Genomic DNA, 57,671 nt, shown 5'->3' on the forward strand with positions numbered 1-57,671 from the left:
GACCATATCCTAATCGTCGATGACGACCCCGAGATCCGAAGGCTGTTAGCGCGATATCTTTCAGATCAAGGGTTTCGTGTTACTGCGGCGGCAAGCCGCCGGGAATGCGACAGGTGGATCGACACCAGCAGACCCGACCTTATCGTACTTGACGTATTGCTTCCGGACGGTTCCGGCCTAGATATCTGCAAGAACTTGCGCGCGAGCCGGTCCCACATTCCCGTTATCCTGCTGACCGCATTGAAGGAGGAGGTTGATCGCATCATTGGCCTGGAATTCGGAGCAGACGACTATCTTAGTAAGCCATTCAATCCGCGAGAACTAACTGCAAGGATCAGGGCAGTCTTGCGTCGAGCGGCTCACGCCAAGAGCGCCGAGAGCGAAGCCAGAGTCTTTAGCTTCGCAGAATTCATCGCCGACACGGGCACGCGGCGGGTTCACAAGTTCTTCGGCGCCGAAATCGAGTTGACCGGAGCCGAGTTCGACCTTTTAGTGGTCTTCCTGGAGAAGCCGGGCCGCCTGCTGTCACGAGATCGCTTGCTTGACCTGACTCAAGGGCGCAAGAGCGAACCTATGGAACGGTCGATCGATGTGCTGGTAAGCAGGCTGCGGCGCAAGCTCGGCCAAACCGAAGCCGGCCCCTTGTTCCGGACGATCCGAAACGGCGGTTACCAACTCACCGTTCCGGTTAAGGCAGGCATTCCGGACGGCGGTGCCAGCGTTACCGCTCTTGCAAGCGGAAAAGCTCACTCCAGATAAGCCCGCAGTCGAAAGGGGCTTGTAGGCTACCATTTCCGGCGCCTGCGGCTGCATCTATCATCAGCCGAAGTCGCACGGTCAACTAATGGCCGTCACGCCGTCAGCACGCCACTGAACAGATCGAATCGAATTTACCTAACTTTACATGCACTTTACCGCGCTTAACGTTGGCTTCGCTATCCAGAACTCACCGTCCCTTGTTCTGGAGTCGACCGTGCTGATCACCGATCGGAAATTTCCCTCAAGGCCTCGCTGCCCGCTTGTGGCCATCATTCCCGTCTCCTGGTTGACTACGCTCAGTTCAGGTGACCGACATGCATGAGCGCCTCTGCGTGCAGAATAAAACGATCCGTGGATGCGTCACGAGCCGGACTGCACTATTGCTCTTCACGCTGGTGTTAAGTAGCTGTGTGGTCGGACCCGACTACGAAAGCCCCAAGCCGCTTTTGCCGGCAAGCTGGAACTCCAGAAAAGACAAGGCGTCATCCAGGCCACCCGAACTGCACCAGTGGTGGAAACGTCTGCAAGACCCGGTTTTGAACGATCTTGTCGCCCGGGCGGTTCAGGGAAACCTGGATGTTGCTACTGCAAAAGCGAAAATTCGAGAAGCTCGCGCTACAACGCAAGAACAGGTCGGGGGTCTGTTTCCCACCCTGTCTTCCTCAGGTTCAACGTCCCGCAGTCGAAGCACCGGATCTTCGGTCAATAACCAATATCAGGCGGGTTTCGATTCCAGTTGGGAGATTGATCTTTTCGGGGCCAACAGGCGTGCGATCGAGGCCGCAAAATATGGCGAGGAAGCGTCCGAAGCGGAACTTCGCGATACGCTCGTCACATTGGTCGGTGACGTAGCTGCCTACTACGTACAGGTTCGCGAGTATCAGGAATTGATCGAGTTGGCCGAGAGGTCCGCTAAATCCCAGCGACAGACCGCAAGCCTTACAAGAGAGCTGCAAAAGGCCGGAGAGGTCACCGAAGGCGACGTCGCGAAGGCAGAGGCACAAGCAGCTTATACCGAAGCCGATATTCCCTCCTACCAGACTTCTTACGCACAGTCCGTCCATCGCCTCAGCCTGCTCCTGGGCCAATCTCCGTCAGCTCTCGATGAGGTGCTCACGATGAGGAAAAAGATACCGTTGCCGCCCAAACCAACTTCATTGGGAATCCCTGCTGACCTTCTTGTCAACCGGCCTGATGTCCGCGTTGCAGAACGTCAGCTGGCTCAATCCACGGCTCGCATTGGTCAGGCTCAGGCCGACCGATATCCGTCTATTGGCCTGACTGGTTCAATCGATTCTTCAGCAGGCAGTCTAAGCGACTTAGGAAGGAACTCGACGGTCGGCTGGTCGCTTGGGCCAAACATAACCATACCGCTTTTCCAGGGCGGCCGACTAAAGGCTGCAGTCGATGTCGCCAAGGCCCAGCGTGACCAATATCTGATTGCGTATCAATCAACCATATTGTCCGCGATGGAAGACGTTCAGAACGCGATCATTGCAACCAATCAGTCTCGATTAAAGCAGTCGAAACTCGCGCTATCGGCGATGCGATTTCGAAGAGCCTTACAGGTCTCAAGAGAGCTTCACCAAGCTGGTGTCACTGATTTCTTCACCATCCTCGACACCGAGCGCTCTCTGTATTCCGTCGAAGAGGATCTGATCGAGACCCGCTCAGACGTCGCGACGTATTACATCGCTCTTCACAAGGCTCTCGGTGGGGGATGGGATGGAGAGATCGATGCGTCGAAACCGGCAACAATCGACGTCGGCGAAGAGCCGCATCTCATACGGGCAAAAAGGGGCGGGTAGCAAGCTCTCTTCAACGTCCTGTTCCGTCTTGCCTCCCGCCCTCCGCATTGCTCAACCGTCGGAGTCTCCGGGAACCAGTAAGGTGATCTTTCCAGAAGGTTCACCTTCTCATAACCAGTGATAGCCTGGCCAAGAATATCGTAATCGGCCGATAGTTACCGCAGAGATTTCGTCTTGACGCGCGCGATTGCATCTGGGTCTGACAGGAAGTCAAAGTCGTCGAGGATGTCGTTCCAAGCTTCGGGCGAGCGCCGAGCAGCGGAAAGCATCTGCGTCAGCTCGTCGATGTCGCCGTCAGTCAGGCCGGTGATTGATTCATCACCTCCTTGTATGACGCTGATGACACTTCCATAGGTCGGAATTGTTGACTTGCCTCTAGGAATTTCAAGTTTTCGCCGAGCGTTTCTGCGACATGGTTGAGGGTAAAGACGTAGGTGGTGGTGGCTGCCAAGGCGTCGCCAGTTCTCCCGGCGGCTTGCCTCTCGTCCACCGCCGCCAGTGCAAGAGATCCGCACCTGTATTCGTAGGCTGCGCGTCAAAGTATTGATTGCTGCACTACGCCGCTGAAGGCAGCTTTGCCCCAATTCGCCCAAGATGTCATTATGAATCCGGAAACATCCATGCAAATCCGCATATTGGCCTTTCACACCCTGTTAACCCTTTCTTCGGCCATCCTTTCGCCCGAGGCCCATTCGGAGGGTTCGTTCGCGCCGATCATCGGCAGACCGTTGACGGCAACGGCAAGCCGCTCATCCTGCGGGGCATGGGATTGGGCGGATGGATAATTTAGGAAGGCTATATGCTGGATGTACCGAATCTGGGGGTCCAACACGTCATCCACAGCCGCATTTCAGAGATCGTCGGCGCGCGAAAGACCGACATATTCTATCGGTTGTGGCGCGACAACGCCATCACGAAGTCCGATATTGACGCCTCTGGCCGATTGGGGCTTCAACAGTGTGCGCCTGCCGATGCACTGGAACCTGTTCATCAACGATGTAACGGATTTGAGTGGATCCGATGAAACCGTCTGGAATGAGGAAGGCTTCCAGCGCGTCGACGCGCTGATCGCGTGGAGGCCGCATTCGCATTCCGACTATAGGGCACTAGTAAGCGCGCCGAGCGCAAGCGCAATGTGCCGCCTGTCCCAGCCGGCAGATTCTGCCTTCCCCCAAGTCTCGTTACCGAAGGCTCAAGCGCAACTGGCACTCCATCTGATAAATGCTCTCATTTTGCGACGGGGAACACGGTGGATTGATGTCCGCCACTTTAAGATTCCTTTTGTCCGATTCAGTTGGCCTCGAATCTCTTCGAGTGACCTTACGCAAATAGCCCACTTGATCATGGCGTCATCGCGCCGCGAGCCTGTCATAGTGTGACGAGTTATTTCTGAACCGATCGCCATAGCATCGGTTCCGTGTCGCCAAAAACTAGCTGCTAGAGTGCAATGGCAGTTTGACCGTTTGTTTTAGCCCGGTTGGCATAATGTTTTGGACTTCAACTACACCCCCGAGCCTTTCGATGATCTCCTTGGCAATAGCCATCCCCAATCCGGCACCGGGGAATGTCTTCTTGCGCGCGGCATCGACCCGGAAAAAAGGCTCGAACACGTGGGAGAGCAACGGTTCGGGAATGCCAGGACCGCTGTCTTCTATCCAAATAACAGCGTGACAGCCTGCCCGCACGATGGAAACCCTGGCGCCGCCTCCATGAGTGGCGGCGTTCATGATGAGATTAGTGAGCGAGCGCCGCAGACTGATTGTGCCTCCCCTAACCAAAACATTCTCCTTTCGCAGTAACTGCACTGGCAGCGAAGTTTCCGACAAGCCTTCGACAATATCCTCAAGCATAATCCCAAGGTCCACGAGTTCAGTCACACCGTCGATCTCTTCGCGAACTAAGCTGATCGCGCTGTCTGCGATGTGATCAAGTTCTTCCAAATCGGCCAACCATTTTTCGCGGTCAGTGTCGTCAGGCAAAAACTCCGCTCGCAACCTCATGCGGGTCATAGGCGTTCGCAGGTCGTGACCTGCGGCAGCCACCAAGCGCATTCGGCTTTCCATCGCAAGCTTGAGGCTCTTGGAAAGGCGGTTTAACGCTTCAGCAGTGGTGCGAACCTCCACCGGGCCAGTCTCTGGAATTGCACGCATTTCTCCCTTAGCATCAATGGATGAGACCGCACCTTCAATGACAGCAAGAGGCTTTGTAATTTTGGCGGCGGCATAGAGAGAGATCGCTGTGCTGCCGAGAACGATAAGGCTGACCCAAGCGAGCAGGCCAGATAGGGCGCCTGGCGGCGGCGCAAGGCTCGGAAATGTCACAACAAGCCATCGTCCTTCTGCAAGCTTAACAGAGACGAGAGCGGTTTCACTAGACTGTCTTGTTACGATCGTCTCGCGGCTGATGTCCAGGTTCACCAACGCCGCCGACAAAAGCCTTGTCATCTCGCGTTCCGGGATCCCACTGCCGGCATTGTTTTGGATCGGCAAGATGATCGTGTTTGGCAGCCTATCAAGCTCACCTATGTCGATCATAAGTTTGATCTGTTGCGCGGCGAGATTGATGGCTGCCTCAGGCCCCGGCCGTCGCAAGATGACGCTTGCCGTTAGGGTGGCGAGAGCAACGACCGTGACGATCGCTAAGATCAGCAACGCCGCGATCCGCATGCGAAGAGAGTTCATTGATTGTACACGATCTCGACAGGAACGGTCAGCTGGTATCCCCCGTTACGAATGGCACGAAATAGGAGCTCAGGCGTCGCCTGCAACATCTTTCGCCTGAGACGACTTACGAGGACATCAACTGAGCGATTGGACGGCACGTAGGTTCTCCCTTGCATCCTCTTGACCAGATCATCTCTCGCAAGCAGCCGGCCCGGGTTGGAGAGGAAGATAGACAGGAGGTCGAACTCCGCCCCCGTTAGCTCAATCGGGCCACTGTCAAGGTGAAAGAGGCAGCGGCGTTTGGGCTCCACAACAAATTGCGCGAAGCGATATTCCTGGACCGACGGTAAGCCTGAGTTCCTAGCATTCGACCGCCGTAACACCGCCCGAATTCTTGCGCTGAGTTCGCGCGGCACGAACGGCTTAACCAGATAGTCGTCGGCTCCGATTTCAAGGCCGATGATCCGATCAATATCTTCCTTTAATGCGGTCAGCAGTATCAACGGCACGACGCAATCCGACAGCCTGAGCCGCTGACAGATGTCAAGGCCTGACCCATCAGGTAACATAACGTCGAGGATGATGAGATCAGGATTGATGCTTTCGAATTGATCCTCGAACGCTTGGCGGCAGCCAGCAACTGCTGTCTCGAAGCCCTGGCTGGCAAGATATCGACTTAGGAGGCTCCTTATTTCCGGATCATCGTCAACGACAAGTATGCGTTCGTTCATCGATCGCCCTCTTTTCCGTATTATAGCCATGCTAGGCGCAAAACTAAGCGAAGTTTTGTTTCTAATTGTTTCCCAAGCTGCATTCGCTCCCGCGTCAAGGCCTCGGTCACGTCTCCTAACCGGCTGAGGCAGAACAGCAATATAGCTGGAAACCCGCGCCTGCTCTGGGGCGACTGACCTGTCCTCACTTTACGCGTCTCAGGCGTTGGAGAGGAACCTTCGGGCAAGAGCTCCGCATAACTTCGGGGTCCACCGCGGAAATTGCTCGCAATTGGAAGGCAGCAGACTACGAGACAGCAACTCTCGATAACAAAAGTTACTGATGTTCTGATGTCCGGGCATGGCATCTCTAATCGTGGCGCACAGCAAGACATAAGCTCGGAAATGGATCCGGCTCCCAAACCTTGTCCTCGACAACACTGAAATCGGTTTGCTGCTCGCGAGTAGCCTGGGAGGGTAAAGGGTCTCGGGTCTGAACCGCTTCCTAAAGACGCCCATGCGACCCCACTTGGGTTATGGGAAGCACGTCGTGGTCCGGGCGTTCCGTGCCGGACAGTCTCGGCCTGGTGAGAGCTTGTCTGTGGCGCGAGCGAAAGCCATTTCCAGCTTATCTGCGCTGCTGCAGATCCTGCAATCGTGCATAGGCTGCAGAAAAGCCCCGGAGTGATACGCTGAAGGGAGCAGGTGATCCCGATCCATATATCTTGGGGATAATCTGAAATTTGTTTGCTTGTCTTACCGCTTCAAGATTGGCTGTCGTTAGCTTCAACAGCACGAGGCACCCTGTCGGGATGCAGGTGGCAAATTTCGCGTTCTGTACAGCAAGGTTATCGTCGAGCTTCAGGCGAATACCATCCGTGACCTGCAGCCCGAAGGGAAGCATGATGACGACTTTCGCTCCACCGATGTCGGGCGGAGATATTTCCATGGCGAAAACCATCCGGCCTGTTTTCGTGTCTTCCTGATATTGGCCCATTCGGCACTGCATGATCGAGCCAGGCTTCCTGCACTGAACAGCCCAGTCGCCGAAACTTTCCTTCATGTCTGCGCCGTCGGCGGGATGGTTTGCCTGCTGACGTTGCGACCAAGTTCTCTGCTCTTCAAGGTCACCTCCCTGCCCGCCTTGCGGTTGTTCCCCCGCGTAGTGCAATCCGCCCTCGCCAATCCAGTCCGCTGGCGTTGACGCCACGACCGTCCCGCAATTCGCTAGAAGTCCCACAGCCAGTAGCGCAGATGTTTTTTTCATGTAAAGGTTCCTATATTCTTTCCAGCCCTACCAGATAGGCAAACGATCGTTCGGCCTTTCATTACCCATGCCTAGCCAGCGATGCAGAGGTTGCAGGGCCTGAAGGGTCGATGGATCCTGAGGAGGATGTTCTTGCAAGAAGCCCTTCCCATTAGCGGCGGGGGAACGTGACTTGAGTCACGTGCCATGATCAAAATGGGTTCGACATGCTGAATCGGAACTGCTCTACCTTGTCGAAACTTTCCTTGACGACGGGCTCAGCGTAATCGATGCGGATGTTACCAAAGGGGGAATCCCAAACAATTCCGGCACCGACGGACGCGCGCCAGGACAAACCTGTTCCCTCGATGACCTCACCACGACCATCGACGCTGTTGCCGAAAAGAGTGCCAGCGTCGGTGAAAATTGCAACACGCAGACCGAAGTCTTCTGGAAGCCCTGGCATCGGTACCGATACTTCGGCAGAGGCTGTGAAGTAAGTGGTTCCGCCAAGCGCATCGCCGTCATCGACAGTCCGCGCACCAATACCATCGCTCTTGAAGCCACGAATCTGGCGACCGATGCTAAACTGGTCAAAGACGTTAAGATCTTCCCCATTGGTACTGAAGACATGGCCTCCCGCAACCGCCAGCGAGCCGACCAGGTCCGCGTCGGTCGACAACGTATGATAATAGCGGGCGCGCGCGGAGAGTTTATAGAAATTCGAATCGCCGCCCAAGCCGGCGAACTCGTGCGTTGCGGTCGCGTAGACTCCCTCCCGCGGCTTTGTCTGGCTGTCGAGAGTATTGTACGTCAGCGTCTGCGAGACAGATGACTGGGCATAAGCTCCATGCTCGATCAGCGCGATGAATGGCGCCGACATCTCATCGTCAGACGTATACGCGATGCCATCATCGCCGTACGCGCCATCCTCTCCATAACTGATTTGCTTGTAGGTATAACGGAACGTTGTCGCCAGGTCTTCGGAAATTGGCGCAGTAATACGGAACGTCACGCCTTGTTCATTGTAGGTGTAGTAGTCGTTTGAAGAGGTCTGGGTCTTGAAGAGATCAAAGCCAGCGGCAAGGCGATACCCGAGGAAATATGGCTCGGTGAACGATATGTTGTACGTCTGGGCATCGTCGCTTCCGACACCGGCAGCGAGACGAATATACTGGCCGCGACCAAGGAAATTCTTTTCCTCCACAGACGCTTCAAGAAGGACGCCATCGTCGCCCGAGTAGCCGGCGCCGATGCCAAACGATCCTGTCGATTGGTCTTCAACATCCACGATGATCACAACCCGGTCCGACGCACTTCCCTGCGCCGTAGAAATACTAACCGATGTAAAAAAGCCGAGAGCCTCAAGACGGCTCTTAGCGCGTGCTATCATTGATTGATTGAAAGCATCACCTTCGTTGAAGTCGAATTCGCGGCGGATAACGTAGTCCCGCGTGCGCGTATTGCCGCGGATCTCGATGCGTTCGACATAAGCACGCTCGCCCGGATCGACCGTATAGGATATACCGATCGTGTGGCCCGCGATATCGCGATTGCCGCGCGGTGTGACACGTGCGAACGGATAACCGGCGGACGAGACGCGCTTCGAGATTGCATCCATCGTCTCTTGAACGCGGCGCGCGTCGTAAACATCGCCCTTCTTTGTTTCGACCTCACCCTTGAGCTCGTCCCCAGTGATATTCGGAACCGTAGAGTCGACGCTAATCTCGCCATATTGGTAGTGCTGGCCTTCATCGATGGTAAAAGTGATCTCGTACTTGCTGTGTGATTCGTCGAGCACGGCATTCGAGGATATGATGCGGAAGTCCGCGTAGCCATGATTATAGTAGAATTTCTGCAATGCCTCTTCGTCTGTCCGCAATTTTTCTTCCGTATAGACATCTTTCCGAGTCAGAAACGAAAGCGGGCCGGATTCCTTGGTCAAGATCACCGCTTTCAGACGTTGTTCGCCATAGGCGTTATTGCCAACAAACTTGATATCCGCAATCTTGGTCCGTTCACCCTCATTGACGATGAAAGCAACGTTCAAGCGGCCTTGGGCGACCGGTATACTCTGGGTCGAGATCTCGACGTCGCTGCGGCCGATGGCGCGATAAGCTCCCTTGATGCGCTCAATGTCAGCTGTGATCATTGTCGGGTCAAACGGGCCGAGTGGCTGGCTCCTGACGACCCCTTGCAATTTGTCATCCGTGATTTTGCGATTACCGTTGAAGACAATCTGATTGATCAGCTGATTTTCTTTGACCGTGACGAGAAGCGCACCACCGGAAACGCTAATGCGAACATCGGAGAAGTAGCCCGTATCATATAGCTTCTTCACTGACTCATCGATGTCCTTGTCTGAAAACACGATGCCGGGGCGGATCGTAAGATTAGAACGAACGGCTTCATCACCAGCCCTTTGAGCGCCGAAAATCTGTATCCTGCTTATGGCGGCCGCTTCCACCTGAGTTGAAGTAGCGACTACCGTGAAACCGGCGCCTGCCGTGACATACGCTGCAGACAATACAAGTGTCGACAGTACGTTGAAAAACTTAGAACCTGCGATCATATTCGGTTTTGCCTTGTCTTGGCGCTTGTCTGCTGAGGGACGGTCAGTACTGGCCGCGTTTACTTTGCTTTCGCGAAATGGATGCGGGCTTAGTCACGAACAACAGCGATCAACTGCCCGGCATCGTAAGCGAGCATTGATCATGATGAAGCGAAAAATGGAGATCGGTGACAAACATCGCGCGGCAGCCGTCGCGACCTGCCGATCAACGTTGCCTTAAGGCCCGCGATCACCTGCGGAACGAGCCGGCTCCCATTTCCTGTCAGGGAGCATAGTGCTGCGTCCGATTTTTGCAGCTGCCCACGCCTTATGGCGCGGTCAAACTGTCTAACGTTTCGACCTGAACAAATGCGAAGCCAAACAACCGGTTGATGATCACTGTGCTACACCTCGATACCGCGCTCTTTGTGACGGGAAGGCTTAGGTAGCACGCGATCATTTCTGAGATTGATCTGAATGTTTCGAAGCGTCTCGCGGATGGGCTCATTTTGTGTTGAAGGCGAAATGCTATGGCCCGTGGATAGCGCTGTCCACTACAGCGCAGACATGGCAGGATCGGAGAGACCTTCGTTGGTATCTCCAGAGTACGCTCTTTGACGCGCTCCTTCCTATACTGGTAGACTTACTTGGAGGCCCTAATTGCTTCCAGGGCCTTGGCGTTAAGCGGAGGCTTTTCGCCTCCGGACCGGTCAAGTTGGACGATGCGATTTCCGATGACCGCATCCTCGTCGGAAAGGTTAGTTATGGCGTGTTCCCGCGATACGCGCCGTACCGTTTTTCAGCGTTGTAGAAAGAAAAAGATCTTGAGCATCTGACGACGGCCAAATATCGCCTTCGAGCTCCAACATCTTTCGTATCAGGGAGCGCTCCCGCCGGAAAACAAGACGATCCGCATCACGCTATTCGTATAACCGCCAGAGAAGAGCCTTCCGGGTCGAGACGCGGGCTCGTTCGAGCGCTGGACGGTCCGTAGACCCGAGCAACGGGATTGACGCAAAGGCGCTTCCGCGCAAGCATATTCAGGGCAACATGCCTGAAGGTGCTTAATGTTCGAACGGCGCTGCTCGATAGCGGTCGATCAGCAATCCTATCCGTTCCATAGCCGCCGTTGCGGCCGCATGATCCTGGGAGAAATTCAGCCTGATGCTGGAGGCGGTGTGGGGACTGAACTCGCTTCCCGGCGTCACAATCACCGTTGCCTGGTGGCGCAAGATCTTGACGAAGTCGATAGGCGATACCCGAAGCCGCGGCAGTTTGGCAAACATATAGCTTCCGGCTTGTGGTGTGCGTACTGCGACGTCTGCTCTCGCCCTGAAACGGGTAAGGAGATCATCGCGAATAGCCTGGTGAAGTTTGATACGCTCGCTCATCCAGCCATCAGGTTCAGAGAACCAAGTCTGGAGGACCGCCTGGTTATATCCGGCAGCGCGAAGGGAGACGATCGCCTGGAGCCGCTCCATTCGTTCGATGACCGATGAGGGGCCGAAGGCGACGCCGAGACGGTAACCACTCAACGACTCGGTTTTAGATGGCCCCATGATCGTGATGACGTTGTCGCGGCCGGTTCCGCCAACGGCGCGGAGGTGCTGGTATTCCGTGCCTTCGTACAAAAGGCGCGAGTAGAGTTGATCGACAATGACCATTGCGCCGTACCGGTCCGCAAGCGCCGCGATGGCATCGATTTCCTCCGTGGAATAGACCGCGCCGGTCGGATTGTTAGGATTGGAAAACACGAATACGCGGGCGCCATCGCGGAAGGCTGCCTCCAACTGGTTGAGATCGAGCCCCGCAGCCTTGTCAGTGCCAAGATAGTCGAGCTGAACCGGCAGCATTTCCGCTTCGAAAAATTCGACAAGCTTACGGTTTGCAAAATAGTCGGGCTGGACTATTGCAACCTTGTCGCCGGCGGCAACAGTCGCGGCGACAGACAGGAAAAGAGCGCCTTGCGTTCCGGGGGTAATGATCAGGTTGTCGGCAGCGTTGACCGGTGCGCCGGTAAAGCTCGTGAGCCTCACCGACAGAATTTCGCGGAGATCGGCAAGCCCACGATACACGGTGTAGGCTTGCTTGCCGCCGCTGTGCACACCGTCGCTGAACTCTTCGAAAGCACCAGGGGTCGGAAGGAATGCATCGACGTCGCCATGGGAGAAATCAACCGTTCGACCTTCGAGCTTTTCGCCAATCAACAACTCTTCGAAGGCGGGCGTCTTTTGCCGTACCTCCTGCCCGGGCGCATGCTCGGTCTTCAACTTTTCAAATTTTTCGAGTACCGTGGTCATGCAAACCTCTTCCTGAAACTAGGATGAATAACGCATTACATCGATAACATCGACGCAAAGACATGAGGATCAACGTTCCCGCCTGAAGCGATGACGGTAATCGTATCCGTGTCGATTCTGTTCTGGCGGGAAAGCGCTGCAGCGAGCGCGATCGCACCACCCGGTTCGACTACGATCTTCAGATGGTTGAAGGCTAGCCGTATGGCCCTGCGAACCTCGTCGTCGGAAACAACCAGACCGGGTCCGCACAATCTGTGCATAATTGGAAAGGTGACATTGCCGGGCTGCGGCGTCATGATCGCATCACAGATTGTGGGTGCATACCCAGGATTGGCAACGACCGACCCTTGCGCCAGCGAGCGGGTCGTGTCGTCGTAACATTCAGGCTCACAGGGGCGCGCGGTCCACCCAGTGCCTGAGGCTTCGAGCGCAAGCGCAGTTCCCGAGGTCAGCCCACCACCGCCGCACGGTACGAGAATTTGCGTGTCGGCGACACCGAGTGCCTTCAACTGCTCGACAAGTTCGAGCCCGATCGTGCCTTGCCCTGCGATCACGTTAGGCTCGTCGTAAGGGCGTATGAGTGTCAGGTCTCTGGCTCGGGCAATGTCCACGCCGATCGCGTCGCGATCTTCCGTCCGCCGGTCATAGAGAACGACTTCGGCGCCATAGGCACGCGTGTTATCGACCTTCATCTTCGGGGCATCGGCTGGCATGACGATCACAGCAGGTATGGCGTGCATGCGGGCGGCGAGTGCTACGCCTTGTGCGTGATTGCCGGACGAATATGCAATAACCCCGCGGTCGCGAATATCATTGGGAAGAGCGGAGATTGCCGACCAGGCCCCGCGAAACTTGAAAGATCCAGTTTTCTGCAGGCATTCGGCTTTGACAAGGATGCGCCGCCCGGCAACGTCGTCCATCAGCGGGGAATTCAGAAGCGGCGTTCGGAGCGCATTTTCGTTTATGCGGCGCGCTGCGGCCTCGATATCGATCGTTGTGCTCATGCCTAAACTGCCCTTCGATTGCCGTTGCCTCGCATTGGTCAGGCAATGCTTAATCCGCCACCGGCCAGAATACGGCGAATGGACCCCACTGCGGACCGTGGCGTGTAGGCACCGGTGACCCCGCCGAGCGAACGGGAAGACACTTGGATATCCCAGGAAAAGCCCCTGCCCCCGACTACCAGACGGTGCAGCATGTCTTCCTGCCCGGGAGCGGCTACGACGCGGCTGACAGTATTGTCGAAACCGATCCCAGCTAGCGCGATGGCGGCATGGACATTCACGTTGCGGGGAAAGCGGGCACAAACATCGCGCGTTGGACCTTCGAAGATCACACCCTCTGCATCCTTGTCGATCCCAAGGCTTTTGCCACTTTTGGTCGTAGTCACCGTCACACGATCGATCACGTCACGACCATCTGCAAGTCCATCTAGCGCAAGGATCGCGCCGTGGGGAACGTGTTGTCTATGCCCCGACCTTTGGCAAGCAGCTTGGATCGCCGCCTCGGTCGTCGGGTCGGCAAGCGCGGTGCAACTGAAGCCGCAGACATCGCTGGAGCGGAGCGCAGCTGGCGCCACACGAGCCAGGATATCCGGCATTGCCGCCTCGATGACAAGGTCCACAGATCGCTCCAGCGCTTCTTCCGTGTCGGTGAGAATGGCTGGGCCCAAATCGCGCAGGTCCACATGTCTGCTTGGATTGGAAATCAGTATATAGTCGATCTCCGCAAGGCGCGATGTCATCAGATCGTGGAGGATCGCCCTGCCGATCGTTCCCGCGCCAATAATTCCAACTTTGCGCGCTTTCGCCATCATGGTGCCCTCCTGCTGTTTCAAGCTGGCTGTCGCGAGACCTGCCTGCCGGGCCTTGCCTGTTTGTTTCCGTTTACTCGGCGCTCTTGATCTGTGCGGGGTAATGTTTTTCGAGATACGCACGGGAGAAAAGCCCATCGAGAAGATCGTCATGGACCGCGGCGGGCGTACGCTCGGCGGGATCGCCATATCCGCCGGCGCCAGCCGTTTGCATGACGACGGTCTGGTCGGGTGCCACAGGCACTTTGGGGATCTTGTTCGGCAGGCGCGTCATGCTTCCATCGTCGCCCGAGATCGCGAAGCTGCCCATCTCCCCGGGCTGACCACCAAACAAACCCCATGGGCGGTTATTAAAGCGCTCGCCAGTCCCCCCGAATGTGCAGGATTGACCAAGCGGCCTGACGATGCGACGCAGCCCACAGCCGCCGCGCTGACGACCTGCGCCACCGGAATTCTCCACCACCGAATACTCCTCGACAAACAGCGGAAATTCTCTTTCGAGCGCTTCGACGGGCGTATTGGCGGTATTGGTAGTGTGAACTTGGACAGCGTCCTTTCCGTCCTTTTCCGGGCGAGCGCCGAAGCCGCCTCCCATCGTTTCGAAAAAGTAAAACGGCTTGCCGGTGCGATGGTCGGTACCGTAAAAATAGATACCGGTATTGGCACCGTTTGAGGCGGCGACCACCCGGTCGGGCAGTGCCTGAGCCAGGGCTCCGATCATGATATCCACCACACGCTGTGCAGTCGTAGAGCGATTTGTCACGGAGGCCGGAAACTCCGCCCTGACGATTGACCCCTTTGGCGCTACGACGTCGACCGTTGCAAACAGGCCATGATTGCTGGGGATGTGCGGGTCCAGGACACACTTCAATACATAGATGACGGTTGCGACAGTATCCGCCCAGGGGGAGTTGATATTTCCTGCGGTCTGGGGGGCAGATCCCTCGAAATCGACGGTGAGGCGATCCGCGCTTTTGATGATCCGGACTGCAACGGGGATGTTCTCATTCCCCAGCCCGTCGTCATCGATAATGTCAGAAAAGGCATATTCGCCTTGCGGAATGCTCGCGATCGCCCTCTCCATCCGCTTTTTGGTCCGGGCGATGATCTCATCGAAGGCAGCGGCAACGTAAGGCCCACCATAACGGCGGCACATCTCCTGCATGCGCTTGACGCCGAGTGCTACCGCCGCAAACTGAGCATTATAGTCGCCCTTGCGCTCTTCCGACCGCCGCACGTTCAACAGCAGGAGGTCGAACAGCTCCTGGTTCACCATCCCTTCCGAGAAAAGGCGGATCATTGGAATCCGCAAGCCCTCCTGAAAGATCTCGGTCAACCCGGCGGCCGACCCACCAACACTCGCGCCGCCGATATCGGCGTGATGTGCGGTCGAACTGCTGAAACCGATCAGTTGCCCGTCGAAAAAGATGGGCGCGGATATGCAGATGTCGGGCAAATGGGTGCCGGATGCGGCGTAGGGATCGTTTGCGACGAAAACATCGCCCTCGTGGATGTCGGTGCCATATTTCTCGACGACCTTGGCCACCGTGCCGGACATCGCACCCACATGGAGCGGCAGGGATTTCTGGGCTTGCATGACGAGGCGGCCGCTACTGTCGAACAAGGCGGTAGAATGGTCGTGGCGCTCTTTGATATTCGTGGAAAACGCACTCTTCTGCAGGGCGACAAAGGTCTCGTCCGCCACCGAGCGCAACGCGTTCGAGAGGATTTCCAGCGTGATCGGGTCGTGAAGCACGGTCGCGGTCTCAGACATATTGGGAAACCTCGATGAGGATATTGCGGAAAGTGTCGACATGGGCAATATCGCCCGGGAAAATAACCGTGGTGGCATCCATCTGGTCGATAACTGCTGGCCCTTCGATCAGGTCTCCGGGCTCAAGCTCATCGCGTCGGAAGGCAGGCGTCTTCACTGTTTTGGCGACACCGAAACATACCTCGCGGAACTGCTTTGCCTGAGGGCGGCGTTCGGAGGCAATTACCTGCATCGGCGATCTTGCCACGCCCAGAGGGGCGTGTGCGGTGGCCCGGACGTTGACGATTTCGACGGAGCCTTGGCGATCTGCAAACCCATACGCTCGGTGATGTGCTGCGAAGAAACGCTCCCTGAGCTCATCCATGGAGACGATGTCGGGCGGCGCGCCAGTACGTGACTGACCGAGTATGACATTCAGTTCATAGTTCTGACCACGAAAGCGGGCGTCGACGCTGATATCAATGCTTCGATGCGATGCCTCGATCTGCTCGCGTTCAAACCAGTCGTCGCAGGCTTGGAGCAATCCCTGCACAGTGGCGGTGATTGTATCGCGGGCATCATCCTCGCAGACGATCAGGCTGCTCACGACAAAGCTCTCCTGAAGTTTGGCGTCGGTCAACCCTTGGGCGCAGACAATACCTGGTGCTAGCGGAACGATAATTTCACCGATACCGAGCGCAACAGCCACATCGCGGGCGTGAAGTGCCCCGGCTCCGCCAAAGGGCATCAACGCGAAATCCCGCGGATCGTGGCCACGTTCAACCGACATCGTGCGGATGGCGCGGACCATGTTGCCAGTCATGATTTCGAGAATGCCCAGAGCGGTGGCCTCAATCGACTTGCCCATGGGGTCGGCAACCGACTTCAGGGCCTTCTCGGCGAGTTCGCGGCTGAGCGTCATCTCACCATCGATCAGGGTCGACGGCAGGCGGCCAAGCACTAGATTGGCATCTGATACCGTCGGCAGGGTCCCGCCACGTCGATAGCAGGCGGGACCGGGTACAGCGCCGGCGCTTTGCGGGCCGACCTTAAACAGGCCGTCGGTATCGAACCACGCGATCGAGCCGCCGCCCGCGCCGACCGTTGCAATATCGATCATCGGCAACCGGATCGGGAAACCATCGACGTCTCGCCCACTGGAGAGTTCAGCGACATTGTCGCGAATAAGCGCCACGTCAGCGCTTGTGCCGCCGATGTCGAGCGTAATCACCTCGGAGCGCCCGGCTTCCTTTGCGATCTCGATCGCACCGACGATGCCGGCTGCAGGCCCCGACAAAGCCATCCGCGCCGGAAACGCGCGCGCTGTTGCCAGCGACATCAATCCGCCGCTGGACTGGTTGATACCAACCTTGGCGTTGGGGACGGCTTTGCCCAGTGTTTCGATCAGGGTCGTGATGTAGACATCAAGGCGAGGCTGAAGATAGGCATTGACGACAGTCGTGGTGAACCGCTCGAATTCACGAAACTCCGGCTGAACCTCGCTCGACAGCGATATCGCAACATCCGGGAGCGCTGCACGGATTGCCTCTCCGACCTCTTTTTCATGTTCGGGTCTGATGTAGGAGAAGAGCAAACACACGGCGACGGCAGGAAGCTTTTCGGCGCGAATTGCGTCGATGACCGCGCTTAGATCGCTGGCATCAACGGGTTTGCGCACGCTTCCGTCTGCCATGATGCGCTCGTTGATTTCGAAACGATGGCGCCGGGGAACGAGGGGCGCCGGCTGGTCGAGATGGAAGTCGAAAATGGCCGGCCTTGTCTGCCGCCCGATTTCCAGAACATCGCGGAAGCCCTTCGTCGTGACGAGCGCAACCGGGGCTCCTCGCCGTTGAATAAGTGCGTTTGTTGCAACGGTACTGCCATGGCAAAGTCGCGAGACGTCCTTAAGATCAATGCCGTGGGCCCGGCTCAGTTCGCCAAGTCCGTCGATGATCGCCTTTGCCGGATCATCGGGCGTGGAAGGGCGCTTCCAGTAGCGGTTCTCACCGCTCATAGCGTTGAAGGCAAAGAAATCCGTGAACGTGCCGCCGACATCGACACCGATAATCCAGTTCAAGCAAGATCCCCTTTTATCGAGCCCGGGCCGCCTAGTTCAGCGTTACTCCGGGTGTGAGTATTGATATATACGCCGGCCGCGCCTTTTCAGAGACCGACGCCCTGTCAGGTGCGGGCGGCTGCACGCCTGGGCGGCAGGTCATCCGGGAGAACCGAGAAGGGTCGGCCATGGCCAAAACCGCCCATGACCGCGCAAGCTGCAGCAGCATTGACGGCACCAGCCTCGAGCGCGCGTGTGAGGTCGGACGATTTGGACCATTCCACCAGGAAGCCGGCGACGAAACCGTCACCTGCACCGAGCGTGTCCACGACCCTAGCGGGCTTCACGCCAAAGGAACAAAGCCGTCCCTCGTGAAGCGCAAGAGAACCTTCGCTCCCGCGCGTCCCGACCACGGTCCGGCATCCAGCTTGCGCCCAGCTTTTAAGCACTCCCTCGCACTCGTCGAGTGCAAGCTCGCTCAAGGACAGAAAAGCAATATCGATCTTGTCCGCCAGATGATCCCGATGAGTATCCGTCCAACGATTGGAAAAGTCGTAGGAAAGCATCGTGGCGTTCTCCGCGAGCGTCTCGATACGATCATCGAGACCGCTGAAGATGCTCGTGTGCACGATGTCGAAGGACCTCATGTAAAGGTAGTCGTCGTCCATCAGCGTAAAGTCTTCCCGCACGCCCGGACGGGAGCCTAGAAATCGGCGGTCTCCCTGGTCATGGCCGATAAGAGCGCAGGCATTGGCGCCCTCGGCTCTGCGGCAATGGGACAGGTCAACGCCTTCTTCTTTTAAGGCGTCATAGATCAGCGAGCCGTATTGATCGCGGGAAAGACATCCAACATAGCCTGCGGAAACACCGAGTTTGGCGGCCATCGCGGCGACGTTAACCGAGTTTCCGCCTGGAAACATCCAACCCTTGTCGACATAGACGTCGACGGTGTTGTCGCCTATTCCAAGAAGTGACGGCTCGCGATCCCACATGAAAGTACCCATTTTCTACGGTCGCCTCGGTGGCTTTCGGACCAGCCCCAGAGATCGTGGGGCTGGTCAGTTTCGCATCGCTCACGAAGACCGAGCGATGCGTGCGGTCCGGGAAGACACTTTTTAGAGAAGCTGTGTCGATCAACGAGAGAACACAACCCTATGGTCAATCAGTATTCCATCTTCCACATGTATCGGCGAACCGTAAGCGGGTGGCCGCGACGCTCCGCCAGCTCCACCGCATAGATGCGCATCAGCGGCTGGAACACCAACGGCGTGATGTATTCGGCAACCTCGGGCGCGACGCCGTGCATGTCGATCTTGGCGGCATCCAGCACGAGCAGATTCTTGGAGTATTTCTCGGCAAACTTCTGTGCCCGTGTGTCCATCTCGCGGGTCGGACCAAGGCCGACAAGAAGTAAGATTGGCGTATCGAAGTCGGTGATTTCGAAGGGACCGTGGAAGTATTCGCCGGAATGGATTGCCTGGGAGTTGATCCATTGCATCTCCTGGAGAATGCAGATGGAGAAGGAATAGGCGACACCCCAGTTCGAACCCGACGCCATCGTGTAGATCGTCGGTTCGCGCTTGTTGCGCTCACCCCATTCGCGGGCATCCTCCGCATGAACTTTCTGGGCGGAGGCTGCGATATCTCCGACCTTTTCCAGCGCCGACAGAAGTGCAGCCGCCTTTGGCGAATTTTCGCGAGCGTTCACGATACCGAATGCGATTCGCAGGATGATACCGGACGGTGCGTCCTGGTTGCCGATCAGCGGCGTCGAGACATAGGGAACCGTGGAATCGGAGACCTGCCCGAGCTCAGACTCGGGTTTCGTGGTCAGTCCGATGGTGAAGGCGCCCTTCTTCTTTGCGAAAGCAGCGGCTGCTACCGTTTCGGGGGTGTTGCCGGAGCTCGAGCAAAGGATGACGACGCTTCCTTCGCCGAGATGAACCGGATCGCGAGCAATGAACTCGGCCGAGTTGAAAGTCTCAGCAAAAATAGTCGAGGAATTTCGATCAACCGCATATTTCGGCAGATGCATCTGGGCAAACGATCCGCCACAGGCGACGAAGTAGATGGTCGAAACCGATTTCCGCTGCGCAACCGCTGCAAGCGCGCTCTGGATGGAGGATTCAATTTGGGATGGCTGCATGGTTTGACCTACTCTCTGATGTGTCTGGATCATATGCGGTGTCATTTTGCTATACCAGATAGCGGACCAGATCAAGGCATACTAGACCACATTTTTTGAGGATGCTCAGTTTCGTTGACTTTTGGTACTCCTGGCGCCATTATAATTGGAACACTTCAGTCAGAACCGGTGGGATACAAATTGAGCGTGACCGCAGCAAAACCGACGCAGACAGGGCGACGTCAGATTCTTTCGGAAACAGCAAGCGGAACGACGGCCAGCAGTGGGAAAGGCCCTCTATTCAGGCAGGTGGAGCAACACATCAAGGAACTGCTCACCTCTTCGGAATACGGCCCGGGCGACCGCATTCCTTCCGAACGCGACTTCGCTGAAACCCTCGGTATCAACAGGGCGACCGTCAGGCGAGCTGTCACAAATCTGATCAAAGCGGGCCTGCTAGAAAGCAATGGAACCGGCGGAACGCGCGTCGCTGCAGCGAAAGTGGCGCGCAAACTTGATATCTACAGGTCTATCGGCGTAGGGCGCCACATCACCGAGGAAGGTGGCATTTCGAGCAATAAACTATTGCATTTCCATGTGGAAAAGGCCAGCGCCAGAATGGCGGAGCGCCTTCGCATCGCGGAGGATGACGACGTCACCATTCTTCGGCGCCTATGGAGTATAAACCAGAAGCCCTTTTGCATTGAGACCAGCTATCTCGTCACCAAGCTTGTACCAGATTTGACGGCTGAGGATCTAATCACTGGGCAATCGCTCTACGCGTTGCTCAAAAGCCGCTATGGATATGAAACAATCAATGCGGACCGAACCATCACCATTTCGTATCTGAACGACCTCGAAAGCCGTCTGCTCGAAATGACCCCGGGCGCTGCAGTCCTGTCCCTGCGCCTCACCGTCGAAACCAGTGATGGCCAGGCCATCGAGTACATGAACTCGCTGAACAATCCTAAACTGGTCGTCTTTCGGACGAACGAAAAAGACCGGTCAGCACGTTAACATACGACCCCAACGCTCTGGTTTGGTCCGCAACAGGCCCGGCCGGCCTTGCGCATTCGCGCATCCCCTCACTGCTCAATGCTCGGCGATCTCTACCGATCTCACGCGATTGCCCTCCAGTGGGTGGGGTTTTAGACCAAATCGCGCGTGATTGCCTGCGCGACCAAAAATTTTGACCGCCCGATAATACCAGCTTGCAATCCAATTTCAACTGGACTACATTTTGGGCTATAAATTCTTGCATAACTATCTGAACTTGACTCCGGGCCACCGTGTCAAGCGGGCGTGAAGGGGTTGCTCGACAAGGGCAGCTACTTCGGCGCTTGGCGCCGCGCGCCTTCTCGCAATAGGAAGTTAGCTAAAGAAGGGGAACTAAAGCATGAATATCTCTCGTCGTGGTTTCGTAGGCGGTTCGCTTACACTTCCATTTGTCGGAATGGCCGCCAAGACCGCGTTGGCGCAGACGCCCGGCAAGTATCTTCGTTATGGCCTCAACAATTTTCCGGCCAACCTGACGCCATGGGTGAATGCCGGCGCCGCCGCCGGCACGTTCATGAGCCTTGTCCACAGGGGCCTGTTCTCATTTGCCCCGGATGGAAGTCTGCAGGGAGAGCTTGCCGAGAGTTTTGAAAATGACGGCAACAAGGTCTTCACGTTCAAGCTGCGCAAGGCGACCTATCACGACGGTCAGCCGCTGTTGGCAGAAGACGTAAAGTGGACGTTGGAACAGGTCGCAGCCAAGGATTCGACTGCTTACTTCCGCGCTCAGTTTCAGGAAGTCGCCTCGATCGAGACTCCGGATGAGCGGACCGTCAAGGTCATCATGAAAAACCCGTCGGTGACGGTGACCCAACTCCTGGCGACATACTATATGCCGATCCTGAAAAAGGGGACGACGAAGGAAAACAACGCCAACGGGACGGGTCCCTTCAAGCTCGTCAACATTGAGCGTGGCTCCTACATCGACGTCGAAGCCTTCGACAAGTATTACAAGCCGGGCCTGCCGAAAGTTTCGAAGATCCGGCTGCAGGCATTTCCGGACGAAAACCTGCGTGTCGCGGCCCTCCAGACAGGTGACATTGACATGACGGAATACGCCCCATGGTGGGCGATCGACAACCTTGAGAAAGATCCCAATCTCAAGCTGGATACGACACCGGGCGCCTTCATGTACCTGATGTTCAACGGCACGCAGGGGCCGATGGCCAACCCACGCGTTCGCCAGGCTGTTGCCTTCGCGATGAAGCGTGAGGCCATGGTCCAGGCGGCATTCTATGGGCACGGTGAACCCCTGAGGGGCCTGCCTTTCTACAAGGGCACTCCCTATTTCGATGCCACGCGCTCGAACTTCTGGACCGAAGACCTGGCGAGGGCCAAGGCACTCCTGTCGGAAGCCGGCTTTCCGAACGGATTTTCGTGCAATCTCCTTTCAGCATCCGATGTGGCGATCCAGAAGGCCACTGCCGAGGTTGTACAGCAGGGTCTGGCGACAATCGGCATCCAGGCGCAGCTCAACCTTCCAGACTTTGCGACACGTGTTTCGCTCGGCAACAAGGGTCAGTTCGATATCGGCGTGAACGGAACCGCTTGCGACAACAATGACCCGGACGGGATCACATCCATCGTCGACGATTCCCTGTCGCCCGCCTATACCCGCAGCCTCAACATCAAGACGCCGGGCCTGGCTGAGATGTTGGCCAAGGGTCGTGGGGAAAGCAATCTCGAGGCCCGCAAGGGTATCTATGCCGAGGTCGAAAAACTCGTCTACCAAAACACCCCCTATGTGGGCCTGACCTGGCGCAACCAGTCCTATGCGCTGCGCAAGAATGTCCAGGGCTTCAACAACCTTCCCGGAGCGCTCACATTCTTCTCCGGAAGAACCCTGGAGAGCACGTCGCTTAGTTAACGAGGCGTCGGGCGGCCGGCTACTGCCGGTCGCCTGATTTGTTTTCGGCATTATCTTTCGGATGCCCAGGATCTGCCGACGTCTGTTATCTAGGAAAGCATTATGGTCTGGTTTGTAAAACGCTTGCTGATTTCAATCCTGCTGGTCTGGATTGTCGGAAGCGTCGTCTTCTCCATCATCTACCTCGTTCCGGGCGACCCCGCGGAACTCCTTCTTTCGCAAAGTGGCTCCGCACCAGATCCGGCAACTGTTGCCGCCTTGCGCACCCAGCTCGGTCTCGATCAGCCCTTCCTCCAACAATACCTGCAGGCCTGGAAGGGTTTTGTGCACGGCAACTTCGGATATTCGCTGCGTGACGAAGCCTCCGTGGGAGCCGAAATCGCCAAGCGCTTGCCGCGCACATTCGAACTGATCGGTGCAGCCGCGTTGATCAGCGCCCTCGTTGGTATCCCTTTCGGGGTGGCTGCGGCACTTTCGAGAAGCATGTGGATCGATCGTGTCCTCAGCGCCATTGCCGGTCTTGGCATTTCCATTCCAATCTATGTCGTTGGAACAGGTATTCTTTACCTTTTGGCGCAGTATTGGCGGCTGGTACCTGCCGGCGGCTTCGTAAACTTCAGCGAAGATCCTGTTCAGCATCTGATATTGCTGATCATGCCAGCAACCACGATCGCGGTCGGGCTTTCAGCGACGATTTTCCGGATTACGCGCACTGCCGTTCTAGAGATTGCGCTGAAGGACTATATTCGTACCGCACGCGCCAAGGGTGTGTCACGACCCCGGACGATGATTCACCATGTCGTCCGCAATGCGCTACTGCCGATAACCACAGTCTTCGGGCTGCAACTTGGTGGGCTCTTGGGCGGCACAGTCCTCGTGGAATACGTCTTCAACTGGCCGGGCCTTTCGTCGTTGCTCGTGTCTTCTGTCAACTACCGGGACTACCCGATGGTGGTTGGCATCATCATGACGATTTCGATCGTCTTTGTGCTCCTCAATTTGCTGATCGATATCCTTTACGGAGTGCTCGATCCCAGGAGCCGCGTCGCATGAAGCCCGGACTTGTCTTCAGTATTGTTGCGCTGACCCTCCTTGTCGCTGCAGCCTTTTGCGGCCCACTCATCCTGAGAGCCGACCCGATTGCCATGGATTTTACGGGCCGCTTTGGCCCGATGTCCGCTTCGCACTGGCTCGGACAGGACGATTTCGGTCGCGACGTCCTAGTGCGGCTTCTTCATGGCGTGCGCGTGTCCTTGACGATCGCAGTGATCGCGACGCTGATTGCCGCTGCCATCGGGACGGTGCTTGGACTTCTTGCAGGCTATTACAAAGGGATTGCAGCCGTTCTCGCATTGAGGGGATCAGATGTCATGCTCTGTTTCCCGCCCTTGCTGGTTGCCCTGCTGGTCGTGACGATCGCGGGTCCGGGGCTCACGACACTGATTGGGGTACTTTCCGTTGTTTTCGTACCCACTTTCGTGCGGGTCGTTTACTCCGGCGTTCTTGGTATCCGCGAACAGGAATTCGTCGAAGCCATGCGGGCGCTCGGGGTGCGCAGCTCCTTTATCATGTTCCGCACGATATTGCCGAACATTATCGGGCCGCTTCTGGTCCAATGTAGCATCGCCATGGCGACGGCTGTTCTCATGGAATCAGGCCTCTCCTTTCTAGGTCTCGGTGTTCCGCCACCGGAATCATCGCTCGGTCTCATGGTAGCGTCCGCGCGTATGTCTATGTATCAGGCTCCGCATCTCCTCATTTGGCCAGCTGCGGCGCTTACCTTCATCGTCCTCGTCATGAATGCGCTTTGCGACGGTCTGCGTGACCACTTCGACCCAAGGCCGAGACTCAGAGCCCGAGCGATAATCGAGCCGCGGTTGTCACATGCGGCGGATGCGAATCGCGACGCCTGTCTTTTGGTGAATGACCTGTCGGTCACGATTACCAACGATAAAGCTCCCCTTTATGCGGTGCGCAATGTCTCTTTATCGATCTGTAGCGGCGAAATCGTTGCGCTGGTCGGTGAGAGCGGATCCGGCAAATCGCTGCTCAGCCTGTCGGTCATGGGCCTGCTTCCCGAGGGGGTTGCAGCGCGGTCGGGCAGTATCCAGATCGAGCGCGAAGAAATCCTCGGGCTTAGCGAAGGCGAGCTCTTGAAGCGTCGCGGGCGCAAGCTCGCCATGATATTCCAGGATCCGTCGAGCAGCCTCAACCCGGTCAAGAAGATCGGCTTCCAGCTGGCGGAAGCATTGCAAGCCCATGCGAAGATGACCCGCAAGCAGGTTTCGCACGCCGTCGTCGACCTCCTTTCATCTGTCGGGATCGCGGATCCCGCCCGTCGTGCTCGTGTGTACCCGCACGAAATGTCCGGCGGAATGAAGCAGCGCGTCATGATTGCGATGGCGTTGGCCAACCAGCCTAAGCTCTTGATTGCGGACGAACCGACAACGGCGCTCGATGTGACAATTCAGGCGCAGGTCCTCGATCTCATCCGCAAACGCCGGGATGAGGGTGATCTCGCGATCCTGTTTGTGACGCATAGCCTTGGTGTCGTCCGCGAAATTGCTGACCGGGTGATGGTCATGTATGCCGGGGAAATTCTGGAAGAAGGACCGGTCGGAGATGTCTTCCACAAACCCAAACACCCGTACACCATGGCTCTCCTAAAGAGCTATCCCAAGGAGTTCGGCCCCGCGCCCGTTGGTATTCCAGGCTCCGTTTCGCCGCCGCATCATCTACCACCCGGTTGTTCGTTTGCCCCGAGATGTCCGCTTTGCCTTCCCGACTGTGAAAGACAGCGACCTTCCTTGGTCAGCATTGAAGTCGACCGCAAAACCCGGTGTATTCGTTGGGAGGAACTATGACCATTCCGCTGATCGAGGCCTCGTGCCTGGAAAAAACCTTTGGATCGTCGCAGTTCCTGTCCGCCAAAAAACCGGTCAGAGCTGTCTCCGATGTGTCCATCACCATCAACCGCGGCGAGGCAGTCGGGCTGGTCGGCGAAAGTGGCTCCGGCAAAAGCACAATCGGACGGCTTCTCCTCAATCTCATCCCTCTGAGCGGTGGCTCGGTGACCTTCGACGGTGAGACGCTCGACGGCATGAACAAGACTGATTTGCGCCGACTTCGTCAACGGATGCAGATTATTTTCCAGGATCCTTATTCGAGCTTTGATCCAAGGCGTCGGATCGGTTCGCAAATCAACGATGCCTTGAAGCTCCATACCCGCAAGAGCAGAAGCGAACGCGAAAGCCGGATTGCGGATCTCCTAGTTCAGGTCGGACTTCGTCCGGAACACGCCCAAAGGTTTCCGCACGAGTTCAGCGGCGGCCAACGTCAACGCATCGGGATTGCCCGCGCCCTTGCGACGGAGCCAGACTTCATTGTCGCCGACGAGCCGGTTTCCGCCCTTGATGTATCCGTTCAGGCTCAAATTCTCGCACTGCTTATTGAGTTGCGGGAGACGTTGAACCTGACCCTTCTGTTCATCAGCCATGACCTACTGGTCGTGAAGCACTTGTGCAACCGGGTGGTTGTACTTTATCTTGGTCGGATCATGGAGGAAGGTTCGGTGGAGGCCGTGTTCTCCAACCCCCGTCACCCGTATACAGCCGTTTTGCTGAGCGCCATCCCTAGGGTTGATGCGGATATCAGGCCGGTCCTGAGGATCGCGCTTCGTGGCGATCCACCCAGCCCTGCGAATCCTCCAAGTGGCTGCGTGTTTCGCACACGTTGCCCTTTCGCGATTGAGGCTTGTTCGTTGGCGCGTCCGGCGCTCAGGGAAGTGAGCGGTGGTCACCGGATCGCCTGCATACGGGACGATATCTCATTTTCAGGACTACGCGCCGGCACTCAAATGTAATCCATGAGGTTCCAGTTGAGCAATGTAGTCGAGCGCCTCCTCGGGCCGCTCTGCTTGTGGGTGAGGACGACGCACTCTTTGCACGCAACCGTCCGGCGTCCCGCCGACTAACACCCCCAACCTCCAACTTAAGGAGGATCCACACACAATCCGAGCAGGTCGCTCCATCTCGTTGGGGATGATCCGAGAAAGCTCCTGGCTGGGTGATGTAAGGCTAAATCCGCAAGAGTCTTTTGGGACAGATGCGGTTGGATCAGATGGCCTTCCATGCGAGTTCTCGGTGCGATTGTCCAGGCCTGATGCGATCGATGCTCGACTGTCGGAATGACCTGGTGTTGTGCCGCTGCATAGGAGCGAAGCTTGTCAGCGACGATGCGCTTCTTGGCGCCGGTTACGATCCCGATACTGTTGGACAGCTCGGCAGGTGGTGTTCCCGATCCCTAGCATCGTCTTCGGAAGTTCCTCTACCCGTGCACTAGGTAGCCGTGTCATGCAGCGCTAAAAGGGAAATCGTTGCTTAGCGTCTTCAATCGTCAACCACCGCAAATCCGTGAACTCGGCGATTGCTGCCTTACCGCCAAAACGTCCCCATCCCGACGAATTCACCCCACCGAATGGCATCTGGGGTTCATCGGCGACGGTGGGGCCATTAATGTGGCAAATCCCCGACTTGACGCGGGCGGCCAACTTGAGCGCCTTCGTGACATTCTGGGTGTAGATCGACGCTGAAAGACCGTATTCCGTGTCGTTGGCTACTTCGACCGCCTCTTCGGCATCTTCCACCCGGATCACCGGTTTGACCGGACCAAACGATTCCTCGCGGTAGATGCGCATGTCGGCAGTGACGTTATCGATAACCGTTGCCTCCACCACCGTGCCATTTCGTCGGCCCCCTGCCAGAATTGTTGCGCCTTTCGAGACGGCGTCGGAAATGATCTCGTCCATCTTCTCTGCCGCTTCCGGACTGACCAACGCTCCCAAAACATTGGCACCGGTAGGATCGCCAGCGGGCAATTTCGCAGCTTTCTCTGCAAGCGCGCTGACAAATCGATCAGCGATGTTCTTCGTCACAATGATCCGCTCGGTGGACATGCAGATCTGGCCCATGTTCAAGTAGGCGCCGAAAACGGCCCCATTCACAGCACCTTCCACATCCGCATCATCCAGCACGATGAAAGGAGCTTTACCGCCCAATTCCAGAAGGCTGGGCTTCAACTCCTCGGCGCAGAGCTTTGCGACAATCCGACCGACTTTCGTCGAGCCGGTGAAATTCACTCTTTTCACCTCAGGTGCCCGAACAAGCGCCTCGACGACATCGCTGGCGTCCTCCGGTGCGTTGGTGATCACGTTAATGACGCCCGGCGGCAGCCCGGCGTCATTCAAAACTTTACCAATCATCACATGGGTCGCGGGGCACATTTCCGAGGCCTTCAGTATCACCGGGTTGCCGCATGCAAGCGGCATCGCCAATGCTCGCGTTCCTAAGATCACTGCGGCATTCCAAGGTGCAATGCCCAGGCAGACACCGGCCGGCTGACGAACGGCCAAAGCCAGGGAGTCCGGTTTATCCGTAGGAATGACTTCGCCGGAAATCTGCGTAGTCATAGAAGCCGCCTCGCGCAACATCTTGGCGGCAACCACTACATTGAAGCCCGCCCATCCACTCGTTGCGCCCGTTTCGGCAATCGTCAGGGCAACGAAATCCTTGATGCGTGCCTCCATCAGATCGGCGGCTTTCAAAAGCAGCTTGCGCCGCTCGTGGGGTCCGGTTGCGGCCCAGTCCGTAAACGCAGAGTGAGCCGCAGCCACCGCTCTCAACGCATCTTCGATCGACGCGGCAGCCACCGTGGAGGCAACTTCGTTGTTATAGGGATTTATACGGCTAAAGGTCCTGTTTCCCTTGGCCGCGGCGCTTCTACCAGAGATCAGAAGTTCGGCGTTCATCATTATGTCCTCCTTATTCCGAGATAAACCGATTTTCGATTGCGCCAAGGGCGTCGATCTCAATCCGGACGATATCGCCTGGCTTCATGAATGTTTCGGTCGCAATTCCCACGTTCGACGGCGTTCCGGTGACGATGATATCGCCCGGTTCGAGGGTCATCACAGTCGAGAGATATGCGATCTGAACCCAGATGTTGTAAATCATGTCGCCGGTCGACGTCCGCTGCCGCTCCTCTCCGTTCAGCGAAAGCGTCAATGTCAGATCATGCGGATCAACAATCTCGTCATCGGTCGTGATCCACGGCCCGATCGGGCCGTGCGTATCGAAGCTCTTGCCCAGCGTGTAGGTGGGCGAGCGGAACTGCCAGTCGCGGGCGGTCACATCATTGGCCACGAAATAGCCCGCGATAACGGAACGCGCATCTTCATGGCTGACATGCCGGCACCGCGTGCCGATGATGAAGCCCAGTTCGGCCTCATAGTCGACCTTTTCCGACACCTTTGGAATGACCACGTCGTCGAAGGGGCCGTTGATACACGACACCTGCTTGTTAAACCAGAGCTGCGACTTGGGCATCGGTATACCGGCGGCGGCGGCCTCCTCGGCATGCGCCTTATAGTTCATGCCGATGGCCAGGAACTTGCGCGGATCGTCGATTGGCGCCAGCAGTCGAACATCAGATAGCGGAACGCGTGGCGCATCGGCCTTTTCAATGGCCGGCCGCAATTCATGCAGCCGATCGATCAGATGTCGCATCGAGCCATTTAGACCCGGCGCCACCGCGCTCAGGTCGATGACGTGATCACCGTCCACTCGGCCGAGCCGCGTTTCTCCTTCGACTGCAAATCTGGCGAGTTTCATGTCATTCTCCTGTTTGCCCGGCGGGTTCGACCGGCCGGATGCTGTTCACCGACACACCGATGCCGGGGCCTGAGAAAGCGACCATCTCGGTCCTGACGATCTCAAGGCATGGAAGGTCGGCAATCGTATTGACGATATGGAAGGTCGTTGGGAGTTGCTCGAAAGTGGCACGATGCCAGTTGAAGCTGCCCTTGGCCTTCCACCGTTTGAAATCGTAACCTTCGAAGCTGATGGCATCGGGCCGCCCCTCACCCGGTCGTGGCGCCGGCGTTGTGACGTAGGCGATGTCCGCGCCTGCTCCCTTCCGCGGGTTTGTACGGGGCACGTACTTATAATACATGGCTGCTCCGCCGCCGGAACCCGGCAGGCTCGGCGGTGCATCTTCCTCGACCATGTCGGCGAGCGCGATGTCGAAGAATTTGAAACCAAACCAGGACGTCTCGCAGGACGCCTTTCCCTTCTGGTGATCCCAGGCAATTTCTGGCATGTCGCAGAAGAGCTTCGGGAAGCCCATTTCGTCGCGGCCGGTCAGGATCGCCTCGGGCTGCCCCTCCCAGATTACTGGGCAGAAAGACCCGTCGAGTGTCTCAGTCTTGCCCTGATAGGTCACCGGAAAATCAAGCGACAAAATGCCGTAGCCGCGGCCGGCGAGCCAGTAGAGGTTCTTGAACCAGGCGCAGGAAACGCTGAGGAGAGGCTCGCCGCGCAGGCTCATGCCAGGTGGCAGCAGCGCCTTCAGCTTGTCGGCGTCTGTGCGGTAGGTGATCGCCATCCATTCCGCATTCATGGTGCCGGTTTCATCCAGCGACCACATGCCGCCACCGGGCTTTTGACGCGGGCCTACCGCCGGCCCGAAGACGACAGGCATTCGGTAGCGATGGTCTGGGTTCGGTGTGAAGCCCATGAGTTGATCTCCGTTGAAGTGTTGAGGCAGCGAAATGTCACGTCGCGCGGGATTGTCGGATCGGACGCGTGGACTGATGCGCTCGCGCGAACAGGGTCACCGTCACGCAGGCGACCATTGCAGCCGTCAGGCCGATAGCCTGGTAGCCAACCACGTCCGAGAGAACGCCGCCCAGCAGCGGTGCGACCGCCGAGCCCGACATCGTCATCGCTGGCGTGGCGGCTGCAGCCCGAGCAGAAGGGTCTGCCTTGGCGAGAAAGCCAAACAGGAAAGTGTGGGTGAAGATCATGATCGCAGCGAAGAAGAGCGAAGAAAGCGCATAGAGCAGGAGATCGCTCGGGACGGTGATCATAACGGAGAGAAGAGCCTGTACGATCGCACCGGCGATGCCGACCTTAAGCGGCGGCAGCCGCCCCTGAAAAGCGGCGGCTATCAGCGCGGGGAACATGTTGACGATCCCGATTGAGAGGAGGACCAGTTGCACCTCGCGCGCTCCATAGCCCCTCGCCATGCCAATCCTCTCCACGTAGGAAAAGGTCAGCGCCTGCACGAGGTTCATCAGCATCACCCCAAAGATTACCAGCCAGACAACGGAGGGGATGCGAGCGGCCGCATGAGCGGGCGTGCCCGCCTCCGCCCGTTCCTTGGGGAAGAAAGCCGATGTCACGCATGCTGCCGCTGCCATGATCGCGGCAAGGATCACGAAGAGCTTGGCCGGATCTGTGTGGGCGATGACCACCGGGGCCGTACCCAGGAATACCAGCGCGAACACACCGAAACCGGCGGAGCCGATCGCAAAGATGCGCAAAGGATTGGCTGTCCGTCCCATGGTCCCATGCGTCGTCGACAGCGCCATTCCCGTGGCAGTACCGGCAAGTGCGTGCAGGATGAAGAAGGTGCCAAAATCCGGCTGGAGTTGTGACATCGCGAAAAGGCAGATGGCGCTGGCGCCATAGCCGGCCGGTGCCAGCATATGACCGGGCACCTTGTGAAACACGCGCGCCACCACGAGGCTCGCCAGCACGATGCCGAGCAGGAAGGCCGTTACCAGGCCGCCGGCATGCGTGTTTCCGAGCCCGAAGCCGCCGGACAGCGCCCCCACCCAGACGGGCAGGGCGGCAAGATCGATCATTCCGGCGATATGACCGAATACCAGCGCGATAGTTGCGCTATGCGACTTCATTGAAGACATATTCAGGTCCTCCCATCAGATCTTCAAAGGCACCAAGCAGAGCTTCGAGATCATCGGCATTGGCTGCGGAGCCGAAGGAGTAGAAATCCGGGCGGGCCAGATAGGCAACGGCGCCGCGGCTTTCAAGCCACTGCGAAAGACGTCCGCTGATGTCGCGCCAAGCGCCCTCGCCTAGGATGACCTGCCGAATCCCTAGCCTCTCCAGCCGTACGCCATCAACAGCCTGGCGCGTTACCAGCACAAAATTCCGACCAGCCAGATTGTCGAGCCGTAAGATGATGCCGTCATGCTCCAGGTCGTCATGCGGCAGGAGTTCGCCCGCAGCGCCGATCATCTTTCCACCAGCGTCACGGGCTATAATGCCGCCCGACAGCGAAGGAAAAACCGGCGGAGGAGGAATGTCGCCGGCAAAGAAAGCCTCGTCCCTATAGCGAGCCGCCTCCGGATCGAGCGCGCAGATCAACTGTCCCATCGCCATCGAGATCCTGATCACCGCATCCACATGGGGAGAACGCTCGACCTCGTAGCTGTCGAGCAGTGTTTCGGCGGCAGAGCCGTCGAGAACTCGGTTGAGCTTCCATCCGAGATTCCAGGCATCACGCAGGCCGGCGCACATACCCTGCCCCATGAACGGCGGCATGAGATGGGCGGCGTCTCCGGCGATCAGCATCCGGCCCTTTCGCCAGCCGCAGGTGAGAAGCGAACGAAAGCGATAGCTCGCGCTTCGGATGAGCTCGCCGTCAGCAGGTGACAGCCAGGGTGCGAGAAGTTCCCAAACCTTGTCGGCACCGCACATCTCCGCGGGATCCTCTTCAGGACGCAACATGAATTCCCAACGCCTGTTGCGCATCCCGCTCGGCACGATCGTGGTCGGGCGCTCGGGGTTGCACCATTGGGCGGCATCGGGGATGCACAACTTTTCGGGATCGCTCGGCCTGACATCAACCACCAGCCAAGCCTCGTCAAAGCCATGATCGATGATCGGAACATTCATGAGCCGCCGTACGAGGCTATTAGCGCCGTCGCAGCCAACCAGATAGCGTCCGATCAGCGGGCTCGTCTGTGAATGATCGATGGTGAGATTTTGCTCATCGAAGCGGGCTATTTCAATCTCAACGTGATTGCCGCTGTCACGCGCAGCGACGGCTTCCATGCCAAGATAGTACGAGATTCCGTCCCGACGCCTGAGATCCTCGTGAAGGATCTGCTCTAGCTCTGGCTGATTGAACGTATATCCCGTCGGGCCGCCGGAGATCGATTCCCTGGTCTCGTCGATGTCAATCAGGACTTTCCAGTCGGCATTGTACCAAACATAGTGCCCCATCTCCCGGGAAATGGCTGCGACCTCGCTAGCGATACCGAGAGCATGGAAGATGCGCTTTATCTCGTGGTCGTATCCAATCGCCCGTGGCAGCGGATAGGCTTCCGGCCAGCGTTCCACTACCGCTACTGTGTGCCCACCATCGATAAGCTGCCGAGCGAGTATCTTTCCCGCGGGTCCATAGCCGACAATAATGACATCGTATTCCGTCATGACTTTTCCTCCCCCTTCAACCGACAACAACCGAACAGCGACCCTTCCCCGACGCCGGCGATCAGAAGTCCGGATCGAATGCTATGCCCGGACGCAGGAAGCCAGGTGTAGGAGGCGTGCCCCACAGATTGAGCCAGCGGCCGGCCAGTCCTTCGGAAATGTCCCAGGTCCGTGGCTCATAGGTTGCATCGTTGTCGATGCGGTCGAGCTCGATGGAATTTTCGACCAGGCAGCCATGCGGGTCAGCATAGTAGGTGAATATGTTTCCGCCGGCGCCGTGCCGGCCGGGTCCCCAGACCAGAGCCCTGTCCTTGAGAGTCAGATTGTCGGCGATTGCCGCGAGATCCTCGAGCGAGTGGAGGTCGAAGGCGTAGTGGTGCAGCCCGCTCTCGCCCGGCCCCATGGCTATCGTGTGGTGGAACCCGTCCTCGGCTCGGTACCAACGCAAGCCATCTTCCTCCGTCTGGTCCGAGAGCTTCATGCCGAGAACTTTCACGCAGAACTCACCGAAGGCTTGGGTATCCGGCGCGAAAGCGTTGATGTGCTCAATACGGCGGGGGCGCGCTCCGGGCGTCGAATAATTGTAGCGGCGTGGCTGATTGCGGGCGATCGGGGTGTGGATCTCGAAGATTGCGCCACCAGGAGCGACGATGCGCACGGCTTTGTCGTAGTGCTTTCCGAGCGGCTTATCGTCCAGCACGGTGAGACCGTCCGATAGAGCGCGCCGCTTCACTTCGTCCACGGCCTCAGGGCTGACGGCCTCCAACCCGCATGCGACCGCCTTGCCCTCGCCCTTAACGTAAGTGACCTCATGATGCCGGTCATTGCTTGAAAGATGGACCGCGTCCTCGTCTTGTTCGGTGATGCGAAGGCCCACGACGTCGCATATATCCTTTGCCGCCCCGAGGGGGTCGGGTGAGGAGATAACGACATGCCCCATTTGTCGAATTAAGTAAGTCACTTCAAATCCTTCCTTCGAATGAATGCTTCCTCTGCCCAACTTCCCGCTCCTTTCTCAGGCCGCAGAAACCTTCTCCCCGCACGTCGCTGTGCGAAGGTGAGCTTGTCGGAGATGTTTTCGAAACATGCGGCTTGATCCGCAGGCGACCGGATGTTCGATGCCCGGAAGATTGTCAGGCGTCAGCTCGTCGTTCTGCGGCGACTGGCGCGCTACTCAGTGGGCCGGTAGCACCCTCACCACCTTCTGAACCGACGGGCGCTCGCCAACTCGTTGAAGATAGGCGCTGATCCGTGGCCAAGCCGACAGATCGAGCTCGGCCATTTTTGCCCAGCCCAGCACAACGTAAGCATAAGCGTCGGCGATCGTGAATGTATCGCCGGCAAGATATGCGTTTTCTGCGAGACGGGCCTCGATCACTCCAAAGACCCGAGGCAGCAACGTCGACTTGATCAGTTCGCGATACTCAGCCGGCGTGTTTGGCCGGTTCAGCGGCGAGAAGGTCTTGTGTAGTTCGGTGGCGATATAGTTCGTCCACTCGAGCACGCGGTAGCGGGCGAAATCGCCGGGTGGCGGCAGCAGCCCGGACGCCGGCGCCTGATCTGCAACGTACTGCATGATCACCGCGCCTTCCGTGAGGATCTGCCCGTCCTCAAGGACGAGTGCCGGAACCTGACCCTTGGGATTGACAGCAAGATAGCTCGTCCCGTCCTGGAGACTCTTGGTCCGCAGATCGACATCCTGAAGGTCAATCATGATCGCTGCCTCTTCCAGAACGATCCGCGATGCGGTCGAGCAGGTTCCGGGAACCTGGTAAAGCTTCATGTGTTTGTACTCCTATCGTTACTTTGTGTTCGATATCAGTGCTTGGGCGGTGCTATCTTGTTGACGCTACTCCAGTGTTCGGAAAGTTTGTCGCCGTTAATGCGAAAGGCATCAAAGACGAAATAGTCGTAGGTCTTGCCGCTGCCGTCCGGCTCCGGCTGAGGCAGATAGGCGGCGACCACCACCAAGTCCCCCTCAGCGATGATGAAGGCTGGAGGAATGCGCATTTCCTTCGGCTCGGGAACCGGCCCGTTCGGAAAAACAGTTTTTACGAAACCTTCGAGCCCGGATAGACCACTCGGAATGTGTTCGCAGTGCTGGCGATAGTCCTGGGTCACAAAATCCTTCACCGCATCAGGGTTTTGGCCGTCGAATACCCGGCGGTAGAAATCTCGAACGAGGCGTTTATTGCGCTCCAACTGTTCTTTGTTTTCCTCTTCCATGTCCCTATCCCTATTGACGTACGCTAACGGACTATGGCCGGCGCAACGGCGAGAGACCGAGGCCTCCGCTGATGTCGAAGGCAAGGGTCGCGTAGAACACGAAACCGTCCTTCTGCCGGCCGGTGGAGAAATCCCCGAGCACCGAAGTGTTGGGGTTGATCATGTAGGCAGCGCCGATGTCGAGGATGCCATGCTCGAACAGCCCGACGCTTCCATGAACGTCGAACATGAACGTATCCCGCGGCTGTTTATCATCGATGCCCGAAAAGAATAGTCGCGCATTTCTCTCGTATTCAGCGCGTTTCTCGCTAAGCCCGATATAGTGGACGGACGCACCGATTGTGGCGAGCGGGTTCTCTGACCAGAAGCCCGAATATTCAATGCCGGCAAAAGCTTCCCATGGGTAGGCCTGGCCGTCGCCGAAAGTATGGAACAACCCACCATAGAGCGCGACGTTCTCCGGAACGGGTCCGGTACCGGGAGCGCTCCAGATCACCTTGCGGACCTGGCCGTAGACGCCGGCCGTGCCTTCGTGCTCGATGACCGTCGGCGTTGGACCGAAGGTGGGGTTACCCCAACCGGAGTTGTAGAGAGCGTCCTCGTATCGTGAGGAACGGTAGTAGGCGCCGACCTCGAACTTCAACGGATTGGGATTGTCGAAGAACGACTCCTTGTGAGTGAGGTTTGCGATTGCAATAGCGCCTTCAGCATCACCTTTGCCCCAATTCCAACCGGATCCCTCCTGCCAGTTGTCCGGATTGTCCTCGACGATCCCGAAGCCGATCGCTGTATGTGTGTTGAATTTGTAGGCTGCTCGCGCACCCCAGACAGCCAACGATTCTCCCGGCATGTTCAGCGTGATTGCAAGCGTTGAGTTCAAACATCCTAATCCACCGCAGAATCCGCGCGTCATGAAGTCTTGGGCCAATCCCATTCGACCTGCCTCCACCCGAAGCCGATCATCCAGGAAATCCGCTTCGACCGTCAGTCGCGTCAGATCGGTGCGCGTGTCGACAACCGGGACCGGAAAGAATGCGTTCGACAGATCGAACAAGTAGTTGTCGACGTTGTAGGATGGGAAGTTGATTGTCTCCACCCATTTGACCCTTAGGTCAGGTGTCAGGTTCCCCGTGGCACCGAAGATAAACATGCCATAATTCGCAGAAGATCCTCCTTCGAAGCCAAAGGATGGCGCGGTTTGGTAGATGTTCACATAGTCAAGATTGATATCGATACCGTTGTTATGAAGCCACTTACCGGTTGTCGATAAGGGGCCGACGAATACGGGTTCTTGAATGCCGCCGATCGGATTGATTGGCGGAACAGCGATTGCGAGACCGTCGTCTGCAGGCGCCATGGTCGCAGTCATAAGAACAATAGGTATGACGTAGCTCAACCGAATTCGCATTTTCCCCTCCCATACGTGAAAAACATGTCTCATTGGCCGGCCTCTTCCCCGAGCCGGTTTTCATTGGTGCTTGCAGATCCAGGAGGCGAGGCGAGCAAAATGGCGAGTGAAGCAAATGCGCAGAGCCCGATAATGATGTTGAACATCAGGTCATATGATCCCATTTGGTCGAAGATCGCTCCGGCGCCGGCCGCTCCCGATGCGGCGCATAACGTGGAAGCCGGCATCATCGATCCGAACATTGACGGGAAGGATTCCCTGCCGAAGTAATTGCCGAGCAGTGCCATTAAGCAGACCTGTGAGGCCCCGTATCCAATCCCGGCAGGCACCGCATACATCCAAATCCCGGCAAACCCCTGCGGATGGATCAGCAGGAAGAAGCCAGCCGCGACGAGCGCCATGCCAGCAGCAGCGATGACTGCAGGAGATATGCGGTCTCCCAGAACTCCTGCAGTCATATTGCCGATGAACGACGCGACAATGGTGATCGCCATAGCAATTGCGGTATCGGTGGATGTGTAGCCGATGTCCTGAAGATGGACGACGCCGTGCGCCATCAGGAAAACCCAAGCCACGCCGGCAACGCTCATATAAGCAAGAATGAGCCAGTAGGCTCTGGTTCTCGCAGCTTCCTTCAGGGACCAGCGAACCTGGCTTTTGAAAACATGCGTCTCGCCCAACGACTCGATGCCCGTTGGGTTTTGCGTCACAAGACGTTCAACTTGACGTTCGTTCAGCGCCAGGCGAGCTGTCAGCAGGGCTATGCCGGCGAGACCAGCGATCACCCACCATCCCAAACGCCAGTTGTTATCCGATACAGCCAGCAAGCGGTCGAGCGCCGGCGGCGATAGAAAGCCTCCGAACTCGATCGCCGACAGCACGACCGAAACGGCAAGGGCACGCCGAACGTGAAACCACCTTGCAATGGCTGCCTGGGCAGGCAGCATGCCTGCGACACATACGCCAGTCCCGACGACGATGCCGAAGGCAACAACATATTGCCAACCCGTATTGACAAGCGTCGCCATGGCGACTGCGCCCACCAGAAGGACGCCACAGCCAAAGGTGACGGTCCGCTGATATCCGCATTTCTCCATCAAGATTGCCACGACCGGCCCCTGAAAGCCCATCATCATCACAAACATGCCGAAACCCAGGCCGAATACCGAGCGATCTAAATTAAGATCCGCGATCATTTGAGCATTGATGACCGAAATGCCCGCACTGGGCACCGCCACGACCAGCAGCACAACCAGCCACAGTGCGCCTAGAACCCTCCAGCCGTCCGAGCTATACTCAAAACCCCGTGCTGCCGTCGGTCCGCTGACGGTGTGCACCCTCACTCCCTGTTCCAAAGTCTCTCCTCCCTGTGGAATGCTCGCGCGGCCTCCTACCGCACGGGCGCAAAATTCAAACGGCCGGCGCTGGCTGCGACCGGTCGGGCAGACCGCCCGCAAACATCGGGAAGGGCGCAATTCCCATGAGTTGGCGCCCGAAGATTTCTGCTGTCGGATCAAGACGCACGGCGCCATGGAGCAGCGCTACGCGCACGTCGCGGGCAAATCGCTGCACGGGGTTGCTCTCGTTGGCGGTCGCCGAACCGATACTGAGTTGGAGCGTGCCTAGCACGCCATCGAGCGAGTTGGTGGCGTGGACGGCCTCCATCATCATCGACTGTTCCTGCTCATGCGATATATCTATCCCTTCGATCGCATGACGGTCGAGCGTGTCGGCGGTGCGATAAGCAACCGCTTCAGCCATCTTGATCATCGCATAGGCCTTAGCCGCACAAACCTGGGTGGATGTCATTTCGGCCACGCTCGGATAGGGTAGATTGAAAGGCCGCTGCTTTTTCGCCATGTCGATGTAACATTCGAGTGCTCCGCGCGCCATTCCAAGCACGATGGCCATGTGTGTCAGATTGGTCAGAAGCATTAAGCCGCGGGCGTCGAACTGGCTGGCAAGGCCGCTGTAGCGTCGGCGCGTTTCGTCCATGCGCATCGGAAATTCGCGCATATCCATGAAGCGGCGGTCGGGCACGAACTGCTCTTCCTTAACGGTCAGGCTGTTCGACGATGTCGCCTTCATCCCCATGACGCGCCAGTTGTCAATGATCTCCATTTGCTCGGCATTCAGGATAGCCATTGCCCGGCCCATTTCACCCGGCGCACATTCATAGTCGACGCCGACGGCGATCCATTTTGCGTGCTTGCAACCGCTGCCGAAGTGCCATGAACCACTGACCATCCAGCCTCCTTCGACGGGGCGGGCGGAGCCGACCTTGGTGGCGAAGATTGAGGCGCCGGCGGCAAGCGGGCCGACCCAGCTCTGTCCACAGTCAAAGATTTCCTGAACCGCATCGTCCGGAAAGGAGATAATGTTCCGCAAGCCACCCGCAACGAACACCATCCAGCCTGCGGCGCCGTCGCCGCGTCCGATCTCACTGACAATCTCTACAACGTCACGCGCTCCAAGCGCATAACCGCCGAAATCCGTCGGCAGCGTTAGACGAAACGCGCCGATGTCGTTGAGCGCTTGCAGGCTTTCGCGCGTCAAAGCACCGAGCTTTTCGCCCTCCAACGCATTCTTGCGCAGCAGCGGAACCAGCTCAGCCGCCTTCCTGCGAATGTCTCTGCCAATTTTGGTGGAACAGGGAGATTCCAAACCCTTCTGTTCCACGGGGTGCGCGAGTGCTTGCATGGTCATGTTCACGATCAATTCCTTATTCTACATAGCGCCTGTCGCTGCCGGAGCGGTCAGCGACAGGCAGGCACGAATGAAAGCCTCGGCGAAACCAGGCTACCGGCCCCCCACAGTCATCTCCAACCGATGCCGAAAGGACCCGGCCGATGAGGAGCTGATGGTCTCCGGCTATCTGCGCGCTATCGAGCACGCATTCGATCGAGGTGTGAAAGCCCGCAAGAAGCGGAACGCCATTCCGAGAGAGCTTGCAAGAAACGTCCTTGAACTTGGACGTCGAGCCGGAGGCAAATCGCAGCGCGAGGTCGCGGTTCGCCTCCGAAACGAAATGGACAGCGAAGTGTTGGAATCCCAATATGGCGGCCAACGTCTTCGAAGTTTGCGCAAGACCCAAAGCGACTAGTGGAGGATCGAAGGACAGGGAATTGAAGGAGCTCACCGTTGCGCCGGCAAACTCGTTGTCAGCGGCGATGCTCGTCACAACTACGACGCCGGACGGCAATTGTCCGAAGGCTGCTTTCAGCGTCTCCTTGCTGGGATAATCCTCAAAGCTCTGAAAGTATGGCGGATCACCTGCGAGCGCACATGGTTCTGATATCATCGCTGCCTCCCTTTTGATTTAGATGTATCTTAGTGCTAAAATATATCCTGTCAAGCTCACCGATCGCGAAGTCTCACCGGCAGGTTTGCAGGTGATGAGCAATTTGCGCGCGGTGCTCGGCTTTGCTAGGACTGGATGAGCTTCGGAGATTTTATCTTAAGATGTTTGATACAAACGAACGGCCTATTTCTCAGACCCAAAAGGTCTTCGACGACCTTGTGCGGCAGTGGGAAACTGATTTTCCGGGTGAGGACAGTGCACCGATTGCGATAGCCATGAGGATACGGCATTTGTACCAATTGGACCAGGAATCTCTCCAAGCGATCCTTGTACCCTTTGGTATCGGAGTTGGGGACATCGACGTTCTCACTCACCTCGCTCAGCGCCCGGAGACTCGTCCCCTGCGGCCGAGCGATCTGGCGAGCCTTTGTATGGTGACAACTGGCGCCATTACTGGACGGCTAACCAAACTGGAGGAGCGGTCTTACCTCACGCGGGTACCGCATCCTTCTGACAAACGAACGATATATGTCGAAATCACGGAGTCTGGTCGGGAGCTCTTAAACCGAACCAGAGCGGAAGTGGCCAGGGCTTCGCATCTCCTACTCGGGATTCGTGCCCTAGATAATGCTGAGCGACAAAACCTAGTCAAAACACTAACCAAGTTGATCTCCGTCCTGCCATCTTGAGAGTCGGACGGCAACCGAGGTGCTGCAGGCTCTGAAAACGTCATCAACTGAACGAAGCTTTCAACTGCAAGACTGACGCTTGTCCCGACCCCTGAATTTTTGTCGTGAGGTCAACAGTTTGACCTTTGAATTGCAAAGTGAACGAACTGTCGAGCTGTGCAGCAGCGCTCGCCTTTGCGACGGGCGCGGGCGGAAACTCATCGCCGCTCCGCGCTTCGACTGCAGGTGCACATTGGCCGCCTTGAAGGGATATGAACCATCGACTATAGCGGCAGTCTCGCCTTAACTTGAAGGGGTTGACGCGGTCGAAATGCGGTAGTCATCACGCCGCGTTCAACCAATAGACTCTGTGATATGCAATTGGCGCGAATGCCTCACACCCTCGGCATGCCTTCGGGCCGAAGCGCCTTCTTCAGCGCCGCGATGCGGAAGATGGCGTTCGGGGCGCCGTAGCCGCGATAGCCGCGCCGTTCGACGATCTCGAAGAAGAAACCTTCGCCATAGGTCATGCTGTAGAGCTGGAAATATTCGCCGTGTTCGTCGCGGTCATAGAGAATGTTCTCTTCCTTCAGCCGCTCCGAAAGTTCCGCATCGAGGCCGAAACGGGCTTCGACGTCGCCGTAGTAGTTGGGTGAGATCTGTAGCGGCTTGAAGCCGTTCTTTCGCAGCGCCGCGGCGGTCGCAAAGATGTCGTCGGTGTGGAAGGCGAGATGCTGGACGCCGGACCCGAATTTTTCGGCGATGAAATGCCCCGCCAGCGTGCGGCGGTTCTCGGCGCCGTTCAGCGTGATCCGCAACGTGCCGGAGGCGTTTTCGACCACCTGGCTGCGCACCACGCCCGCCGGATCGATGATATCGACCATCGGCGTCTTCTGCATTTCGAAGATCGAGGTGTAGAACAGCAGCCAGGTCAGCATTTCCTCGTAGGCGACCGTCTGGGCGATATGGTCGACATGCTGAAGATGCGCCGGCGTCACCTCGGCTTCGCCCTCTTCGCTCACGGACTGAAAGTCAATCTCGGAAAAGCGGCCGAGATTGCTCTTGTCGTCGATCAGGTAGACGAGCCCGCCGCCGACGCCACGGATCGCCGGTATCTCCACTTCGCCCGCGGCCACCTGCTGCCGGAACGGCTCAGCCCCGAGCGCCACCGCCCGTTCGAACGCCTGCCCCGCGTCCTCGACGACCAGAGCCATGGCATAGGCCGAGGTGCCGTGGACGGCAAACGAGGCGTTGGTAAACCCCTTCTCGTCGGTGTTGACCAGGAGACGGATATCGCCCTGGCTGTAGAGACTGACCTTCTTCGTCCTGTGCACCGCCGTCTTGCGGAAACCGAGCGTTCGCAGGATCGCAGCCAGATCGGCCGCGTCCTTCTCGTCGGAGGAGAACTCCACGAAACCGACCCCTTTGACCGCCGCGCGGTCCGGCATGTCGCGGACCGTCAGGCCCGATGCATTCGGGCTGCGGCGCACCTGGTCGCCGAGATAGATGAGCGAGCGATAGCCGTCATCGGCAATCGCCCGGCTTGATCCGCCGCGGAACTGGTCGTTGAAAATCTCCAGCGAGAAATAACCGTCGTAACCGGTCTCGGCGATTGCGGTGGTAAACGCAGTCACCGGCAGATCGCCCTCGCCCGGCATGTTGCGGAAATGCCGTGACCAGTAGAGCAGGTCCATGTCGATCAGCGGCGCATCGGCGAGCTGGACGATGAAGATCTTGTCCTTGGGGATGGAGCGGATCGAATTGATGTCGATCTTCTTCGACAGCGTGTGAAAGCTGTCGAGGATGAGACCGATATTCGGGTGGTCGGCACGCCGCACGATCTCCCAGGCATCGCGGTGGTCGCTGATATGCCGGCCCCAGGCGAGCGCCTCATAGCCTACTCTCAACCCGCGTTTGGCAGCCCGTTCCCCGAGCTCGTGGAAATCGGCCGCCGCCCGGTCGATGCCGCCAAGCGAGACCGGCGAGACGTTGGAGCAGACGAGAACGAGGTCGGTGCCGAGTTCCTGCATGACGTCGAACTTGCGCTCGGCGCGATCGAAGGTGCGGCCCCGATGCGTGGCGGGCATGCCCTCGAAATCGCGGAACGGCTGGAACAGGGTGATCTCCAGCCCATGATCGCGGACCATCTTTCCGACATCGGCAGGGCTGCCGTCGAAGGCGAGGAAATCGTTCTCGAAGATCTCCACCCCATCGAAACCGGCCCTGGCAATCGCCTCAAGCTTCTCGGGCAGCTCCCCGCTGATCGAAACCGTGGCTATCGACGTCTTCATCTTCTATTCCTGCGCCCGTAAGCTCAATCGAAATTCGGTTTCACAAGGCCAATATCCTGGGCGAGCGCCAATCCTTCGTCACGCGCCCCGCCTGCCTTTGTCCATGGCAGGCGGGGTAATTCCGGCCTGAGGGGTGATCCGCCTTAAAGCGGGTCACCGACCTTGAATGTGCGTTCGAACTTGTAGGCCGAGTCGGCCCCCAGCCATTTCGTATAAAGCTTCTCTGCCTTTCCGGAGGCTTCCAAGTGGCTGAGGAAGGTGTTCAGGTAATCTCGAAAGGCAGTCTCGCCTTTCCTGACGATGAAGCCGCAAGACTGCGTCGTGATTGGCTCCGAGACAATCTCGGTCGGGCGCGCATTGTCGCCGGCACGCATCTGCAGAACCCGCAAAGAGGAAAAGCGTCCTGCGATACCGACAACCTTCCCCTGCTGCATGGCCACGAAGGCCGCCGGCTGTTCCTCGAAAGCAATGATCGAAGCATTGGGCAACTTCACTTTTGTCAGCGCTTCCAGGAAATTGCCCTTGTTCATCCCCAGCCGCTTGCCGTCCAGCTCGGAAAGCTTGGTCACACCGGCATCCTTGGAGACCAGGAAACCGAAGTTTTCGCGAAGATACGAATTGCTGAATTCAATCTGCTGGGCGCGTTCGGGACTGTAGGAAATCAGCGCGGCGAGCATATCGACGCGGCCCTGCATCAGCTCCGGAATTCGCGCCTCCGAAGACGTGACCTTTAGCTCTGCCTTGACGCCCAGGCTTTCGGCCACCATGCGGCAGAGATCCACCTCGTAGCCTTCGACCTCCTTGGTCTGCGCATTGATGTAACCGTAAGGCTGGCTCGTTCCAAGAACGCCGCAGATCAGGCTGCCGCGCGCCTTGATGTCGTCGAGCGTGGTCGCGGAACTGGAATGAGCAGCGCCTCCAGCTGCAAAGACCGTGGCGATCGCCAATACCAGATGCTTGAATTTTAACATGCCTCTCTCCCTCAACTACCGGCTGACCTTGCGCAGCTGAGCCTACGGGCTCAGCCTTTCGCTTGAAAATACTGCAAAAACAACTTCCTCCTCCAGGAAATTATTCACCGTGAAACTACAGCAATATCATCACATTTTCCAGAACAATATCGTGATCAGGAGAAAATACTTATGAAACAAATGAAACAATCTAAGAGTTCGCGCGAGCGAGGACGAAATCGAACTCGACGTCCCAAAACCAGCTCTTGAACCCCAGCTGCGCGGCCTGCGCCGGGTCCTCGTTGCGCTTGAAATTCGCAAGCAGGCTTTCCTTGACGCCGAAGACGGCGTCGGACTCGATATATGGATCGTCCGGATCGAATATGTGCGTAGTCAGGCTTTGGAACCCGTCCGCCTTGATAATGAAATGGAGATGGGCCGGCCGGTATGGATGGCGGCCTAGCCGCTTCAGGAGCTTGCCGACGGTTCCGTCGTCCGGAATCGGATAATATTTGGGCTTCACGGCGAGAAACCGGTACCGTCCATCCTCGCCTGTGCGAAACATGCCGCGCAGGTTGAATTCCGGCTGCAGGCCTTGCTGCTGGACGTCATAGAAGCCCTCGTCATTAGCTTGCCAGACATCGAGCAGGGCGTTGGCAACAGGATTTCCGGCCGTATCGCGAATCTGGCCATGGATGAGCATATCCTCGCCCTTCTGGTCGAGACAGATATTGGCGCCCATCGGTCGTTCCGGAACCTCCGCCACATGGAATGGGCCGAGGACGGTGCTTTCCGACGCGCCGGAGGGCTTGCGGTTGTTGATCGCATCAACCAGCATGGAAACCCCGAGCACATCGGAAAGCAGAATAAACTCCTGTCGCCATTCGTTGCAGAGCTGCCCTGTCTGAGTCAGGAACTGGATCGCCTCGAACCACTCCGCCTGGCTGGGCTCGATTTCCTTGACCATTTCATGCAGCTTGCGAGTAATGACCTCGAGGATGAACTTGAGACGCTGATCGGCCGTTTCCGCATTGCGGGCAATGACAACCTCGACGGAGTTTTCTTCCGTGAAATAGCCTTTTCCAATCGACTGCATGTGTTCCTCCTCGAGTCTTCCGTTCAGCCTTCCGGCGTCAGGCCGGCCCAGGCTCGCCGCAGCATCGCCCGAATGGCCTGGCGATCGAGAGGCCGCGGATTTGCATAGGGATTTTGCGTCGCCAGCTCGGCAGCGCGGTCGAGATCACCCTCGGTCAGTCCGAGATCTCTGAGCGCGATGGGCGCGCCGAGGCCGCGTGAAAAATCCTGAAGCCCGCGCCCCAGCGGTTTGCCGAAAATCGCCGCAGCAGGCGCCAGCAGTTCGGGCACCACGGCAGCATTGAAGCCGATCGTATGCGGCAGCATGACTGAATGGGTTTCCGCATGGGGCAAGTTGAAGCTGCCACCGAGCGTGTGGCAGATCTTGTGATGGAGCGACATTCCAACCTGCCCGAGCACGCTGCCGCACAGCCAGGCGCCGCAGAGCGCTATCGTTCGCGCGGCGCGATCGGCGGGATCGGCGACGATCTTCGGAAGCGCCTCGGCGAATTTGCGCATGCCTTCGACGGCAATGATCGAGGACACCGGGTTGCGGTCCGGGGCATAAAGCCCCTCCGCCGCGTGGGCGATGGCGTTCAGCCCGCTCGTCACGCTGACGGAGACGGGCAGGCCCAGCGTCAACTCGGGATCGTAGATGACGACTTCCGGCAACACCTTGTCGCTGCGCAACGTGGTCTTCAGCCCGTTCTCCGTCTGGCCGAGCATGGACGTCACTTCCGAGCCGGCATAGGTCGTCGGAATAACGATCTGCAGCAGGTCGGTGCGATAGGCGATCGCTTTGCCGAGCCCGATAGTCGAGCCGCCGCCATAGGCAACGAGGCAATCGGCGCCAATCTGCCTGGCATAATGCAGGGCGGCCTCCGTCACCGGCACGGGCGTGTGCATGACGGCGCCGGAAAACTGGCCAGCCGCAAATCCACCCAGCCGATCTGTAAACAGGCCCGCCCGGATTTTCTGACCGGCGGTGGAAAGCACCAGCGCCCGACGGCAGCCGAGCTTCACCATGCAATCCGACAGTTTCTCGCTGGAGTGGCTGCCGAAGATGATTTCCGCCGGACTGCTGCGATAGACGAAATCCATGGCCACCTCTCTCGATCGTCAGGGTTGGAATGGAGGCGCGCAGGACTGCCGAAGGATAATTTCCGTCGGCAGGACAATCGAGCGCGGCGGCGAATCTGTCTTGCCCTCCATGCGCCCGATGAGAATGTCGACGGCCTGGCGGCCAAGCTCGCGGCGATCCCACTGGACGCAGGTCATCGGAGGACGGACGATGCGCGCCGTGTCCGTATCGCCGAAACAGAAAACGGAAACGTCCTTCGGTATGCTCAATCCCAGAATGTCGATGCCGCGCAACGTGCCGGTAAGAGCTTGGCTGCCAAGGGTCATGATCGCCGTCGGCCGGGTTGCCGACTGAAGCAGCTGCCGTGTTTCGGCGCAGGCGGCGTCGGCGGTGATGCAACCCGCCCGGATGAGTTCTTCGTCGAAGGGAAGCCCGGCCTCCCGGTGAGCTTGTGCAAAACCGGCGATCCGCTCGACGCCCGGCCGGACGATCCTGTCGGCGGTGATCATGGCGATCCGCTTATGACCAAGGCTGATCAGGTAGCGACAGGCGCCCAGCGCCCCTTCCCGGTGATCGACAAGGACGCTGTCCACGCCTTCCGGCGGCTCGCGATCAAGGATGACGGAAGGCACCTTCGCCTTTCTCAATGCCTGCTTCAGGCGTGGCTGGCGCTCCGTGCCGATCGACATGATCGCACCGGTGAGCACGCCTTCCGACAAGAGGGTGAGCAATTCCTGCTCGCGCCGTTCGTCGTTCTGGGTATTGGCGACCACCAGCGTATAGCCAAGCTGCGCCAGCCGCTCCTCCACGGCGCTCACCACCTGTCCGTAAAGCAGGTTGGAGAGATCCGTCACGAACAGGCCGACGAGCCGGACAGCCGGCGACTTCGCCGCAACAATTCCCTTGCCTTTCGGCCGATATCCAAGACTTTGCGCGGCGGCGAGCACCCGCTCGCTGAGCTCGCTGCTGACAGGCACGTTGCCGAGCACCACACGCGACACAGTGCCGATAGAGACGTTCGCAGCTGCTGCGACTTCGCGGATCGTTGCGCGCCGTTCGCCATTGCCCGGCTCTTCCGGACCGGATTTCCCCATCGGTTTGCGTCCCGCCATCGTCAGCTTCTCCTTGCAGCAGGTAATGCCTCGACCACGGGCATATCATAGGCTGTGATGGATGGAAGCGGCCGGACGTCGTAACGCTCCATTTCGACCAGGCACAACTGGCCAGTAGAGCCTTGGGCAAAGCGAGAGGTTCCCGCGTCGCGGGTCACGGCATTCGGATTGCCGTGAGCGCAGAACACGCTTCCGTCCGCCGTCTCCACGGGATTGAACCAGGCGCCGGTTGCGATCTGCACCACGCCTTCGCGGATGTCGCCAGAGACAACGGCGCTGGCGAGGAATGCGCCCCGGTCGTTGAAGACGCGCACGATGTCGCCATCGGCGATGCCGCGCATTCCGGCATCGGCCGGATTAATCATCATCGGCTCGCGGCCGTCGCGCTTGGATGACTGGCTGAGTGTTCCGAAATCAAGCTGGCTGTGCAGCCGGACGGCTGGTTGGTTGGCGACCAGCTGCAGGGCGAAACGGGCCATGCGCGGGGAACCGGCACCCTCGACCGGCGGTATCCAGGCCGGATGCTCCGGGCAATCGGAATAGCCGAAGCTGGCGATCGTCGGGGAGCTTATCTCGATCCGGCCGCTCGCCGTCGGCAAGGGATGGTCTTCCGGATTGTCGCGAAAACGCCGGAGCAGGCCACCGTCGAACTTGGCGAACGGCAGCTTGGCCTGCCCTTCGCGCCAGAAGGTGTCGAAGTCCGGGAGCGACCAGTTCGCCGCCTCGCATTTGCGCGCCGTTGCCGCATAGAGGGCACGCAGCCACTCCTCCTCCGAGCGTCCCTCGGTAAATGCCTCGCCAACCCCGAGAGCGGCCGCAAGCATGCTGAAAATCGTATAATCGTCCCGAGCCTCGGCAAAAGGCGGCACAAGCCTGTGCATGGCGATGATGCGCTCGTCGCTGCGCGAGGAAGCGATATCGTTGCGTTCCAGCGTCATGGTCGCCGGGAGCACGATGTCGGCGTGCTTGGCGCTGGCCGTCCAGACACTTTCATGGACGACGATCGTATCGGGCCGCCCGAAGGCCTGCCGCAGGCGTCCGAGATCCTGATGATGGTGGAAGGGATTTCCTCCGGCCCAGTAGACGAGCCGAATATCCGGAAAGGTCAGGGTTTCACCGTTATAGTCCTGCGTGCCGCCGGGATTGAGCAGCATCTCGGATATCGACGCACAGGGAATGAAATCACGGACCGGATTTCTCCCCTGATCGAGCGCGACGGCGCTGACGGCGACCCGACGCGTTCCGCTATCGGCCATGGAGCCGAGGCCGTAGCAGAAACCGCCGCCGGGCAGGCCGATCTGCCCTGTCATCGCGGCGAGCACGATCGCCATCCAGATCGGCTGCTCGCCATGTTCGGCGCGCTGCACGGACTGGCTTACGGCGATCACCGTCCGACGTCCGGCAATCTTCCGGGCAACGGCGAGAATATCCTCTTCCGGAATTCCGCAGATGCCGGATGCCCATCGCGCATTCTTCGGCTGGTTGTCCTCGCGACCGAGCAGATAATCCTCGAAAGTGCCGAAGCCGATGCAGCAGCGGTCCAGGAATGCCCGGTCATGGGTGCCGTCCATAACCATGGTGTGTGCGATGGCGAGCAGGACGGCAACATCCGTACCGGGACGGATCGCGTGCCACTGCGCTCCGATCGCCGGATCGAAATCGGCCTTCAGTGGACTGAAGAGGTGGAAGCTGCAGCCCCGGCTCTGCATCGCGGCAAGATAGCCCGGAACCAGGTGGCGACTGGTGCCACCCCCGGTGACGGAGCCATTCTTTGCAGCCATGCCACCGAAGGAGAGGACGAGATCCGTGTGCTCCGCCATTTCCTCGAAACGCACTGAATTCAGGTAGGACTCGTCATAACCAGCAAAGACGCGAGGCAGGATGACCATCGCCGCGCCGGCGCTGTAATTGTTGACCGAGCGTACATAGCCGCCAAGACAATTGAGAAAGCGATGGACCTGGCTCTGGGCGTGGTGGAACCGTCCGGCGCTCGACCAGCCATAGGAGCCTCCGTAGACGGCGCGCGGACCGTAATCCGAGTAGACGCGCCTAAACTCACCCGCCAGCAGCGGCACCACTTCGTCCCATTCCATGGCAACGTAAGTGTCGCTGCCCCGCCGATCGGTCGGGCCGGGACCGTTCTCCAGCCAGCCGCGGCGCACCATCGGGCGGGCAATGCGGGATTTATGCCGAGCCGCCGTTTCGAGATTGCCAAGGATGGCTGACGGCGATGGATCATCCGCAAACGCGCGGACTTCCAGCCCATCGTCGCGCCAGCGCCCGTGGAAGGCGCCCCAGTGCGAGGAATGCGTCAGAAAGCCGTCGTCGGGTGTTTCGTTCAAAGCATGACCCTAGTTGATCGAACTCAGGAAGCGCTGGACGCGCTCGTTCGGATGCGAATTGAAGAATGCGGCCTTGTCCGTATCGACGATGATTTTTCCCTTTTCCATCAGCCAGACGCGATCGGCGGCTTCGCGCGCGAAGCGCATTTCGTGGGTAACGCACATCATCGTCATGCCCGTCGCTGCCAGTTCGCGCATCAGCGCCAGCACTTCGCCGATCATCTCCGCGTCGAGCGCGCTCGTCGGCTCGTCGAACAGCATGATCTCGGGCTGGAACGCGAGCGAGCGGACAATCGCGACGCGTTGCTGCTCGCCGCCGGACAACTGCGCCGGATAGTTGCTGGCGCGCCGGGTAAGGTTCACTCGCTCCAGAAGGGCCATAGCGCGTTTGGTGGCCTCGTCGCGTGGCATTTTCAGGATCTTGGTGAGGCCGATGACGATATTGTCGAGCGCAGTCAGGTGCGGGAAGAGATTGTATTGCTGGAACACGAAGCCGATCTTCTGCCGCAGCTTGTTGATATCGACGCCACGGCTGTTGACGTCCACGCCGGCGATTTCGATACGGCCCGTGGTGATCGGCTCCAACCGGTTGAGGGTCCGCAGAAGCGTCGACTTGCCCGAGCCGGACGGCCCGCACAACACGACGACCTCGCCTTTCTCGACGCGGGCGTTGATATCCGACAGGGCCCGGAAAGCGCCGAAATCCTTGTTGAGCGACTGGATGCTGATCATCGGACGGCGCTCCGGTTTCGGGCGATGCGCCTGTCGAGTAACCCGGCGATCTGGGTTAGGCTGAAGCAGAGTACGAAATAGAGCGCGGCGAGGACCATGTAGACCTCCATCGGACGCGTCATCAGGATGCCGTTCACCTGGCTTGCCGAATAAGTCACCTCGCCCAGCGCGATCACGTAGGCGAGCGAGGTTTCCTTGATGACGGACGTGAACTGGTTGAGGATGCCGGGAATGACATTGTAGAGCGCCTGCGGCAGGATGATTTTCCAGATGATCATCCACCGCTTCAGGCCAAGCGCCAGTGCCGCTTCGGTCTGCCCCTTGTGAAGCGCCTCGATCCCGCCCCGGATGACTTCCGAAAGATAGGCCGTCTGGAAGAACACGATGGCAATCACCAAAGTCGTGAACGGCGACAAGGGAAAGCCGAGAAGCTGCGGCAGGAAGAAATAGATCCACAGGAGCAGCATCAAAAGCGGGCAGCCGCGGATCAGTGTCGTATAGGCCTCGCATGCCCTGCGGACCCAGACCGACTTCGAACCGCGCAGCAGCGCTACGCCGATTGCGAAGGGAAACGTGATGGCAAGCGAGACGACGGCGATGATGAGGGTCATGGCCAGCCCGCCGATCGGACCGCGAGGATAGGTTCCGAGCAGGAAAAATTCCCAGTTTTCAGAAAACACCTGCCACATCAGCGCGTCCTCGAAGCGTTGTTGCGGGAAAGCCGAGAACCGAGCCAAATCAATGGCATGGTTCCAGCCAGATAGGCGACTGTGATGACTGAGAAGGACTCGAAAATCCGATAGGTTTCGTTCTCGATCAACCTCGCCTGATAGGTGAGTTCCGCCACGCCGATGACGGCGGCAAGGCTGGTCGCCTTGAACAGCAGCAGGGTCTGATTGACGAGAGGCGGCAGCGAATTGCGCATCGCCTGCGGCAGAATGATCCAGCGCAGCGAGCCGAGGAAGGTAAAGCCCATCGCCCTGGCTGCCTCGAACTGCACCTTCGGCAACGTGCGGATACCCGACCGCAGGTCCTCGGAAATATAGGCGGCTTGATAAAGCGCGATCGCAATGACTGCAAAGATCAGCTCGGAATTATGCGAGTTGATGAAATCGTTCGCGGAATACGGCAGAAGCTGCGGTATGCCGAAATACCACACGAAGAGATGCACGAGCAGCGGTACGTTTCGCTGATACTCGACATAAGCCCAGACGAGAAGCTCAAGTGGCCGGAACGGGACCATCCGGACGATCGTCAGCAGGATGCCGACAGCCATCGCACCCACCCAACACAAAACAAACAGCAGCAGCGTCATCGCCAGGCCGGTGATCAGCAGCCAGCGATAATGCTCCGTAAAGATCGCCGAAAAATCCAGGGCCGGCATGCGTTCTCCTCCCGCACGGCATTAGGGCGCGTATTACAGCGCGCCCTCTCCTCCTACTGCATCGGCGAGAAGGCCGTCGGCTTCAGGAAGGAATTGACGATCTTGCTGATCAGCGGACCATTCTTTTCCGATTCCGCGCGTGGAGTCAGCCAGTTCGGATCCTTCATGAAGGTCGCCCATTTCTCTTCCCGCTCAGCCATCGATTCCCAGGCGAGCATATAGTAGAGCCTCAGATTGCTGTCGCCGATTTCCACCGTCCAGAAACCGACAGGACGGATGCCATGCGATTTCCAGAGCGGTAGCGTCACCGTCTCGAAGCGCTTCAGAAGATCCGGGAGCCGGCCTGGGACGGCTGAGTAATCGCGCAATTCGTAAATCATGATGTCTCCTCCTTTAGTTCTTTTGGCGTGTTGATGCGACTGCCGGATGATCAACGGCAGCGACGAAGGGCAGGGTTGCGGCCGCCGCGCGCTTCACGAGTTCGCGGGGCGGAAGATGCCCGTGATCCCGGTGCGGCGCTTCGAGGCTTACCGGCAGGTCGGGATCGAGTACCCCGAGCAGGCCGGCGAGATCGAGCTCGCCTTCTCCCGGATAAAGCCGCGTCGCACGCGCTTCGGCGGCGATTTCGGATGCCGGCGGAAGCTTCGCCGGCGCATCGCAGAGATGCACATAGGCAACCGTGCGCGGCTGCAACCGTGCAACCTCTTCCACGCTGCCGCCACTGCGCGACAAATGCAAAGCGTCGATCAGGATGCGGGCGTTGTCCATGCCGATGCGGGCCTGGACGCGCCTGGCCTGTTCCAGTGTCCGGAGCTTCTGGAAGGGCATGAACTCGATACCGACGACGATGCCGAACGGCTGCGCCGCTTCCGCCAGTTGTCGGTAGCTGTCGACCAGGCGATCCTCCTCGTCGTCGATGCCGGCGCTGACAATCGCCCTGGCGCCCATGGCGGCCGCGGACTCGAGCCCGGCCATCATCGCCTCGACGCTGAAATCCGGCCAGATCGAAAACGTCTCGCCCTCGAAGACCGTGATGCCACAGCTTCGAGCCCGTTCGGCGATCTGCTGTGACCGCTTCAGATCGCCGGAGATCGGCCAGCGATGCGCAGTATGTTGCGGCGGTCTGTTGCGAATGCCGACGCCGCCGAAGCCAAATTCGGCTGCAAGGTCGATGAGTTCCTCGGGGGAAGCCTCGAGCGCCGTCAGGTGCGAGATGCAGACCAGCCGCGCCATGACCTACTTCCCGGACCGTTCGATATCGCCGGTATATTCGATCGAGCAGAGCTTGGCGCCCATGAACTTGTCGGAAACCGGGTCGGAATAGGCTGCCTTCTGCCGCTCCATCGCCGCAAGAACATGATCTTCGCCACGCCCTTCCGGCTTGTAGCCCAGTTCATAGGCGCGTGAATTGTCGTACCAGCCGCGCTCGTTGTGGGAGACGCCATAGACGATGTCGTAGTGGATATCGGGATGGTCGAGACCGATGCACATGAGCTGGGCGAGATCTTCCGGCTTGACCCACAGGGCCAGCCGGCGAATGTCCTCCGGCTCGTCGAACACCCGGCCGATGCGGATGCAGAAGCATCGCATCCCGTGCTTGTCCGCATAAAGCGCCGCAAGGGATTCGCCGAATGCTTTGGTGACGCCATAGCGGCTCGACGGCCGCACGGGCACGTCGATGCCGAAGCGCCGGTCGCGGGGATAGAAGCCGACAACCTGGTTCGTGGAGGCGAAGACGATGCGCTTCACGCCAGCCTTGCGAGCCTCCTCGAACATGTTGAATGTGCCGACGATATTGGCCTGCAGCATCTTCTCCCATTCGTATTCGAAGGGAAGGCCACCAAGATGGATGACACCGTCGACACCATCGACCGCCCGCGCCACGGCAGCGACATCTGCAAGATCCGCCTCGACAAACTGTTCGCCCGCGACAAGGTCATCGGGCCGCCTCACGTCGGATAGGATCAAGTTTTCATAACGGCCACGCAGGATCTTCCGCAGCCGCGTCCCGACCCCACCTGCCGCACCGGTCAAAAGCACTCTTCTCACGATATCCTCCCAAGGCCGCGCCCATGTTTGCGACACCCTCTCCATGAGACATTCATGTCATACGGTCGCTCCGGGGGTCAACATAATTTTCATTATTTTCATGATATTTTTGAAGTTGAATCGCTAATTATGTAGTTATCTCCTTTTTTTATATGTGAATTATTTTACCAGTTTTTCCGCAAAAAATATTTATTTTCTTGAGTTTTCGGCATGCATGTGAAAATCCTCTACCGAAGACAATCGAGGAGGCGATCATGTCAGAATTGATTTATCCGGGTCGAGCGCCTGCCTGGCCCGAGCGGAAGAGCGCGGCGCTCGATGCCGTTGTCGCGGAGATTTCCGGCTGGGAAACCTCTGTCTCCGTCGACCTTCGCGACTTCAAGCTCAAGGAAAACCTCGGTGAATATTCCGAGGGCGAGCACGGCGCGATCATCGGTCCGATGCCTGATCGCGGCCCCCCGACGGGCCTTGTCATCCACAAAGGCCTGAAGGTCGCGGAATGGGGAACGCCAGAGCGTGCCGACATCGCCTTCAGCGTCAGCAAGGGCGCGCTCTCGACGCTTGCGGGGCTGGCACTTGCAAGGAATCTGATGTCGTCCCTTGATGCGCCTGTAGCCCAGTCGGTCAGCGCTGAAGCCTTCGAGGGGCCGAATGCGGTGATCACCTGGCGGCATCTGCTGACGATGACCAGCGAGTGGCACGGCTCGCTCTGGGGCATTCCGGACAGTATCGACTGGAACCGCGCGGTACCGAAATTCCCTGGCTCGCCGCCTAAGGGCACCCCGCGCGACCGCAAGGCGCCGGGCGAGTTGTGGGAGTTCAACGACGTCCGCGTCAATGTTTTGGCACTTGCCCTGACGCTCCTGTGGAAGCGCCCTCTGGCTGACGTTCTGAAGCAGGAGATTTTCGACCCGATCGGGGCGAGCAGCGACTGGGAGTGGCACGGTTACGAGACCTCCTATGTCGAGATCGAAGGGCGACACGTTCCTGTCGTGTCCGGCGGCGCGCATTGGGGCGGCGGGCTGATCATCCCGGCGACCGACCTTGCCCGGCTGGCGCTGCTTTATGTCCGTCGTGGGAACTGGGAGGGCCGGCAAATCCTTCCGGAAAGCTGGTTCGATGCAGTCCGGGAGCCATCGCTCAATCCGAATTTCGGCCTGATGTGGTGGAATAACGGGCGCTCGACGATCCCGTCGCTCTCCACCTCCGCTATCTGGGGATCGGGCATCGCCTCGTTTCTCGTGGCCGACGCCGCCAAGGATCTGGTGATCGTCCTGCGTTGGTATGACGTCCCGCGCCGGGATGAATTGATCGGAAAGATCGTCGATGCCCTCTGATCGGACCGCGCCCGACAGCGGCGCATCCGCTTTCGGGTCGAGATGATCAGGAGAAGAGGAGAAGTCAGCGTGCCGACGACCGTCATCGGTGAGTTCATCGACCGCGATGCTCTTTTGCGTCTTGATCTGGCTCCGGCGCTCGCCGATGCCCGCGTCTTGATCGTGCACAACCGAACCCGGGTGGACGCTACGCTGCTCGCTGCGGCGCCGCATCTCGAGGCCGTCGGGCTGGACAATATCGATCTCGCTGCCTGCAGCGATCGCAGTGTCACGATCCACCCGCCGACCGGCAGACGAAGCAACCGCTCGCGTCAGTGATCTTGTTGCCAACCGGATTCTCGGTCACCTGGCAACACGCCATTCATCGTTCTGAAAGGTTCCCCTTGATGTCCACGACCAGCCCCCTCGTTTCCACCCAATGGCTCGCCGACCACCTTGGCGATCAAAAGCTCGTCGTACTCGACGGCTCGTTCAAGCTGCCGGGAGTGACGCCGATCGCCAGGGAAGACTACCAGGCACGGCATATTCCGGGCGCCCGCTTCTTCGATATCGACGCGGTCGCCGACCATTCGACCACGCTCCCTCACATGCTGCCCTCGCCAGCCGAGTTCGAAAAGGCGGCCGAGGCGCTCGGCATTTCCAACGACAGCTTCATCGTCGTCTACGATACGCCAGGCCTGATGTCGGCGGGGCGGATCTGGTGGACCTTCCGCGTATTCGGGCATCAGCAGGTCGCGATCCTTGACGGCGGCCTCAAGGCCTGGATGGCCGAGGGGCGGCCGGTGACGGCGGAAACGCCGGAGGTCACGCGCGGCGCCTTCAAGGCGACATTCGATGCCGGTCGCGTCGTCTCGAAGGCCGACTTGCTCGAGAACGTCAGCACCGGCGAGCGCCCGCTGATCGATGCCCGCTCGGCCGCCCGCTTCAACGCCGTCGAGAAGGAGGCGCGTCCCGGCCTTCGCTCCGGCCATGTCCCCGGCAGCCTCAACCTGCCCTTCAACCTGCTGACCGATCCCGAAACCGGCAGGATGAAGCCGGTCGCCGATATCGAGAGACTGTTCCGTGACGCCGGTCTCGACATGTCGAAGCCGACGATCGCCTCCTGCGGCTCGGGCGTCACGGCCTGTGCGCTGGTCTTCGGCATGTATCTCACCGGCAAGGACGATGTCGCGGTCTATGACGGCGCCTGGACGGAATGGGGCATGCCGGGCGAAACGCCTGTCGAGCCCTGAACAGGATTTTTCCGATGCTGGATCCCGATCACGGCCACCAAGTCTTTCTCGCCTCCGTCCGGCAGGTTATGCCCGCGGAGAACGTCCTCGAGGGCCTGTTCGAGCGCGTCACCCACGGCGCCGACGCCAGTCCCTACAGCCTCGTGCCGAAAGCGGTACTGCTGGTCGAGACCGAGGAGGAAATTGTCCATATCCTGTCGGCGGCCAACCGTACCGGTGTGCCGGTCACGTTCCGAGCCGCCGGCACCAGCCTTTCCGGCCAGGCGGTGACGAACAGCGTCCTTGTCAAGCTCGGCCATAACGGCTGGCGCCAGTTCGAAGCGCGCGAGGCCGGGCAGTTTGTGCGCGTCGGCCCGGCCATGGTCGGCGCCCATGTCAACGCTCGCCTTGCCCGGCACCACCGCAAGATCGGACCCGATCCGGCCTCGATCGGTGCCGCGATGATGGGCGGCATTGCCGCCAACAATTCCAGCGGCATGTGCTGCGGCACCGAGCAGAATACCTATCGCACGCTGCGCTCGATGCGGATCGTCTTTATCGATGGCACCCGCCTCGACACCGGCGATCCGGAAAGCCGTATCGCCTTTGCCCGCACCCATGTGGCTTTTCTCGAAGAACTTTCCGCGATCGCCCGCGAGGCAACCGGCGACGCGGTGCTTTCCGCGATGATCCGCCGCAAATACGAGATCAAGAACACGACCGGCTATTCGCTGAACGCGCTTACCGACTTTACGGATCCGATCGACATCCTCCAGCATCTGCTGATCGGATCGGAAGGCACGCTTGCCTTCATCAGCGAGGTGACGCTGGAAACCGTACCGGAACCGAAGTTGAAATCGGCGGCGCTGGTCCTGTTCCCAGACATGCGTTCGGCCTGCGCCGCCGCCACACGGCTGAAGCTGGAGCCGGTCTCCGCCGTCGAGATGATGGACTTCGCCTCCCTCGCCTCGGTAATCGGAAAGCCAGGCATACCTGACAGTTTCGCGACCCTGCCGTCCGGTACGTCGGCGCTGCTGATCGACCTGCGCGCAGAAACGGCCGAAGAGCTCGACCGCTACGCGATTTCCGTCGAGGCAGCACTAGCCCATTTCGCGCCCCTGGAACGGGCGCTGTTTTCGACCGATCCGGTGACCTATGCGAACTACTGGAATGTTCGCAAGGGCCTGCTGCCGTCGGTCGGCGGCATGCGCCCGGCCGGCACGACGGTGATCGTCGAGGACGTCGCCGTACCGATCGAACACCTGGCCGATGCCGCCATTGCGCTGCGCGAGATCTTCGACCGGCTCGCCTATGACGATGCGATCATCTTCGGCCATGCGCTCGACGGAAACCTTCACTTCGTCTTTCCGCAATCCTTCAATACTCCCGCCGATATCGTGCGTTACGCGCTGCTGACAGCCGAGATTACCCAGATGATCGCCGTGCGTTTTGAAGGTGCGCTGAAGGCCGAACACGGGACCGGCCGAGCGATGGCGCCGT

47 protein-coding genes and 2 pseudogenes (2 of these 49 cut by a window edge) are annotated in these 57,671 nt (G+C 58.6%); 12 read left to right on the forward strand and 37 right to left on the reverse strand.

The annotated features are described in order from the left end of the window. On the forward strand, positions 1-759 hold the 3' portion of the coding sequence (locus PMI07_RS15110) for a response regulator (protein ID WP_007751226.1). The gene continues 3 nt to the left of window position 1, outside the view; the window shows 759 of its 762 coding nt (coding positions 4-762); the start codon falls outside the window, past its left edge; its stop codon occupies positions 757-759. A gap of 314 nt (positions 760-1,073) precedes the next feature. Continuing rightward, complete coding sequence (locus PMI07_RS15115) at positions 1,074-2,567, forward strand: efflux transporter outer membrane subunit (RefSeq protein ID WP_007751219.1); 1,494 nt, start codon at positions 1,074-1,076, stop codon at positions 2,565-2,567. A gap of 155 nt (positions 2,568-2,722) precedes the next feature. Here the strand turns inward: PMI07_RS15115 and PMI07_RS36055 are convergent. The 12 genes and pseudogenes from PMI07_RS36055 to PMI07_RS15180 form a co-directional block, all read right to left on the reverse strand. Further along, a pseudogene (locus tag PMI07_RS36055) lies at positions 2,723-3,018 on the reverse strand (hypothetical protein). A gap of 979 nt (positions 3,019-3,997) precedes the next feature. Then, the gene (locus PMI07_RS15130) at positions 3,998-5,248 is read right to left on the reverse strand and encodes an ATP-binding protein (protein WP_007751207.1); all 1,251 of its coding nucleotides are present in this window, start codon (positions 5,246-5,248) and stop codon (positions 3,998-4,000) included. Next, positions 5,245-5,961 carry a response regulator transcription factor gene (locus PMI07_RS15135; RefSeq protein WP_007751205.1) on the reverse strand — a complete coding sequence of 239 codons (717 nt, stop codon included), beginning with the start codon at positions 5,959-5,961 and terminating at the stop codon, positions 5,245-5,247. Before PMI07_RS15135 ends, PMI07_RS15130 begins: the two co-directional genes overlap by 4 nt. 607 nt (positions 5,962-6,568) lie before the next feature. Next, on the reverse strand, positions 6,569-7,207 hold the full coding sequence (locus PMI07_RS15140) for an invasion associated locus B family protein (protein WP_007751202.1): 639 nt from the start codon (positions 7,205-7,207) through the stop codon (positions 6,569-6,571). A gap of 190 nt (positions 7,208-7,397) precedes the next feature. Next, entirely contained in the window at positions 7,398-9,758 is a 2,361-nt protein-coding gene (bamA, locus tag PMI07_RS15145; RefSeq protein WP_007751201.1) for an outer membrane protein assembly factor BamA, read from the reverse strand. A 1,043-nt stretch (positions 9,759-10,801) separates the two neighbouring features. After that, positions 10,802-12,037 carry a pyridoxal phosphate-dependent aminotransferase gene (locus PMI07_RS15150; protein WP_007751197.1) on the reverse strand — a complete coding sequence of 412 codons (1,236 nt, stop codon included), beginning with the start codon at positions 12,035-12,037 and terminating at the stop codon, positions 10,802-10,804. A 35-nt stretch (positions 12,038-12,072) separates the two neighbouring features. After that, the gene (locus tag PMI07_RS15155) at positions 12,073-13,041 is read right to left on the reverse strand and encodes a threonine/serine dehydratase (RefSeq protein ID WP_007751194.1); all 969 of its coding nucleotides are present in this window, start codon (positions 13,039-13,041) and stop codon (positions 12,073-12,075) included. 38 nt (positions 13,042-13,079) lie between these two features. After that, a complete protein-coding gene (locus tag PMI07_RS15160; RefSeq protein WP_007751186.1) occupies positions 13,080-13,853 on the reverse strand; it encodes an aspartate dehydrogenase domain-containing protein in 774 nt (257 codons plus the stop codon). Positions 13,854-13,923: 70 nt separating this feature from the next. Next, positions 13,924-15,624 (reverse strand): hydantoinase B/oxoprolinase family protein, encoded by a 1,701-nt coding sequence (locus tag PMI07_RS15165; protein ID WP_012650559.1) that lies wholly within the window; start codon positions 15,622-15,624, stop codon positions 13,924-13,926. Then, positions 15,617-17,680: a hydantoinase/oxoprolinase family protein gene (locus tag PMI07_RS15170; protein ID WP_007759464.1), complete on the reverse strand. Its 2,064-nt coding sequence runs from the start codon at positions 17,678-17,680 to the stop codon at positions 15,617-15,619. The genes PMI07_RS15165 and PMI07_RS15170 overlap by 8 nt, the downstream gene beginning before the upstream one ends. A gap of 104 nt (positions 17,681-17,784) precedes the next feature. Next, positions 17,785-18,663 carry a PfkB family carbohydrate kinase gene (locus tag PMI07_RS15175; protein ID WP_007759465.1) on the reverse strand — a complete coding sequence of 293 codons (879 nt, stop codon included), beginning with the start codon at positions 18,661-18,663 and terminating at the stop codon, positions 17,785-17,787. A 158-nt stretch (positions 18,664-18,821) separates the two neighbouring features. After that, on the reverse strand, positions 18,822-19,805 hold the full coding sequence (locus PMI07_RS15180; protein ID WP_007759466.1) for an SIS domain-containing protein: 984 nt from the start codon (positions 19,803-19,805) through the stop codon (positions 18,822-18,824). Positions 19,806-19,991: 186 nt separating this feature from the next. On the opposite strand from PMI07_RS15180, the gene PMI07_RS15185 reads away from it, so the two are divergent. The 5 genes from PMI07_RS15185 to PMI07_RS15205 all read left to right on the forward strand — a co-directional run bounded on the left by PMI07_RS15185 (position 19,992) and on the right by PMI07_RS15205 (position 26,569). Next, on the forward strand, positions 19,992-20,801 hold the full coding sequence (locus tag PMI07_RS15185) for a GntR family transcriptional regulator (protein WP_245277165.1): 810 nt from the start codon (positions 19,992-19,994) through the stop codon (positions 20,799-20,801). 379 nt (positions 20,802-21,180) lie between these two features. After that, positions 21,181-22,707 carry an ABC transporter substrate-binding protein gene (locus tag PMI07_RS15190; protein WP_007759469.1) on the forward strand — a complete coding sequence of 509 codons (1,527 nt, stop codon included), beginning with the start codon at positions 21,181-21,183 and terminating at the stop codon, positions 22,705-22,707. A 102-nt stretch (positions 22,708-22,809) separates the two neighbouring features. Continuing rightward, positions 22,810-23,760, forward strand: a complete 951-nt coding sequence (locus PMI07_RS15195) for an ABC transporter permease (RefSeq protein ID WP_012650553.1) — start codon at positions 22,810-22,812, stop codon at positions 23,758-23,760. Beyond that, positions 23,757-25,571, forward strand: a complete 1,815-nt coding sequence (locus PMI07_RS15200) for a dipeptide/oligopeptide/nickel ABC transporter permease/ATP-binding protein (RefSeq protein WP_007766302.1) — start codon at positions 23,757-23,759, stop codon at positions 25,569-25,571. The genes PMI07_RS15195 and PMI07_RS15200 overlap by 4 nt, the downstream gene beginning before the upstream one ends. Further along, positions 25,568-26,569, forward strand: coding sequence for an oligopeptide/dipeptide ABC transporter ATP-binding protein (locus PMI07_RS15205; protein WP_007766305.1), 1,002 nt, complete (start codon positions 25,568-25,570; stop codon positions 26,567-26,569). Before PMI07_RS15200 ends, PMI07_RS15205 begins: the two co-directional genes overlap by 4 nt. Before the next feature lie 267 nt (positions 26,570-26,836). Here PMI07_RS15205 and PMI07_RS34905 read toward each other — a convergent pair. The 13 genes and pseudogenes from PMI07_RS34905 to PMI07_RS15265 all read right to left on the reverse strand — a co-directional run. Further along, positions 26,837-26,949, reverse strand: a pseudogene (locus tag PMI07_RS34905) (IS6 family transposase); the annotation flags it as partial. Positions 26,950-27,067: 118 nt separating this feature from the next. Beyond that, the gene (locus tag PMI07_RS15210; RefSeq protein ID WP_007766308.1) at positions 27,068-28,513 is read right to left on the reverse strand and encodes an aldehyde dehydrogenase; all 1,446 of its coding nucleotides are present in this window, start codon (positions 28,511-28,513) and stop codon (positions 27,068-27,070) included. A 13-nt stretch (positions 28,514-28,526) separates the two neighbouring features. Beyond that, positions 28,527-29,375, reverse strand: a complete 849-nt coding sequence (locus tag PMI07_RS15215; RefSeq protein ID WP_007766310.1) for a fumarylacetoacetate hydrolase family protein — start codon at positions 29,373-29,375, stop codon at positions 28,527-28,529. A 1-nt stretch (position 29,376) separates the two neighbouring features. Then, on the reverse strand, positions 29,377-30,279 hold the full coding sequence (locus PMI07_RS15220) for an acetoacetate decarboxylase family protein (RefSeq protein WP_024163835.1): 903 nt from the start codon (positions 30,277-30,279) through the stop codon (positions 29,377-29,379). A 37-nt stretch (positions 30,280-30,316) separates the two neighbouring features. Continuing rightward, a complete protein-coding gene (locus tag PMI07_RS15225) occupies positions 30,317-31,471 on the reverse strand; it encodes an MFS transporter (RefSeq protein WP_024163836.1) in 1,155 nt (384 codons plus the stop codon). Next, the gene (locus PMI07_RS15230; RefSeq protein ID WP_007771937.1) at positions 31,449-33,005 is read right to left on the reverse strand and encodes a bifunctional 3-(3-hydroxy-phenyl)propionate/3-hydroxycinnamic acid hydroxylase; all 1,557 of its coding nucleotides are present in this window, start codon (positions 33,003-33,005) and stop codon (positions 31,449-31,451) included. Before PMI07_RS15230 ends, PMI07_RS15225 begins: the two co-directional genes overlap by 23 nt. A 61-nt stretch (positions 33,006-33,066) precedes the next feature. Next, positions 33,067-33,882 (reverse strand): VOC family protein, encoded by an 816-nt coding sequence (locus tag PMI07_RS15235; RefSeq protein WP_245277148.1) that lies wholly within the window; start codon positions 33,880-33,882, stop codon positions 33,067-33,069. A 297-nt stretch (positions 33,883-34,179) separates the two neighbouring features. Further along, entirely contained in the window at positions 34,180-34,788 is a 609-nt protein-coding gene (gstA, locus tag PMI07_RS15240) for a glutathione transferase GstA (protein ID WP_007771940.1), read from the reverse strand. A 35-nt stretch (positions 34,789-34,823) separates the two neighbouring features. After that, positions 34,824-35,231: a nuclear transport factor 2 family protein gene (locus PMI07_RS15245; protein WP_007771942.1), complete on the reverse strand. Its 408-nt coding sequence runs from the start codon at positions 35,229-35,231 to the stop codon at positions 34,824-34,826. Between the two features lie 31 nt (positions 35,232-35,262). Then, positions 35,263-36,588 (reverse strand): carbohydrate porin, encoded by a 1,326-nt coding sequence (locus PMI07_RS15250; RefSeq protein WP_245277149.1) that lies wholly within the window; start codon positions 36,586-36,588, stop codon positions 35,263-35,265. A gap of 80 nt (positions 36,589-36,668) precedes the next feature. Beyond that, positions 36,669-37,976: an MFS transporter gene (locus PMI07_RS15255; protein ID WP_245277150.1), complete on the reverse strand. Its 1,308-nt coding sequence runs from the start codon at positions 37,974-37,976 to the stop codon at positions 36,669-36,671. Positions 37,977-38,049: 73 nt separating this feature from the next. After that, entirely contained in the window at positions 38,050-39,345 is a 1,296-nt protein-coding gene (locus tag PMI07_RS15260; protein WP_245277166.1) for an acyl-CoA dehydrogenase family protein, read from the reverse strand. A gap of 16 nt (positions 39,346-39,361) precedes the next feature. Beyond that, the gene (locus tag PMI07_RS15265; RefSeq protein ID WP_007771955.1) at positions 39,362-39,940 is read right to left on the reverse strand and encodes a flavin reductase family protein; all 579 of its coding nucleotides are present in this window, start codon (positions 39,938-39,940) and stop codon (positions 39,362-39,364) included. A gap of 275 nt (positions 39,941-40,215) precedes the next feature. On the opposite strand from PMI07_RS15265, the gene PMI07_RS15270 reads away from it, so the two are divergent. Then, a complete protein-coding gene (locus PMI07_RS15270; RefSeq protein WP_245277167.1) occupies positions 40,216-40,629 on the forward strand; it encodes a MarR family transcriptional regulator in 414 nt (137 codons plus the stop codon). Between the two features lie 374 nt (positions 40,630-41,003). Here PMI07_RS15270 and PMI07_RS15275 read toward each other — a convergent pair whose 3' ends face one another. The 12 genes from PMI07_RS15275 to PMI07_RS15330 all read right to left on the reverse strand — a co-directional run bounded on the left by PMI07_RS15275 (position 41,004) and on the right by PMI07_RS15330 (position 53,623). Continuing rightward, a complete protein-coding gene (locus PMI07_RS15275; protein ID WP_024163837.1) occupies positions 41,004-42,899 on the reverse strand; it encodes a sugar phosphate isomerase/epimerase and 4-hydroxyphenylpyruvate domain-containing protein in 1,896 nt (631 codons plus the stop codon). A 143-nt stretch (positions 42,900-43,042) separates the two neighbouring features. Continuing rightward, positions 43,043-43,870 carry a transporter substrate-binding domain-containing protein gene (locus PMI07_RS15280; protein WP_007769621.1) on the reverse strand — a complete coding sequence of 276 codons (828 nt, stop codon included), beginning with the start codon at positions 43,868-43,870 and terminating at the stop codon, positions 43,043-43,045. A gap of 190 nt (positions 43,871-44,060) precedes the next feature. Further along, positions 44,061-44,945: an intradiol ring-cleavage dioxygenase gene (locus tag PMI07_RS15285; protein ID WP_024163838.1), complete on the reverse strand. Its 885-nt coding sequence runs from the start codon at positions 44,943-44,945 to the stop codon at positions 44,061-44,063. A 23-nt stretch (positions 44,946-44,968) separates the two neighbouring features. Further along, on the reverse strand, positions 44,969-46,030 hold the full coding sequence (locus PMI07_RS15290; RefSeq protein WP_037086360.1) for a maleylacetate reductase: 1,062 nt from the start codon (positions 46,028-46,030) through the stop codon (positions 44,969-44,971). 12 nt (positions 46,031-46,042) lie between these two features. Then, positions 46,043-47,116, reverse strand: a complete 1,074-nt coding sequence (locus PMI07_RS15295) for a LacI family DNA-binding transcriptional regulator (RefSeq protein WP_007773218.1) — start codon at positions 47,114-47,116, stop codon at positions 46,043-46,045. A 2-nt stretch (positions 47,117-47,118) separates the two neighbouring features. Next, positions 47,119-49,458 (reverse strand): molybdopterin-dependent oxidoreductase, encoded by a 2,340-nt coding sequence (locus PMI07_RS15300; RefSeq protein WP_007773220.1) that lies wholly within the window; start codon positions 49,456-49,458, stop codon positions 47,119-47,121. A 9-nt stretch (positions 49,459-49,467) separates the two neighbouring features. Next, on the reverse strand, positions 49,468-50,190 hold the full coding sequence (locus tag PMI07_RS15305; RefSeq protein WP_007773223.1) for an amino acid ABC transporter ATP-binding protein: 723 nt from the start codon (positions 50,188-50,190) through the stop codon (positions 49,468-49,470). Continuing rightward, on the reverse strand, positions 50,187-50,879 hold the full coding sequence (locus PMI07_RS15310) for an amino acid ABC transporter permease (protein WP_007773225.1): 693 nt from the start codon (positions 50,877-50,879) through the stop codon (positions 50,187-50,189). Before PMI07_RS15310 ends, PMI07_RS15305 begins: the two co-directional genes overlap by 4 nt. After that, positions 50,879-51,574 (reverse strand): amino acid ABC transporter permease, encoded by a 696-nt coding sequence (locus PMI07_RS15315; protein ID WP_007773227.1) that lies wholly within the window; start codon positions 51,572-51,574, stop codon positions 50,879-50,881. The genes PMI07_RS15310 and PMI07_RS15315 overlap by 1 nt, the downstream gene beginning before the upstream one ends. A gap of 53 nt (positions 51,575-51,627) precedes the next feature. Further along, entirely contained in the window at positions 51,628-51,954 is a 327-nt protein-coding gene (locus tag PMI07_RS15320; protein WP_007773229.1) for an NIPSNAP family protein, read from the reverse strand. 13 nt (positions 51,955-51,967) lie between these two features. Next, positions 51,968-52,807: a TIM barrel protein gene (locus PMI07_RS15325; protein ID WP_007773231.1), complete on the reverse strand. Its 840-nt coding sequence runs from the start codon at positions 52,805-52,807 to the stop codon at positions 51,968-51,970. Positions 52,808-52,810: 3 nt separating this feature from the next. Continuing rightward, positions 52,811-53,623: an NAD(P)-dependent oxidoreductase gene (locus tag PMI07_RS15330; RefSeq protein ID WP_007773232.1), complete on the reverse strand. Its 813-nt coding sequence runs from the start codon at positions 53,621-53,623 to the stop codon at positions 52,811-52,813. A 254-nt stretch (positions 53,624-53,877) separates the two neighbouring features. On the opposite strand from PMI07_RS15330, the gene PMI07_RS15335 reads away from it, so the two are divergent. From PMI07_RS15335 to PMI07_RS15350, 4 genes are all read left to right on the forward strand, one after another. Continuing rightward, positions 53,878-54,960 (forward strand): serine hydrolase, encoded by a 1,083-nt coding sequence (locus PMI07_RS15335; protein ID WP_007773233.1) that lies wholly within the window; start codon positions 53,878-53,880, stop codon positions 54,958-54,960. A gap of 69 nt (positions 54,961-55,029) precedes the next feature. Next, on the forward strand, positions 55,030-55,278 hold the full coding sequence (locus tag PMI07_RS15340; protein WP_007773235.1) for a D-isomer specific 2-hydroxyacid dehydrogenase: 249 nt from the start codon (positions 55,030-55,032) through the stop codon (positions 55,276-55,278). 68 nt (positions 55,279-55,346) lie between these two features. Next, positions 55,347-56,192 carry a 3-mercaptopyruvate sulfurtransferase gene (gene sseA / locus PMI07_RS15345; RefSeq protein ID WP_007773237.1) on the forward strand — a complete coding sequence of 282 codons (846 nt, stop codon included), beginning with the start codon at positions 55,347-55,349 and terminating at the stop codon, positions 56,190-56,192. Positions 56,193-56,206: 14 nt separating this feature from the next. Beyond that, positions 56,207-57,671 carry the 5' portion of an FAD-binding and (Fe-S)-binding domain-containing protein gene (locus tag PMI07_RS15350; RefSeq protein WP_007773239.1) on the forward strand. The gene runs 1,388 nt beyond the window's last position, so the window shows 1,465 of its 2,853 coding nt (coding positions 1-1,465); its start codon is at positions 56,207-56,209; its stop codon lies off the right edge, out of view.

Origin of the sequence: Rhizobium sp. CF080 (genome assembly GCF_000282095.2) — a bacterium.
Classification (GTDB): Bacteria; Pseudomonadota; Alphaproteobacteria; order Rhizobiales; family Rhizobiaceae; genus Neorhizobium.

Excerpts from the sequence above, each read along its gene's own strand:
- PMI07_RS15195 (WP_012650553.1), top strand. The coding sequence starts at position 22,810 with ATGGTCTGGTTTGTAAAACGCTTGCTGATTTCAATCCTGCTGGTCTGG.
- PMI07_RS15325 (WP_007773231.1), bottom strand. The coding sequence starts at position 52,807 with ATGGCGCGGCTGGTCTGCATCTCGCACCTGACGGCGCTCGAGGCTTCC.
- PMI07_RS15210 (WP_007766308.1), bottom strand. The coding sequence starts at position 28,513 with ATGAACGCCGAACTTCTGATCTCTGGTAGAAGCGCCGCGGCCAAGGGA.
- bamA (WP_007751201.1), bottom strand. The coding sequence starts at position 9,758 with ATGATCGCAGGTTCTAAGTTTTTCAACGTACTGTCGACACTTGTATTG.
- PMI07_RS15270 (WP_245277167.1), top strand. The coding sequence starts at position 40,216 with ATGAGGATACGGCATTTGTACCAATTGGACCAGGAATCTCTCCAAGCG.
- PMI07_RS15245 (WP_007771942.1), bottom strand. The coding sequence starts at position 35,231 with ATGGAAGAGGAAAACAAAGAACAGTTGGAGCGCAATAAACGCCTCGTT.
- PMI07_RS15265 (WP_007771955.1), bottom strand. The coding sequence starts at position 39,940 with ATGATATCAGAACCATGTGCGCTCGCAGGTGATCCGCCATACTTTCAG.
- PMI07_RS15320 (WP_007773229.1), bottom strand. The coding sequence starts at position 51,954 with ATGATTTACGAATTGCGCGATTACTCAGCCGTCCCAGGCCGGCTCCCG.
- PMI07_RS15310 (WP_007773225.1), bottom strand. The coding sequence starts at position 50,879 with ATGTGGCAGGTGTTTTCTGAAAACTGGGAATTTTTCCTGCTCGGAACC.
- PMI07_RS15165 (WP_012650559.1), bottom strand. The coding sequence starts at position 15,624 with ATGTCTGAGACCGCGACCGTGCTTCACGACCCGATCACGCTGGAAATC.
- PMI07_RS15315 (WP_007773227.1), bottom strand. The coding sequence starts at position 51,574 with ATGCCGGCCCTGGATTTTTCGGCGATCTTTACGGAGCATTATCGCTGG.
- PMI07_RS15160 (WP_007751186.1), bottom strand. The coding sequence starts at position 13,853 with ATGATGGCGAAAGCGCGCAAAGTTGGAATTATTGGCGCGGGAACGATC.
- PMI07_RS15260 (WP_245277166.1), bottom strand. The coding sequence starts at position 39,345 with ATGACCATGCAAGCACTCGCGCACCCCGTGGAACAGAAGGGTTTGGAA.
- PMI07_RS15175 (WP_007759465.1), bottom strand. The coding sequence starts at position 18,663 with ATGGGTACTTTCATGTGGGATCGCGAGCCGTCACTTCTTGGAATAGGC.
- PMI07_RS15230 (WP_007771937.1), bottom strand. The coding sequence starts at position 33,005 with ATGACGGAATACGATGTCATTATTGTCGGCTATGGACCCGCGGGAAAG.
- PMI07_RS15295 (WP_007773218.1), bottom strand. The coding sequence starts at position 47,116 with ATGGCGGGACGCAAACCGATGGGGAAATCCGGTCCGGAAGAGCCGGGC.
- PMI07_RS15190 (WP_007759469.1), top strand. The coding sequence starts at position 21,181 with ATGAATATCTCTCGTCGTGGTTTCGTAGGCGGTTCGCTTACACTTCCA.
- PMI07_RS15200 (WP_007766302.1), top strand. The coding sequence starts at position 23,757 with ATGAAGCCCGGACTTGTCTTCAGTATTGTTGCGCTGACCCTCCTTGTC.
- PMI07_RS15250 (WP_245277149.1), bottom strand. The coding sequence starts at position 36,588 with ATGGCGCCTGCAGACGACGGTCTCGCAATCGCTGTTCCGCCAATCAAT.
- PMI07_RS15205 (WP_007766305.1), top strand. The coding sequence starts at position 25,568 with ATGACCATTCCGCTGATCGAGGCCTCGTGCCTGGAAAAAACCTTTGGA.
- PMI07_RS15140 (WP_007751202.1), bottom strand. The coding sequence starts at position 7,207 with ATGAAAAAAACATCTGCGCTACTGGCTGTGGGACTTCTAGCGAATTGC.
- PMI07_RS15115 (WP_007751219.1), top strand. The coding sequence starts at position 1,074 with ATGCATGAGCGCCTCTGCGTGCAGAATAAAACGATCCGTGGATGCGTC.
- PMI07_RS15225 (WP_024163836.1), bottom strand. The coding sequence starts at position 31,471 with ATGTCTTCAATGAAGTCGCATAGCGCAACTATCGCGCTGGTATTCGGT.
- PMI07_RS15280 (WP_007769621.1), bottom strand. The coding sequence starts at position 43,870 with ATGTTAAAATTCAAGCATCTGGTATTGGCGATCGCCACGGTCTTTGCA.
- PMI07_RS15220 (WP_024163835.1), bottom strand. The coding sequence starts at position 30,279 with ATGGGCTTCACACCGAACCCAGACCATCGCTACCGAATGCCTGTCGTC.
- gstA (WP_007771940.1), bottom strand. The coding sequence starts at position 34,788 with ATGAAGCTTTACCAGGTTCCCGGAACCTGCTCGACCGCATCGCGGATC.
- PMI07_RS15305 (WP_007773223.1), bottom strand. The coding sequence starts at position 50,190 with ATGATCAGCATCCAGTCGCTCAACAAGGATTTCGGCGCTTTCCGGGCC.
- PMI07_RS15215 (WP_007766310.1), bottom strand. The coding sequence starts at position 29,375 with ATGAAACTCGCCAGATTTGCAGTCGAAGGAGAAACGCGGCTCGGCCGA.
- PMI07_RS15275 (WP_024163837.1), bottom strand. The coding sequence starts at position 42,899 with ATGAAGACGTCGATAGCCACGGTTTCGATCAGCGGGGAGCTGCCCGAG.
- PMI07_RS15180 (WP_007759466.1), bottom strand. The coding sequence starts at position 19,805 with ATGCAGCCATCCCAAATTGAATCCTCCATCCAGAGCGCGCTTGCAGCG.
- PMI07_RS15150 (WP_007751197.1), bottom strand. The coding sequence starts at position 12,037 with ATGACCACGGTACTCGAAAAATTTGAAAAGTTGAAGACCGAGCATGCG.
- PMI07_RS15285 (WP_024163838.1), bottom strand. The coding sequence starts at position 44,945 with ATGCAGTCGATTGGAAAAGGCTATTTCACGGAAGAAAACTCCGTCGAG.
- PMI07_RS15335 (WP_007773233.1), top strand. The coding sequence starts at position 53,878 with ATGTCAGAATTGATTTATCCGGGTCGAGCGCCTGCCTGGCCCGAGCGG.
- PMI07_RS15130 (WP_007751207.1), bottom strand. The coding sequence starts at position 5,248 with ATGAACTCTCTTCGCATGCGGATCGCGGCGTTGCTGATCTTAGCGATC.
- PMI07_RS15135 (WP_007751205.1), bottom strand. The coding sequence starts at position 5,961 with ATGAACGAACGCATACTTGTCGTTGACGATGATCCGGAAATAAGGAGC.
- sseA (WP_007773237.1), top strand. The coding sequence starts at position 55,347 with ATGTCCACGACCAGCCCCCTCGTTTCCACCCAATGGCTCGCCGACCAC.
- PMI07_RS15155 (WP_007751194.1), bottom strand. The coding sequence starts at position 13,041 with ATGAGCACAACGATCGATATCGAGGCCGCAGCGCGCCGCATAAACGAA.